The organism is Stenotrophomonas sp. YJH_SMC_58, from assembly GCF_059369635.1.
Genome location: NZ_JCAFSW010000006.1, coordinates 115,203 through 172,284, shown reverse-complemented (window position 1 = coordinate 172,284; position 57,082 = coordinate 115,203). Strand labels below are relative to the sequence as shown.

Sequence of the window (57,082 nt, the reverse complement as noted above, 5' to 3'; positions counted from 1 at the left end):
TCACCAATGTGCTGCGCTATGCGCTGGGCGACTTCACCGGCATCCTGATCCTGGCACCCCTGGCATTGCTGTGGATCCGACGCGCCGAGGAAAAATGGACAACCGGGTCTGTCGCGGCCACGGTCGCAGCACTCGGCGCCATGCTGGTCATTGGCCTGCAGGCGACGCCGGTACCGGCCTCGATCACGGCCCCCGGCTCGCTGCAGCTGCTGTTGATCCTGCCTATTCCCGCGATCGCACTGACCTGCCTCCTGGGATGGCGCGGTGCGGCCATCGGTGTCGCCGCCGTTAACATGATTCTTGGCCTCAGCACCCCCGCCGACCATCCGACCGCATTCGACCCGGCTACCTTCGCTACCCAGCAGGCCATGGCCATCGCCAGCATCGCCCTGCTGTTGCTGGGTGCGCGCATCACCCACTTCCAGACCCAGCACCGGCTGCACGAGGAAGATGGTAGAGCGGCCCTGCAGCTTGCTCGGAATTCACACCTGGCCAGCGAGATGGACCTGCGTGAGCGCGCGGCCCATCTGCGCCAGCTGGGCGATGGCATGGACCTGTCGCTGAACGAAATGGTGAACTGGCTGCATGCGCAGGGTCATCACGCCGTGGCCGACAGCCTGCGGCATACCTCGGAGGTGCATTCGCGCCTGTTCCGGGCCCAGGCCAGCATGATCTATCCCGCCGCCCTGGAACAGCTGGGCCTGTACGTGGCGTTGCAGGCTGGCGGGGTGCGCGAGGCATGGAATGCTACGCATCGCATCGGCCAGCCGAGGTTGAAGGGTGACCCCTGCGCACTCGGGGTCGGCCTGCAGCTTGCTGCCTATCGACTCGTGGTCGATGCGGTCTCGCTTCTATTGAAGTGCGAGTGTGGACAGATCTCGGTCAGTATCCGCTGCGGAAGCTCCTTCCGGAAGCGTGGTGCCTTCATCTGCGTGGCTCTTCTGGACCGCCACGCATCACTGGGAAGCCGTGCAAAGGCGCTGGCAAACGAGCAGCTGCTGGGCCGAGTGCTCGCACACGCTGGCCACATGGACCTGAGTGGCAACAGGCTCAGGATGGTGTTGACCGAAGCACGGGACGCTCCCCGCCAGGCAGGCACTACTGAAGCCTTGAGGGAAAGCACACGCTCCATGGACACTGGCGTCCCCCGGGCCGCGATCTGACTATCCCGGTGAAAGGAGCTGCAGATCATTGCGCGAAAGTGATCTTTGGTCGGCGCCGAACCCACCCCGTCAGGATCTGGCGCCGGCGTGCAATTGCGCCCCCCTGCTTCCATCGATACTGTCATCCAATGGCGCGTCATGGCGCGTTCAAGCAACCCGCACGGCCGCTGCCAATGTCACGAGCAAGGGAGGCTCGGGTTTGGACCGATTCAAGAAGGCAGTTGAACTGAGCTTCCGTATCCGGCCAGCCGGCATCGCACTCGCGGCCGTCTATGCGCTGAGCTGCCTCGGCTCGCGTCAGTTTTCGCTGGATCAGTTCTTCCTGCCGGCGGGCATCCGCGCAGCGGCACTGCTGATCGTCCCGACCCGCCTGTGGCCCTACCTGCTGCTGGGCGAGTACGCGTACTTTGCAACGCTGCGCATCCCCATGATCGACACCTACGGCCTGGATTGGGTCATCCTGGCTTCGACGCTGCTGATGCCGATGGCGATGCTGGTGGTCTACCTGCATCGGATGAGAATGCCGTCCGAAGCAGCCACCGGTCTGTGGCTGCTGTCGCTGTCGTTCTGCACAGCGTTGTTCGTGCCGGGTCTCAACCTGGGCATTTCATATGTCCTATGGTCGAACCCACCACCCAGCAACCTGCTGGACGCGGTCGACCGGACGATCTTTGGCCACTTCGCCGCCATCATCACCCTGGTGCCGTTGGCATTCCTCTGGTCGCGGCGGCAGGCCGACCCCGGTTGGACAGACCGTTTCGTCGCCCCTACCGCCTCGGCGATCCTGGTGATGCTGGTGCTGGGCCTGTGCATGCAATTGACACGCGCCGACGCCCACACGACGCGGACACACATGGTGCTGCTGGCCGCCCTGCCCGCCATCGCCCTGACCTTCATGCACGGGTGGCGCGGCGCAGCCATCGCGATTCCGTTGTTGAACCTCCCCCTGCACGGCGCAACGCCCAGCACTGGCCTGCCTTCCTCGTTCGACCTGGGCACGTTCACCACCCAACAGAACATGGCGGTGATGAGTGTCGCACTGCTGGCACTCGGTTCCAGCATCAGCTATCACCATCAGCGCGCCCGGTCCCGCGGCCTGGCCGAGGCAACCACGCTGCGCCTGGCACGCGGCTCACTTCAGACCAGCGAGCGTGAGCTGCGTGAACGGGCCGTCCACCTGAAGCACCTGGGCGAGGGCATGGACAATTCGCTCAGCGAGATGGTCAGCTGGCTGAAGTCCCAAGGCCACCATGCGGTCGCAAACAGCCTGCAGCACGCGTCGTCGGTACATTCACGGCTGTTTCGCGAACAGGCCAGCCTGGTCTATCCCACCGGACTGGAGCACGTCGGGCTCTACATCGCGCTTCAAGCCGGCGGTGCATGCGAAATCTGGAACAACACGCATCGCGTCATTCCACCCAGGCTGGCGGGCAATCCCTGCCTGCTGACCGTGGATCTGCAACTGGCCATCTATCGCTCGCTGATCGAGGCGGTTTCACTTCTGCTGGAACTGGAAACCGGGCAGGTCTGCGTGCGCGCCCGAAGCGGTCGGGCAGGCAAGCATCGCGGCATTGTTGCCGTGGTGAGCCTGCTCGATCGTGGTTGTCCGCTTTCCACGCGTACCACCCAACAGGCCGTCGAGCGCCTGGCCGGACGGATGCTTGCCTACGGCGGAACGGTCCACTGCCGCGGCAATCGTCTGCGGCTGGTCCTGCATGAACCGATCACCCACGCGTCGCCAGCGGCGGCCTGACGCGGAATCTGGCCCGGCGCGCAACGTTCGCCGCTAAAGTTACACCCTAAACCGCCGTTATCCGTGCCGAGCCCCTCCCTCGTGAGCCACCGCATCATGCCCGTCCTGCCGCAGGCCGCCGTCGATGGCGACCTGGCCGATCCGCTGCCGCAGCGGATCCTGCTGGTCGAAAACTCCCGCGCCTTCACCGGCATGCTGCGCGAGGCCATCGAGCAGCGCCTGGAACTGCCGGTGGTGATCGCCTCCACCCTGGCCGAGGCCGACCGCCTGCTGAGCGAAGGTGGCGGCTGGTTCCTGGTACTGACCGGGCTGGTCCTGGCCGATGGCGACCGCGACGCGGTGGTCGAGTTCTTCCTCAAGCGCGACCTGCCCACCGTGGTGGTCAGCGGCGTCTACGACGAGGACCTGCGCAAGCGCGTGCTGCAGCAGCAGATCATCGACTACGTGCTGAAGAACACTCCCGGCAGCATCGATTACCTGGTGTGGCTGGTGCAGCGGCTGGAGCGCAACCGGCGCATCGCCGCGCTGGTAGTGGACGACTCACCGTCCGCGCGCGGTTACGCCGCAGCCTTGCTGCGCATGTACGGCCATGAGGTGCACGAAGCGGCCGATGGCAACGAAGGCCTGGCCGCGATCGAGGCGCATCCGGCGATCCGCCTGGCCGTGGTCGACCAGGAAATGCCGGGCATGCAGGGCGTGGAGTTCACCCGCCGCCTGCGCACCCTGCGTTCGCGCGACAAGGTGGCGGTGATCGGCATCTCCGGCAATACCGATGCATCGTTGATTCCGCGCTTCCTGAAGAACGGCGCCAACGATTTCCTGCGCAAGCCGTTCTCGCGCGAGGAATTCTTCTGCCGGGTCTCGCAGAATGTGGACCAGCTGGAGCTGATCGGCACCCTGCAGGACCTGGCCACCCGCGATTTCCTCACCGGCCTGCCCAACCGCCGCTGCTTCCTGGAGCAGAGCCAGCGCCAGCTGCCGCAGCTGCAGCTGCACGGCCAGTGCGTGGCGGAGGCGATGATCGACATCGACCACTTCAAGCACATCAATGACACCCATGGCCACGAAGCCGGCGACGATGCGCTGCGCGCGGTGGCCGGCGCGGTGGCCACGCATGCACGCAGCCACGACCTGATCGCGCGCTTCGGCGGCGAGGAATTCTGCCTGCTGGTGCCGGACATGGAACAGGACGAGGCGCTGCTGTACTTCGAGGAGCTGCGCCAGCGCATCGCCGCGCTGGAGGTGGACATCGGCACCGCCACGCTGCGCATGACGGTCAGCATCGGGCTGTGCTGCCTGCGCCCGCAGCGCGATGCACTGCACCGGCTGATCTCCGAAGCCGACCGCCAGCTGTACCTGGCCAAGGCCGGTGGCCGCAACCGGGTCAGCTGCACCACGGTCGCCAGCCCGCTACGCCCACGCGAGCCGGCGCTGCCCTGACCGGTACGCTTTGATCCAGATCAACGCCGCCCGCGCCGGGCGGCTCTACAGTCCGCCCCGACATACGCATGAAGGGGAGCCGGGGATGGCACTACTGGTCTGGCAGGACGATCTGAACATCGGCATCGATGTGATCGACCAACAACACCGCCGCATCATCGAAATGCTCAACCACCTGCACGTGGCCCAGGCCAGCATGCAGCGTGCCGCAGTGGGTGAAGTGATCGACGAGGTGGTGGACTACACCATGTCGCACTTCGCGTTCGAGGAAGAGCTGATGGAGGAAGCGGGCTACCCGTTCTGTGCCGCGCACAAACGCGTGCATGAGGTCTTCATCAAGCGTGTCTCGGAGTACCGCATGCGCTTCCAGGCCGGCGAGGACATCAGTGACGAGCTGCGCACCATGCTCTCGCGCTGGCTGTTCAACCACATCCGCGGCGACGACCAGGCCTATGCCGAACAGGTCAAGGCGCACCTGAACCAGTTCGCCCGCGAACACCAGGGCGGCGGCTGGCTGGGTCGCACGCTCAAGCGCTTCTTTGGTTGAGCCGCAGCGCGCGCCGGTGCAGTACCACCAGCGCGCACAGGGTGGCCACCGCGGTCAGGCACAGGTAGTAACCCACCGCAACCAGGCCGAAGCGCTCGGCCAGCCAGGTGGCCAGGTACGGCGCCGGTGCCGCACCGAGGATGCCGGCCAGATTGAAGGACAGCGAGGCACCGGTGTAGCGCACCTCCACCGGGTAGATCTCGGCCAGGAAGGTACCGCAGGGGCCGTAGGTCAGCCCCATCAGGAACAGGCCCAGGCACAGGAAGGCGGTGACCAGCCACGGGCTGTGCGGCTGGAACAACGGTGCGAACAGTACGCCGAAGCCGACGATCAGTACGCTGGCAACAATCATCGTGCGCCGCGTGCCCCAACGGTCGCCATAGCGCGCCGACAGCGGGATGCCCAGCGCGAAGAACAGCATGCCGGCCATCTGCATCAGCAGGAACTGCTCGCGGCTGTAGCCCAGCACCGCGGTGCCATGACCGAGACTGAACACCGTCATCAGGTAGAACAGCACGAAGGTGGCGAAGGCGCCCAGCGTGCCGAGCAGCATCGGTACCGGGTGGTCACGCAGTACCGTCCACATCGGCAACCGCACCGGCGCCTTGCGCTCCAGCGCCTTCTTGAAGTCCGGCGTCTCGTGGATGTTCAGGCGCACCCACAGGCCAAGGCCGACCAGCAGTGCGCTGGCCACGAACGGAATGCGCCAGCCCCACTGCAGGAAGTCGTTCTGGCTCAGGCAGCGGCCGAGCACGAGGAAGATGCCGGCCGACAGCAGGAAGCCGAGCGGTGCGCCCAGCTGCGGGAACATGCCGTACCAGGCGCGCTTGCCCGGCGGCGCATTCTCGGTGGCCAGCAGCACCGCCCCACCCCACTCGCCGCCCAGCCCCAGGCCCTGGCCGAAACGGCACAGCGCCAGCAGCGCCGGCGCCCACAGCCCGATCTGCGCGTGGGTCGGCAGCAGGCCGATCAGCACCGTGGACAGGCCCATGGTCAGCAGCGCGGCGACCAGGGTGGCCTTGCGGCCGATGCGGTCGCCGAAATGGCCGAACACCGCCGAGCCGACCGGACGCGCGATGAACGCCACCGCGAAGGTCGCCAGTGACTGCAGCAGGGCCGCCTGCTCACTGCTGTCCGGAAAGAACAGGTGCGGGAACACCAGCACGGCGGCCGTGGCGTAGATATAGAAATCGAAGAATTCGATGGTGGTGCCGATCAGGCTGGCCAGCAGGACACGACGGGGGGAATTCACGGGCGGCGCGGCAGCAGTGATCGTCGACATCGGCAACACGGGTAACGGCGGATCGCCCGATTCTGCCACGGGCCGATGGCCGCACGGGACGATGGTTTCAGCCGACACCGATGCCAACGGAATTTTTCCGGCCGCCGGCTAGGCTGCGCCACCGGTCCCTGCATGGATGCCTTGCCCATGGCTGCAGTTGCGTTGTCATGCTCCGATTCGCCGAAGCTGCCGCGGATGGCGGCGTGGCTGGTGGTACTGCTGGTGCATGGCGGGCTCGCTCTGTGGCTGCTGGACAGCGGCCGGATCGAACTGCGCAGCGGTGAGGGCCCGCGGATCTCGCTGCATTGGCTGCCACTGGAACCGCCGGCGCCGGTACCTCAACAGCCCGCCTCGCCCTCCGCAAAGATGACGCGTCCGGCCGCATCGATGATGCCCCGCCCTGCTCCGGTTGCACAGGCAGAGAGCGCCCTGCCTGCCCCGGGGAACGTGGCTGCAGTGGCGCCACTGATCCTGAGCCTGCCTGCGGGCAGCATCGACGGTGGTGACGGCATCAGCGCAGCTGGCGTGGCGCCGCGCCTGATCGGTCGGCGCGAGGTCCATCCTGCGTTCGGGCCTCGCCGCAATTACTTCCGGATCCGTCGGCAGATGAGCCCCGAGCAGATCGTGCATGGCGTGGCGCAACTGCTGGGGCTTTGGCCGCCGGGATACATCGTCGACCCGTGCGAACTGGGTAAACAGGACATGGACTATTTCCAGAACGCGGTCGAAGACGCCGACCGCGACATGCTGCGCGCGGCAGTGCTGCAGGTGAGTGCCCGCTGCCGGTAGCTCGACGGCTGTCTGCCTTCTGCAGAGTCAAGCAACGCTCGACTGCTCTTCGCGAGAAGCAGTCGAGCAGGGCTCGACGCTACAAAGAACGAACAGCGGTCAAGCAGCCACGTCGTTACAGCTGGATCCAGGTGGCCTTGATCTCGCTGTACTTGTCGAACGCATGCAGTGACTTGTCGCGCCCATTGCCGGACTGCTTGTAGCCACCGAACGGTGCGGTCATGTCGCCGCCATCCCAGCCGTTCACCCACACGCTGCCGGCGCGCAGCTGGCGTGCGACGCGATGGGCGCGGCCGAGGTCGCGTGTCCACAGGCCCGCCGCCAACCCATAGCGGCTGTCATTGGCCACGCGCACTGCCTCTGCTTCGTCCTCGAAACCAAGTACCGCCAGCACCGGGCCGAACACCTCCTCGCGTGCCAACGCGTGGTCCGGACGCACCTGGTCGAACACCGTGGGCTGCACATAGCAGCCGCCGGCCTCCACCTCGGCCCGATGGCCGCCGAGCAGCAGGCGGGCGCCCTCGCCTTCGGCCCGTGCGATATCGGCCAGCACCTTGTGCACGTGCGCGGCATCGACCAGCGCGCCCATCGGTGCATCGGCCTCCAGTGGATGCTGCGGCTGCATATGCTGGCCGTAGGCAATCACCTGGTGCACGAAGTCCTCACGGATCGAGCGCTGCACCAGCAGCCGCGAGCCGGCGGTGCAGACTTCGCCCTGGTTGAAGAAGATGCCCTGCGCCACGGCCTTGGCCGCTGCGTCCAGGTCCGGTGCATCGGCGAACACCAGGTGCGGGCTTTTGCCACCGCATTCCAGCCAGACCCGCTTGAGGTTGGACCGTCCCGCATGCTCCAGCAGCTTCGCGCCGGTGGCGGTGGAACCGGTGAAGGCCAGCACGTCCACATCCATGTGCAGCGCCAACGGTTCACCGACGCGCGTACCGTGGCCTGGCAATACGTTCAGCACGCCGTCCGGCAGGCCCGCCTCAGCGGCCAGCGCGGCCAATCGCAACGCACTCAAGGGCGACCGCTCGGAAGGCTTGAGCACCACCGAATTGCCCATGGCCAGCGCAGGCGCGATCTTCCAGCAGGCCATCAGCAACGGAAAGTTCCATGGCACGATCGCTGCGACCACGCCGGCTGGCTCGCGCGTGACCAGGCCCAGCTCGTGTGGGCCAGTCGGTGCGACTTCGCCGTACAGCTTGTCCACCGCTTCGGCGGTCCAGCGCAGGCAGCGCACCACGCCGGGCAGGTCGATACGGCGTGCGTCGCGCACCGGCTTGCCCATGTCCAGGGTTTCCAGCAGGGCCAACTCATCAGCGTGCTTTTCCACCAATGCCGCCAAGGCCAGCAACACCCGCTTGCGGTGGGCCGGGCTGGCCTCTGACCAGTGGCCCGCATCGAAGGCACGCCGCGCCGACCGCACTGCGCGCTCTACGTCCTCTGCATCGCAGTCGGCGACCACCGCCAGCACGCGCCCATCAATCGGGCTGATGCAGGCGAAGCGCGCGCCGCTGGCAGCGTCGGTGTAACGACCATCAATGAAGGCCTGTGCGGGTATCGAAAGCTGCTGGGCCAGCACCTGCCAGTGGCTGCGGTCGGGAAAGTCGGCCATGTCGGGCTCCTCGGAACAGTTTCCCCGGTTATACCGGCGCGGCCGCGACTCCGCCGTGACGTGGCTGCGCTACATTTCTCCCATCGGACCCGATGGAGCTGGCATGAAGCGTTCCGCGAGCGACCTGCACGATCTGGCTACCCAACGCCCGGAGTCATTGGAGGCGTACTGGATGCCGTTCACCGCCAACCGCCAGTTCAAGGCCGCGCCGCGTGTGCTGGTGCGTGCCGAGGGCATGCACTACGAGGATGTCGACGGCCGCCAGATCCTCGATGGCACCGCCGGCCTCTGGTGCTGCAACGCGGGCCATGCCCGCCCACGCATCGTCGAGGCCATCGTCGAGCAGGCACGCACGCTCGACTACTCGCCGGCCTTCCAGATGGGCTCACCACCGGCCTTCGCGCTGGCGCAGCGACTGGCCGCATTGGCGCCGACGCCACTGAACCATGTGTTCTTCACCAGCTCCGGCTCGGAGGCGGTGGATACCGCGATGAAGATCGTGCTGGCCTACCACCGCCAGCGTGGCGAGGGCCAGCGCACGCGTTTCATCAGCCGCGAGAAGGCCTACCACGGCGTGGGCTTCGGCGGCATGGCGCTGGGCGGCTTGCCCAACAACCGCAGGGCGTTCGGTCTGCAGCTGGGCGGCGTGGACTACCTGCGCCACACCCTGGACCTGCAGCGCAATGCGTTCAGCAAAGGCCTGCCGCGCCAGGGCGCCGAGCTGGCCGATGACCTGGAACGACTGATCGCACTGCATGATGCCTCAACCATCGCGGCGGTCTTCGTCGAACCCATTGCCGGTTCCGCCGGGGTGATTCTGCCGGCGCCGGGCTACCTGCAGCGCCTGCGCGAGCTGTGCGACCACCACGGCATCCTGCTGGTGTTCGATGAGGTCATCACCGGTTTCGGCAGGGTCGGCATGCCATTCGCCGCACAGCGCTTCGGGGTCACCCCCGACCTGCTGACCTTCGCCAAGGCCGTCAGCAACGGCGCAGTGCCGCTGGGCGGCGTGCTGGCCAGCGACGCCGTGCATGCAACCCTGATGCAGGCACCGCCACAGGCCATCGAGCTGTTCCATGGCTATACCTATTCGGGGCATCCGCTCGCCTGCGCGGCCGCACTGGCCACGCTGGAGGTCTACGCCGAGGAGCGCCTTTTCGAGCGCGCCATCGAGCTGGGCGAGTACTGGCAGGAACGGCTGCATGCGCTGCAGGGCCTCCCCAACGTGATCGACATCCGCAACTTCGGCCTGGTCGGCGCGGTCGAGCTGGCGCCTCGCCGCGATGCGCCGGGCAGCCGGGGCTACGAGGTCTATCGGCGCTGCTTCCACGACGGCGGGCTGCTGGTGCGCTGTACCGGTGACATCATCGCGCTGTCGCCCCCGCTGATCGTGGACAAGGCGCAGATCGACCAGATCACCGGCACGCTGGGCGAGATGATCCGGGCCACTGCCTGAGCCCTGGCCGGCGGCGGCGAGCGGGTACAATGGGCGGTTCCGCTCCTGCTCGCTGCCGTGCCCATGGATATCGTCGTCAAAGAAGAACTCAAGGCCTATATCGACCCGCTGACTGCGGACGAACATGACGCGCTGGAGCGCAGCATCCTGGCCGAGGGCTGTCGTGACGCGCTGGTCCTGTGGGGCAACGTACTGGTCGACGGCCACAACCGCTTCGGCATCTGCCAGAACCATGGCCTGCCCTTCAACACCGTACAGAACACCCGCTTCCAGAGCATGGAAGACGTGCACCTGTGGATGATCGAGCAGCACCTGGGCCGTCGCAGCGTGTCCGACTTCCAGCGCGGCGTGCTGGCGCTGCGCAAGCGCGACATCCTGGCCGCCCGCAAGCAGATCGAGCAGGCGCAGCTGCAGCGCGAGAGCGATGGCACTGCCGACGTCATCGATGAGGCCGGCGAAGACAGCCCGCCGTGGGAGCCGGCACCGAAGATCAGCCGCGCCGAGCTGGCCCGCGAGGCCAAGCTGAGCACCAGCCAAGTCGGCATGATCGAGCGCATCCACGCCCAGGCCGCGCCCGAAGTCGTCGAAGCGGTGAAGGCCGGCGTGATCTCGATCAGCGCCGCCGCCGCCGTGGCCGACCTGCCGGAGGACGAGCAGCGCGCGGCCGCGGCCGGTGGCAAGGACGAGCTGAAGCAGGCCGCCAAGCGCGTGCGTGAATCCAAGCGCAAGCCGCGCGCACCGAAGCCGGACGCGGCCGAGATGGATTTCGAGGAGGCAAATGAGGACGAGATCGCCAGCCGCGATGCCGAGGTGCTGTCGGCGCTGGAGCAGCTGGGCGAGGACGCACCGGCGCTGCGCCGTCGGGTGGTCGCGCTGACCCGTGAGAACGACACCCTGCGCGCGCAACTGGCCGCGCTGCGCAAGCAACTGGAAGCGCTCTGAACCAAGGGGTAGTGCCGGCCGCTGGCCGGCAACGCCATGAACGTATCGGGTGCGTTGAGGATGCCGGCCAGCGGCCGGCACTACCAGATGCTCATGCCGTGCCGGTTAGACTTCCGGCATGACGTCTGCCAACGATCCGCGCCGCGCTCAGCTGCGGCGCCTGAAAGCCCTCGCGCTGGGCCTGCTGCTGTTGATGCTGGCCGGTTTCGCGGTCAGCCACTGGCAGGGCGAGCGCGGCATCTGGGCCTGGGTTTCGGCGTTCTGCGAGGCCGCAGCCGTGGGCGCACTGGCCGATTGGTTCGCCGTGGTCGCGCTGTTCCGGCGGCCGATGGGCCTGCCGATCCCGCACACCGCGATCATCCCGCGCAGCAAGGAACGCATCGGCGACAGCCTTGCGCTGTTCGTGCGCGACCAGTTCCTGGAGCCGGGCGTGCTGCTGGCCAAGCTGCAGGTGTTCGATCCGGCCAGCCGCCTCGGCAGCTGGCTGGCCGACCCGGCACGCTCGCGCATGCTGGCCGACATGGTCCGCGGCTGGGCGCTGCAGGCACTGGATTTCTTCGACGAAACCGCCGTGCGCCGGCAGCTGCACGGCTTCGTTGTGCAGCAGTTGCGGCAGTGGAATGCCGCTGCCACTGCCGGTGAACTGCTGGCCCTGCTGACCGCCGATGGTCGCCACCAGCGCGTGCTGGACGAAGGCCTGCAGCGGCTGGGCCGCTGGCTCGAGCAGCCCGAGGTGAAAGAACGCGCCTCGCAGCTGATCGTGCGTTACATCCAGCGCGAATGGCCGACGCTGTCGAGCACGGTGAACTGGGTCAAGCCGATTGACGAGATCGGCGACAGCCTGGCCGAGCGCCTGGCCCGCGCGGTACTGGAAGAGCTGCAACAGGTGCTGGCCGAGCCGCAGCATCCGCTGCGCCAGGACTACGAGAGCTGGCTGCAGAATTACGTGCAGCGCCTGCGCGAGGACCCGGCCCTGACCGAGCGCATCGAACAGCTCAAGCAGGAAATGATCGACCATCCGGCCCTGCAGGACTACGTGCAGGGGTTGTGGGCGCGCATCCACGCCAGCCTGCGCGCGGACCTGCAGCGCGAGGACTCGGCGCTGGTCGGCCACCTGCAGCGCAGCCTGGGTTCGCTCGGTGCGAGCCTGCAGGCCGACCCGGCGCTGCGCGAGGCCCTCAACCAGCACCTGCTGGAAGGCGCGCAACGCCTGACCGGCCGCCTGCGCGAAGGCGTGACCACGCATATCGCGCAGACCGTGAAGGGCTGGGACGAGCGCCATCTGGTGGAACAGCTGGAACTGAGCGTGGGCCGCGACCTGCAGTTCATCCGCTTCAATGGCACCCTGGTGGGTGGCCTGATCGGCCTGCTGCTGCATGCGGCGACAGTGGTGTTCAGGTTCTAGGCCTCAACGCGCCCTTCGGGTCATCACGCTTGATTCATAAAATGCGAATGCCTATCATTTACTGATCGGTTGTACGCTTAGCCAATCGGGTGCGGAAGACGCACCCATCGCCCGTGTACATCCCCCACCTCTGGACTGCCCGTCTGCGCGGGCCGTGCTTCGTCGATGGGACACGCTGGGCGACATGCGCAGGGCGCAAGGGGGCCGCGGACGCGTTCCATCCCCTCTCCTACCTGCAGGAATGCCGTGGACCGCTCGCCCGCAACCGCCAGCCCCCGCACCTTCTTTTCCAACCCGCGCTGGGGCGTGCTGTCACGCTCGTTGGCCGCGATCTTCGGCGGTTACGCGCTTGCCTCGGTGACCAGTGTGTTCTGCGCCGTGGCCCTGCCCGGCGCCCGTGGCCAGACCGTGCTGACCGGCATGCTGCTGGCCATCCTGGTCGCCGCCTGTGCGGCACTGTGGGCATTCGCCACCCGCAGCGCGCTGCGCGCCTGGGTCGGCATCCTCGCGCCCGCGCTGCTGATGGCCGCCATTGCGCGCCTGATGGGGGCCTGGGCATGAAGAACGGATTCCGCCAGTCGATGGCCTGGCTGCACACCTGGACCGGGCTGCTGGTTGGCTGGTTGCTGCTGCTGATCTTCATGGCTGGCACGGCCAGCTACTACCGCGAGGAAATCAGCCGCTGGATGCGTCCGGAACTGCCGTCCAGCAACGTCAGCATCGACGTCGCCGCACAGCGCGCGGTGGACTACCTGCAGGCCAACGCCGCGCAGGCCGAAAACTGGTTCGTCACACTGCCGCAGCCGCGCAACCCGGCCATGCAGATGTTCTGGCGGTTGCCGCCGGAACTGGCCGATCCCAGCCGTGGCCGCCGCGGTGGCTTCGGCGACGCCACGCTGGACCCCAACACCGGCCAGGCATTGAAGGCGCGCGAGACGCGCGGCGGCGACTTCTTCTACCGCCTGCACTTCGACCTGCACTACATCCCGGTGCTGTGGGCACGCTATCTGGTCGGCTTGTGCGCGATGTTCATGCTGGTGGCGATCATCACCGGCGTCATCACCCACAAGAAAATCTTCAAGGACTTCTTCACCTTCCGCAAGGACAAGGGCCTGCGTTCCTGGCTTGATTTCCACAACGTCAGCGCGGTGATGGCCCTGCCCTACCACGCGATGATCACCTACACCGGCATTGTGACGTTGATGATCATGTACCTGCCGTGGGGCGTGAAGGTGGCCTACCCGCAGGCCGAGGACACGTTCTTCTTCGAGGCCTTCGGCGGCCTCCCGGAAGTGACCGCGCCCGCCGAGGGCCACGCCACGCCGTTGCCGATCGCACAACTGCTCGACAACGCGCGCGCGCATTGGCACGGCGTGGAGGTGGCCGGTTTCACCGTGTCCAATCCGGGCGCGGCCAATGCGGTGATCGACATCCGCCAGCGCGACGGCAAGCGCCTGTCCATCGACACCCCGGCCGTGCGTTACGCCATGGTCAGCGGTGCTCTGCTTGAGGAAACGCCGCCTTCCGGCGGTGCCACCGCCACCCGCGGCGTGCTGTACGGCCTGCACCTGGCGCGTTTTGCCGACTGGGGCCTGCGTGCACTGTTCTTCCTGTCCGGTCTGGTCGGCTGCCTGATGGTGGCCAGCGGCGTGGTGCTGTGGGCGGTGAAGGAACGGCCCAGGCACGCCAAGAGTGGCCGCACCGGCTTCGGCCTGCGCCTGGTCGATGCGCTGAACATCGGCACCGTGGCCGGCCTGCCGATCGCCTTCGCCGCCTACTTCTGGGGCAACCGCCTGCTGCCGCTGGACATCGCCGAGCGCTCAAGTGCGGAGGCCAACGTGTTCTTCTACGCCTGGGCCGGCGCGCTGCTGGCCGCCTTCATCTGGCCGAAGCGGATGATGTGGGCGTGGCAGCTCTACCTGGGCGCGGCCGCGTTCGCACTGGTACCGGTGGTCAATGCGCTGACCACGCATGCGCACCTGGGCAACACCCTGCGCAACGGCGACTGGGTATTGGCTGGCTTCGATCTGTCGATGATCGCGTTCGGCGCGATGCTGGCGCTGTGCGGTTGGCGCATGCAGCGCTGGACGCCACCGCTGAGTGCGGCCGAGAAGAAGAAGCGTGCAGCCACTGCGGCTGCGCCGAAGGCATCGGTGAACACTGCAGACGCGGCCGAAGCGGAGGCCAGCGCATGATGCTGCTGGCGCTGACCCTGTCGTTCTCTGCGTTTACTGCGCTGTCGCTGGCGATGGAAAAGCACCAGCACGACCTGCATGGCAAAGCCGCGGCCACACCCGCACGGCGGGTGCTGTGGCGGGTGCTGGGCTGGGCGCTGCTGGCGGCGGCGTTCGCACTGTGCGTGGCCGACCACGGCTGGGCGATGGGCCCGGTGCTGTGGCTGGGGGCAATGACCCTGGCCGGCGTGACGCTGTCGTTCGGGTTGTATCCGTATCGTCCAACATGGATTGCGCCGCTGGCGATCGCGCTGCCGGTGCTGGGGTTGATGCTGGAATTGCTGTAGCGGCAGGAGGGGGACAGCGGCATCCACGCTTGGCGTGGATCTACAATGCCCGTATGGATAGCATGCTGCAGCGGATGTCTGGAATCGGCTTTTTTTCCCGGTTGGGTGAAACACTGCCCATAACGGCCGGCGTCGTCGCCGTTCGGTCGCTGGCCGAAGCAATGCGGACCATCGATACCGATGGTTTCGAATGGATGCCCACAACACTGGGCGATTCGGATCCGTTTCACGGCGCCCTGCCCCATCCCGCCGAACTGGCCGACGCCCGACGCGAACTCAACCGCACGTTGATGCGCGCGCTTTCGGCACTGGATCTGCCGGCACTGCGCTGCGGTGCACATGACCTGCAGCTGGTGGCGCGCGATGGAGCGATGTTCGCCTTCCGGCAACGCCTGCTGGAGATGCATCTCGGCCTGCCGGCACACTGGGAGCCTGTGCTTGCGCTGTACGAACAGGGCCATTGGCCCCTGGCCCATGCGCCGGGGCGATTGTTGGTGCTTTAGGTCGATCCACGCATGGCGTGGACCTACGGACCAGATGCGGTAATGCCGACCGCTGGCCGGCATCCCGCGGACCTTCCACGGTTCTGACGCAGTTGCCGGCCAGCGGCCGGCACTACCGGGATTACCCCAACCGCTTCAATTCCCACGCGCGATGGATGCGCGCGTTGCGCTCGAAGTCCGGGCCGATGGTGCGCGCGGTGATCTCGCGGCACTGGGCAAATTCGGCAATGGCGTTTTCTTCCAGCTTGAAACGGCGGAAGTTGTTCGAGAAGTACAGCACGCCCCCCGGTGCCAGCCGCGCCACCGCCGCGCGCAGCAGCTTCAGCTGTTCGCGCTGCACGTCGAAGTCATCGGCGCGTGCGGAGTTGGAGAAGGTCGGCGGGTCACAGAAGATCACGTCGTACTGGCCACGGTCGCCTTCCAGCCAGGCCATCGCATCGGCCTGCACCAGAAGGTGCTGGTTGCCGCCCTGCCCGTTCAACGCCAGGTTGTCGTAGCACCACTGCAGGTAAGTGGCCGACAGGTCGACGCTGGTGGTGCTGGCGGCACCAGCCACGGCGGCCTGCACGCTGGCCACGCCGGTGTAGCAGAACAGGTTGAGGAAACGCTTGCCACGCACCTGCTCGGCCATCATCTGGCGCAGCGGGCGATGGTCGAGGAACAGGCCGGTATCGAGATAGTCGAACAGGTTCACCTGCAGCAGTGCGTTGTTCTCGCGCACTACGATGAATTCATCTCGCTGCTCGAAGCGGCCGTACTTGCTGCCGCCCTTGCCGCGCTCGCGCGACTTCATCGAGACCTGCTCCGGCGGCACGCCGAATACTTCGCGCGCGGCAGCCAGCAGTTCGTTGCGGCGGCGGCGCACGTCGTTCTCCGGAATCGCGGCCGGTGCGGCGTATTCCTGCACGTGCAGGAAGGTACGGCGCTTGCCACCGTCTTCCTCGTAGACGTCGATGGCGGCCGCGTATTCCGGCAGGTCGGCGTCATAGGCACGGAAGCAGGTGATGTGCTCGCGGGCGCGCCAGCTCTTGAACTTCTTCAGGTTCTTGCGCAGGCGGTTGGCCACCATCTGCGCACCTTCGCTCAGCTCGCGCGGTTGTGCCGGATCACGGCCCGGCACGGCAATCGGATCGCAGACGATCAGCGCGCATTCCAGCGCACCGTTGAACATCTGGTACTTCTTGCTGGCGCGCAGGCCGGTGGCGAAGGCCAGCTCGTCGTTGCCGCACAGTAGGCTGGCACGCCACTGCGGCACCGCCTTCTGCAGGGCGTTGCCCAGTGCGCGGTACAGCGCCGGATCGGCGGCCAGGCGCTCGTCGTACGGCGGGTTGCAGACCACCGCACCGATCTCCTGCTCCGGCGCGGGCAGGTCGGCCACATCGGCACGGGTGAAGCGGATCGCATGAGCGACGCCCGCGACCTCGGCATTCTCGCGTGCCGCCTGGATCGCGGTCGGATCGATGTCGCTGCCGTGGATGACCGGCTTCAGCGCGGCCAGGCCGGCGGCCTCGCGATCGCGTGCTTCGCTCTGGAGGATCTTCCAGGCCGCCTTGTCGAAGCCCAGCCAACGGCTCGGCGGCAGGCTGCCGTGGCGCATCAGGCCCGGGGCGACGTCGGCGGCCATCAGCGCGCCTTCGATCAGCAGCGTGCCGCTGCCGCACATCGGGTCCAGCAGGCCGCCACCGGCGGCGTGCAGGCGCGGCCACTGCGCGCGCAGCAGCAGCGCGGCGGCCAGGTTTTCCTTCAGCGGTGCCTCGTGGGCGGCGCCACGCCAGCCACGGCGATGCAGCGGGCCACCGCCGAGGTCGATCGACAACGAAGCGCGGCCCTTGCGCAGCGACAGGTTGACGCGCACATCGGGCAGATCGGTGTTGACCGAAGGGCGCTCCAGGCCTTCATCGCGCATGCGGTCGACGATGGCGTCCTTGATCCGCTGCGCGGCGAAGCGGGCATGGGTGATCTTGTCGCCGGACACGTGTGCGTCCACCGCCAGGGTCATCTCCGGCTTGATGTGCTCATGCCACGGCAGCGCACGCACGCCGTCGTACAGAGCCTGCTCGTCCGGGCAGTCGAACTCGTCGATCGGCCACAGCACGCGGCTGGCCAGGCGCGACCACATCACGATCCGCAGCGCCTGCTCCAGTTCGCCCTCGGCGTTGACGCCGGCAATGGTGGCAGTGGCCTTGCCAAGGCCCAGGGCCGACAGTTCATCGGCAAGCAGGTATTCCAGGCCCTTGGCGCAGGAGACGAAGAATTTCACGGGGTCGGTTCGCAGGTGGTCGGGCGCGGCACAGGGGCCGGGCCGGTCGGAAAGGAGGGCCGTAGGCACGGCCGGCAGGCCCGCGCCGGGGGCGGCGGGGCTGCCATTGTAGTCAATGCGGGCGGGCGCGCCGTGCGCCCGGGCTTCACAGTTGCCGCAACAGGCGCTCGAAGGCCTGCGCGGAGGCCTCCACGTGGCGTTCCAGGCGGTGGCCGTCGTCGACCAGCAGCAGCTGCGCCGAACGCGCCTGCGCCCAGGCGATCACCCCGGCGGCCGGGACCACATCGTCATGCCAGGCCTGCACCACGGTGGTCGGCACGGCGGCAGCATCCAGCGCCGGCATCGGGCCCATGGTGGTGGGCGGCACCATCAGGAACAGGCCGGCCACCGGCACCTGCAGCGAGGCGATGGCGGAGATGTAGGCGCCCAGGCTGGAGCCGGCCAGCACCACCGGCCCGTGCCGGGCAGCGATGGCGGCGCGCTCGACCAGGCGGCGCAGGCGGGTCGGCACGTCGCCCACCCGGCTGACCTCGCTCATCGCGTCCAGGTCGGTGTAGTCGGGGCGCTCGTGGGTCCAGCCCAGGCGCTGTGCCACCTCGGCCAGCGCGGTGACCTTGGTCGCTTCCGGGCCGCTCTCGAAGCCGTGGGACAGGATGCAGTGGCCGCGGCTCATGCGTGCGCTCCGCACGAACGGGCCGACAAGGAAAGGGAAGGCAGGTTCATGCCGCAATGCTAGCATCGCCGGATGCCCAACCCGCTCCTGCCCGGCCTGCAGCTGCAGCCCCTGCCCTACGAAGACCGCCTGCCACTGCGCGACCCGGCCACGCTGGAGATGGTGGTGATCCACTGCACCGAGTTGCCCGACCTGGCGATGGCCCGCGAGTACGGCGAGCGTGTGCTGTACGACAGTGGTGCCGGCAACAGCGGGCATTTCTACATCGACCGCGATGGCAGCGTGGTGCAGTACGTGGCACCGGAACGGGTGGCCCACCACGTGCGCGGCATGAACGCGCATACGCTGGGTATCGAACTGGTCAATACCGGGCGCTACCCGCACTGGTTCGACAGCCGTCACCAGGCGATGGACGAGGCCTACACCGAGGCGCAGCTGGAAGCGCTGGAGCGGCTGCTGCTGGCGCTGGTGGCACGCTATCCGTCGCTGCAGCGGATTGCCGGGCATGACCAGCTGGATCGGGAGCAGGTGCCGGCCAGCGATGATCCGACGCTGATGGTGGCGCGCAAGCGTGATCCGGGGCCGTTGTTCCCGTGGGCGCGGGTGCTGGCGAAGATGCCACTGCAGCCGGTTGGGTAAGCGGCAGGGCTGCGCCCTGCACCCGCAGAAGCAACGGCAACGTCAACGTCAAGAGCTGGCATTCCGGGGGATGGCGGGGTGGGTCCGGTTGCGGGGGACGCCGTAAACCCGTCCATGGGGGCTTGGCCGCGGCATCCATGCCGCGGACACCCCCGCAACCGGCCCCACCCCGCCTTCGACAGATTTCTGCCGCTGTTGGTGGGTGCCGACCTTGGTCGGCACGGAGTCGGATCCCGTGGCCACGCAACGGGCTCTGACCCCCGATTTACGCTCGATGGGGTCAGAGCCGTTTTCCGTTGGAAAACGGATCCGAACCCGCGCTTCTCAGGCGCCGGTCGCCACCGGGCGGCTGCTGTCGCTCACCCAACCGCTCCAGGAGTCGGCGTAGATGCGTGCGCCGCTCAGGCCTGCGCTTTCCATCGCCAGCAGCAGGTGGCAGGCGGTCACCCCGGAGCCGCACATCAGCACCACCTGCTGCGGATCACGGTTTCCGATCACACCCTGCAGCTCGACGCGCAGTTCCTGTGCATCGCGCAGCCGGCCGTCGGCGACGTTCAACGCAAACGGACGGTTGACCGCGCCGGGTACGTGGCCGGCGACCGGGTCCAGCGGCTCGACTTCGCCGCGGAAGCGTTCGCCCGCGCGTGCGTCGACCAGCCAGCCCGGCGCGTGCTTCAGGCGTGCGCTGATCTCCTCGGCATTGGCGATCCGGGTGGTGTCGAAACGGCCCGGGTAAGCCGGCAGCGCGGTCACCTCATCCGGCCCCGTCGCCAAAGGTTGCCCTGCGGCCTGCCACGCGGCGATACCACCATCGAGCACGGCCACCTTGCTGTGCCCGATCAGGCGCAGCAGCCACCACAGGCGCGAGGCGGCCATGCTGCCGTCGCTGCCGTCGTAGACCACCACCTGCGTGTCAGGACCGATACCCCACTGGCCGAGCTTCGCGGCGAAGGCATCGCTGTCCGGCAGCGGATGGCGACCATGGCCGACGCGCGACAGATCGGACAGGTCACGATTCAGATCGGCATACACCGCTCCCGGGATATGACCTGCCAGGTACTGGCCGCTACCCGCCTGCGGATCGGCCAGCGAGGAACGCGCATCAACCACGCGCACCGCGGTGCTGGCGGTGGCGCGTGCGTCGACCACGCGGATGCCCTCGCCCAACGCGGCAGCCAGGGTGGCGACATCGACCAGGGTGGTCCACGGCGGATCGATCGGGTTCATTGCACTTGCTCCAGGCGGCGACGCAGGTTGTAGAGAATGGCCGCGGTGGCGCCCCAGATGCGCTGGCCGGGCCAGCTGTACTCAAGGACGTGACGGATGCGGCCGCGATGGTTGATTTCGACCTGGCGCAGGTTGTCCGCCGCCATCAGGTAGTCCAGCGGCACCTCGAACACCTCGGCCACTTCGCTGGGCTGCGGCACCGGCACGAAGTCCGGATCGACCACCGCCACCACCGGGGTGACCCGATAGCCGGTGATCGTCACGAAGGGATCGAGATAGCCCAGCGCCTGCACCTGGCCCGGAGCCAAGGCGATTTCTTCCTGGCTCTCGCGCAATGCTGCCGCCAGTGCGTCGCGGTCGTCGGGCTCGGTGCGGCCGCCGGGGAATCCGACCTGGCCACCGTGCGTGCGCAGGGTTTCGGTGCGACGGGTGAGGATCACCTGCGCGCCACTGGCGCGCGGCACGATTCCCGCGAGCACGGCCGCTTCCACCGGAGGCCCGGGCGGCAGCAGATCGATCAGCTCGCTGCGGTTCCAGCCATCGCCGGCCGGCGGATCGGCCAACGGATGCAGCGCGCGCATCAAACGTTCGTGGTCGGCCAGCGAGCCGCGCAGTGATTGCTGGAGCTGCGCCCGCAAAGGCTGCACGCGATGCAGGATGCGACTGCGTTCGTCGTTGCTCATCGACGGCCACCGTGCGATTTCATCGATATGACGTCCGCAGCCGGTGCACTGCCGGTGCGGATCCAGCGTGCACACTCCGATGCAGGGACTTGCGACAACACGCGCCGTTTCTTCCATTGTTTGCACCCGGCAACAGTAGCGCGAACGGGCTGAATTTGCGCGGGTGGGCCGGTCGGACGGTAGAGTCGACTGTCAGTCGACTCGCGCGCGCAGCGCGGGCGTTTCCCCGATGTGACCCAAGAGCAGTCGACTGACAGTCGACTCTACCGTCAGGCACTGCGCAAACAAAAACGCGCCGGTGGAATCACCGGCGCGTTTGGTTTACTGCTTCGATTTACTTGACGCTGACCAGCTTGATCTCGAACTGCACAGCCACGTTCGGCGGGAACGGGGTGCGCGGGTCCGCACCGTAGGCCTGGTCCGGCGGCAGGGTGACTTCCCACTTCGAGCCGGCCGGCATCTGCAGCAGGGTCTCGCGCATGGCCTTCATTTCGACTTCGCTGACCTTGATCGACGGGATCTGCTGGGCCGGGCGGGCTTCGGTCGGGCGCTGGCCGTACGGGAACGGACCGGCCACTTCCAGCTGCACGGTGCTGGCCTGGGTCGGCTTGGCACCCTTGCCGGCTTCGATCACGCGGTACTGGACGCCGCTCGGCAGCGACTGCACGCCGGCCTTGGCCTTGTTCGCCGCGATGAACTGATCGCTCTTGGTCTTGTTTTCGGCAGCAGCCTTCTCGTACTCGGCCTTGGCAGCCTGGGCACGGCCCTGCTCGCGCTTCTGGAACGCTTCAACGGCCGGCTTCAGCTGCTCGGCGGTGATCGCCGGCTGCTTCTTGGCGTAGGCATCCTGCAGGCCCTTCACCACCGAGTTGATGTCCAGCTGTTCACCACGACCGGTCAGCTCCGCCAGGTTGTTGCCGTAGTCGTAACCGAAGTAGTAGCTCAGCTTGCCCTTTTCGGACGAGACGTCCTGGGCGAAGGCATTGCCCGTCAGGGCCAGGGCCGCGACGGCGACCGCGATAGAACGCAACTTCATCAAACAGTTCTCCAGGGGTGGTAACTCAGGGACGTTCTGCGCCGCCCTGAGGCGACGGGTTAGGATAACGGGCGCAACGTGTAACCGCTACTCACGATGCAGGCTATGACCCGTCTGCGTTCGCGGAGTTCAATATCACTTTTTTTTAACGTTCCAGGAGTTTCCCCGTGGCCGATGCCCTGATCGCTGTCACCGACGACGGCGCCATCCGCACCGTGACCGTCCAGCGCCCGGACAAGCTCAACGCCCTGAACGCCGCGACCCTGCAGGCCCTGGCCGAGGCCTTCAGCGCCGCCGCCGCAGACCCGGAAATCCGCGTGGTGGTGCTGACCGGTGCCGGCCCGAAGGCGTTCGTGGCTGGCGCTGACATCGCCGAGATGAACACACTCAGCGCGGTTCAGGGACGTGATTTCTCGCTGCTGGGCCAGGCCCTGATGCGCCAGATCGAGCGCATGCCCAAACCGGTTATCGCGCGCGTGAACGGTTTTGCCCTGGGCGGCGGCCTGGAACTGGCCATGGCCTGCCACCTGCGCATTGCCGCCGATACCGCCAAAGTCGGCCAACCGGAAATCAATCTTGGGCTGATTCCCGGCTTCGGCGGCAGCCAGCGCCTGCTGCGCCTGTGCGGCCGCGCCGCCACCCTGGAGCTATGCCTGCTGGGTGCACCGATCAATGCCGCACGTGCGCTGGAACTGGGGATCGTCAACGAGGTGGTACCGGCCGACGCGCTGGACAACCGCGTGCAGGACATCGCCCGGCAGCTGGCACGCTCGGCGCCGCTGGCCCTGCGCGGCCTGCTCGATGCGGTGCACGTGGGCGGCGAATGCAGCCTGGAAGCCGGGCTGGAATACGAAAGCGCACAGTTCGGCCTGCTGTTCGCCACCGAGGACATGCGCGAGGGAACCAGCGCCTTCCTGCAGCGCCGCCCGCCGGCCTTCCAGAACCGCTGACGCCATGGCATCCCGACCCAACCCCGCGCAGCTGTTTGCCCGGGTCCAGGCAGACGATCTCGACGGCGCCCTGCAGGCCGGGCTGATGGACTATGTCGCCCGCGCCGACGACGCGCAGTTGCTGCCCGGCCACCCGGAACTCCCGCAGCGGTTGCAGCAGGCCCAGCAGCAGCTTCAGGCCGCCTGGGCGGCACGCGAACGCTACCGCGCCCGTGCGGTGCGACTGGCCCGCCGCGAAGCCGAACGCGACGCGCGGCGCACGCCCGCCCCGGCGCCGGACCTGAAGCCCGCCCTGCCCGCCGCAGCCGCCGCCATCCTCGCCCGAGCCAAGGCCCGCGCCAGCGGCAAGGAGCAGTAATGGCGACCACGAAGAAAACCGCACGCGCCCCGGCGTGGCGTGGCGGCACGATGCCGCGCGCCGACGTGGTGGAGATGTTCACCCGCCTGCGCGAACTCAACCCGCACCCGAAGACCGAACTGGAGTACAGCTCGCCGTTCGAGCTGCTGGTGGCGGTGGCGCTGTCGGCGCAGGCCACCGACGTCGGCGTCAACAAGGCCACGCGCCGCCTGTTCCCAGTGGCCAACACGCCGGCGAAGATCCTCGCGCTTGGCGAAGAAGGACTGAAGCAGTACATCGCCACCATCGGCCTGTTCAACGCCAAGGCGAAGAACGTGATCGCCACCTGCGCGATCCTGCTGGAAAAGCATGGCGGTGAAGTGCCGCGCGATCGCGATGCGCTGGAAGCACTGCCGGGCGTGGGCCGCAAGACCGCCAACGTGGTGCTCAACACCGCCTTCGGCGAGCCGGTGATGGCGGTGGACACGCATATCTTCCGCGTCTCCAACCGTACCGGCCTGGCCCCGGGAAAGAATGTGCGCGAAGTGGAAGACAAGCTGGTGAAGGTGATCCCCGCCGAATTCCTGCTCGACGCGCATCACTGGCTGATCCTGCACGGACGTTATGTGTGCAAGGCGCGCAAGCCGGATTGCCCGGGATGCGTGATCGCCGATCTGTGCCGGTTCAAGGACAAGACCCCGGCCGAGTGACGGCCGCATCCATGCAGGGCGTGGATCGACTGCAACCAAGGCGCAATCCGGGCGTCATACGCAAGCGGGTTCAATGGCAGGCCCTGCCGTGACGGGGCCTGCGGTGGATGTCTGCCGCGCGTGAACTGTCACATTTACGCAATCTTTACCTTCTAGCCTGCGCGCATCTTCCCACCTGCCTGCAAGGCTCCTCTCCATGAAACTGCATCACCAACTCCTGACGGTGGCCGTGGCTGCTGCGCTGTATGTGCCGGCTGCACACGCCGAAGTCGCCATCGACGTGATCGGCGGTTCGGAAATCACCTTCGAAGGCCTGGTCCAGGCCGATGGCAACTGGTTCCACAACGATGTGGTCGACCTCAACGGTGGCGACGCCGGCAACGGCAAGAACAGCGAATTCGAACTGCGTCGCGCCGAGCTGGTGCTGAAGGGCAAGGGCCCGGGCAACGTGGAGTGGGTGGTCGGCTATGACGCCAAGGCCGACAAGTTCCTCGACACCAACGTGAAGTACAAGCTGCTGGGCAACGCCAACCACTTCCTGCAGCTGGGCCAGTTCAAGCAGCCCAACAGCCTGGAAGAACTGTCCAGCACCAAGAACAACGATTTCATTTCCAAGGCAGCGGTCACCAACACCTATGCCATCGCCCGCCGCCTGGGCGGCGCATACAGCTACGGCCAGGACAACTGGTCGGTGACTGCCAGCGCCTTCGGCCGCGAGCTGACCCGCAACCTGGCCCACGGCAGCGGCTACGGCGCGCGTGGCACCTGGGCCCCGATCAATGAAAAGGGCCAGGTCCTGCACTTCGGCCTGAGCTACGTCAACTACGACACCGACGCCGACACCCTGCGCGTGCGTGCACGTCCGAATGCCGACCTCGCCACTGCCCGCCTGGTCGACAGCGGCAACCTGACCGACACCGACCGCGTCAGCACCATCGGTGCCGAAGCGATGTACTTCCAGGGCCCGTTCAAGGCCCAGGCCGAGTACTACACCAGCAAGGCCAAGCGCTACGACCACGACAACTACACCAGCGACGGCTATTACATCAGCGGCGTGTGGAACGTCACCGGCGAGACCTGGAGCTACAAGGGCGGCACCCCGGGCACCGGCCTGCCGAACAACCCGGCCGGCGGCCAGTGGCAGCTGGGCGTGCGCTACGACCACATGGACCTCAATGACGGCAACCTCGCCGCCAACCCGGTTGCCGGTCGCCCGCCGATCGTCGATGGCGTGCTGGGTGGCAAGATGGACATCTGGACCGTGGGCGCCAACTGGTACCTGCGTTCCAACTTCAAGCTGATGCTCAACTACGTGATGGTCGACAGCAAGAAGTACAGCTCCACGGCGCGCGGTTTCGTCAACGATGATCCCAACATCCTGGAAGCCCGCGCGCAGTTCTTCTGGTAAGTCCAGCCCCCTGCGTTGACCCGCGAAGGCACGGCCCCGGCCGTGCCTTCGTCGTTGCATCGGTAGCCGCGCTGCCCTGCCGGCGCAGCGGACGTGACATCGCTCATGACGCGTGTCACGCCCGCGTCATATGACAGACGCGGGGGTGTCACGCAACCGTTATGGAATGTGCACCGAAACGTCGGGCAACCGCCCTTCGACCACCACCCCAGGAGTCTCCCCGTGATCCACGCCTTCAAGTCGCGCGCCGCTGTCGCCATCCTGGCCGCATCGTCCGTGTTCGCCGCCAACGCCGCCGATATCACCGGCGCGGGCGCATCGTTCATCTACCCGGTCATGTCCAAGTGGTCGGCCGACTACAGCACCGCAACCGGCAACAAGGTCAACTACCAGTCCATCGGTTCCGGCGGCGGCATTGCCCAGATCAAGGCCAAGACCGTTGATTTCGGCTCCTCCGACGCGCCGCTGAAGCCGGAAGACCTGGCTGCCGCGGGCCTGGCGCAGTTCCCGTCGGTGATCGGCGGCGTGGTGCCGGTGGTCAACGTGGCCGGCATCGCGCCGGGCGCGCTGAAGCTGGACGGCGCGGTGCTGGCCAACATCTTCCTGGGCAAGATCAAGACCTGGAACGACCCGGCCATCGCCGCGCTGAACCCGGGCGTGACCCTGCCCAACGCCAAGGTCACCGTCGTGCATCGTTCGGACGGCTCGGGCACCACCTTCAACTTCGTCAATTACCTGTCCAAGGTCAGCCCGGAGTGGAAGAGCTCGGTCGGTGAAGGCACCTCGGTGCAGTGGCCCGCCGGCATCGGCGGCAAGGGCAACGAAGGTGTTGCCGCCTATGTGAAGCAGATCAAGGGCGGCATCGGCTATGTCGAACTGTCCTACGCGCTGCAGAACAAGCTCTCCTACACCGCGATGAAGAATGCCGCCGGCAAGTTCGTGCAGCCGAGCGACACCTCGTTCGCAGCCGCTGCCGCCAGCGCCGACTGGGCCAACGCCCGCGACTTCTACCTGGTGATGACCAACGCGCCGGGCGCCGAGTCCTGGCCGATCACCGCCACCAACTTCATCCTGGTGCAGAAGACGCCGAAGAATGCTGCCAATGGCAAGGCGACCCAGGAATTCTTCCGCTGGGTCTACAAGAATGGCGACGCCCAGGCCCGCCAGCTGGACTACGTGCCGCTGCCGGACAGCCTGGTCCGCCAGATCGAGACCTACTGGTCGCAGAACCTGAAGTAAGCGCGTTCCCCCGCAGGAACGGGGGCGGCGGGTCCTCTCTCCCCCGCCGCTCCCACCCGGGCGCGAGATCCTCGAGATCTCGCGCTCTTCTTGTTTTTGGGGGATGGGTCGTGAAGAGCGCTGCGCTTCCAATCTACTGCCCGGAGTCGGCGCAGGGCCCAGCCCGGGACACGCCATAAACCCCGCTCCGCGGTCCGGCCCAGCCGCTGACGGCTGTGCGTTCGGGCGCTTGCGAGGCAGTGCCTCGCAGGCAAACCGCCCTCACCTTTGGGGGCTCGTCCACGGCATCCATGCCGTGGACGGTCCTGCACGCCCTGGCCCACCGCCTCTCGACTGTTCATCGGGGGCGCGGTGGGGTCATGGAAGGCAGGAGCAAAGGCAGGAGCGTTTGTAGAGACGAGCCCACGCTCGGCTGGGTGCTGGAGCGTGCGGACCAACGGTCCGCACCTACCGAGAACAGGGAGCAGTCGAGCATGGCTCAACTCTACAAGGGCCAACCGACCGTCATATCGGTGCGCAGATCGGGGGTTTCCGGGCACCTGCCGGATCGGCGCCAATCCTGTGAAACCCTTGTCAGAACGTGATCCAGGACACCCCTGTCATGGTCGTAATACGGCTGTAACAAAAACATCATTTCATAGCCGCATCCGCCGACCACGTCGGCTCTTCCCCGCTATGGAGTGACCATGAAACTGCACTCGGCCGGCCTCGCCGCCCTTTCCCTGGCCATCGCCCTGGGCCTGTCGGCCTGCGGTGGCGACAAGCAGGCCGCGCAGCAGCCGGCTGCCGACGGCGCCGCCGCCCCGGCCGCTGCCGGTGCCAAGGTGACCGCCGAAGTGTCCGGCGCGGGCGCGTCCTTCATCTTCCCGCTGGTCTCCAAGTGGTCGGCTGACTACAACACCAGCACCGGCGCCAAGATCAACTACCAGTCGATCGGCTCCGGCGGCGGTATTGCCCAGATCAAGGCCGGCACCGTCGACTTCGGTTCCTCCGACAAGCCGCTGAGCAGCGAAGAGCTGGCCCAGGCCGGCCTGGCGCAGTTCCCGTCCGCCATCGGCGGCGTAGTGCCGGTGGTCAACATCGAAGGCCTGGAAGCGGGCAAGCTGCGCCTGAGCGGCGCCCTGCTGGCCGACATCTTCCTGGGCAAGGTCAAGACCTGGAACGACCCGGCCATCGTCGCCGCCAACCCGGACGTTAAGTTGCCGGAAGGCAAGATCACCCTGGTCCACCGTTCGGACGGTTCGGGCACCACTTTCAACTTCTCCAACTACCTGTCCAAGGTCAGCCCGGAGTGGAAGAGCAAGGTCGGCGAAGGCACCTCGGTGCAGTGGCCGGACGGCGTCGGTGGCAAGGGCAATGAAGGCGTCGCTTCCTATGTGAAGCAGATCAAGGGCTCGATCGGCTACGTCGAACTGGCTTACGCGCTGCAGAACGGCATGCCGTACACCGCCATGCAGAACGCGGCCGGCAACTGGGTCGAGCCGAGCGCGGAAACCTTCGCCGCCGCGGCCGCCAGCGCCGACTGGGCCAGCGCCAAGGACTTCAACCTGGTCATCACCAACGCTCCGGGCGAGCAGGCGTGGCCGATCACCGCCACCAACTTCATGCTGATGCAGAAGAAGCCGAAGGATGCCAAGCGCAACCAGGACACCCTGGCCTTCTTCAAGTGGGCCTTCGAAAACGGCCAGGCGCAGGCCAACGAGCTGCACTACGTGCCGCTGCCGGCCGAACTGGTCAAGCAGATCGAGGCCTACTGGGCGACCGACCTGAAGTGATGGACACGACGGTGCCCGCCCCACGCGGGCACCGTTTCTTCCACGCCGTGCCGCCCCGCCCCTTCCTGGCCCTGCCGTCCCCATGAATGCCATCGCCCAGCCTGTAGCCGCCCCGTCCACGCGTGATGCGCGTGATGCCCGCAACGACAAACTGTTCCGATGGGTGCTGGTCGGCACCGTCATCTTCGTCCTGATCGCCCTGGCCTGCGCCGCGCTGTCGATGCTGTGGGGCGGCCGCCATGCCCTGCAGATGCAGGGCCTGAGCTTCTTCTTCTCCGCCGACTGGAATCCGGTCGAAAACAAGTTCGGTGCGCTCGCCCCGATCTACGGCACCCTGGTCACCGCCGTCATCGCGATGGTCATCGCCGTGCCGGTCAGCTTCGGCATCGCCTTCTTCCTCACCGAAGTCGCGCCGCGCTGGCTGCGTGGCCCGGTCGGTACCGCCATCGAACTGCTGGCCGGCATTCCCTCGATCATCTACGGCATGTGGGGCCTGTTCGTGCTGGTGCCGGTGATGACCGAGTACGTCACCCCGTTCCTCAACGAGACCCTGGGCGAATGGCCGATCATCGGCCCGATGTTCCAGGGCCCGCCGCTGGGCATCGGCATGCTCACCGCCGGTTTCGTGCTGGCCATCATGGTCATTCCGTTCATCTCCTCGGTGATGCGCGAAGTGTTCCTGACCGTGCCCACCCGCCTGAAGGAGTCGGCGTACGCGCTGGGCTCCACCAAGTGGGAAGTGAGCTGGGACATCGTCCTGCCCTACACCCGCTCGGCAGTGATCGGCGGCATCTTCCTCGGCCTCGGCCGCGCCCTGGGCGAGACGATGGCGGTGGCCTTCGTGATCGGCAACAGCGTGCGCCTGTCGCCGTCGCTGCTGGAGCCGGGCACCACCATCGCCGCGCTGATCGCCAACGATTTCGGCGAAGCCACTGAAACCTACCGCTCGGCCCTGCTGCTGCTCGGCTTCGTCCTCTTCATCGTCACCTTCGTGGTGCTGGCCATCGCCCGCCTGATGCTGATGCGCCTGTCCCGCAAGGAGGGCAACTGATGTCCACCACCGCTGATTCGTTGTACCTGCGCCGCCGCATCGGCAACGTCGTTGCGATCACAGCCTCCTGCGCCACCGCGCTGTTCGGCCTGTTCTTCCTGGGCTGGATCCTGTTCACCCTGGCCTCGAAAGGCCTGGCCGGCATCAACTGGGACCTGTTCACCAAGATGACGCCGCCGCCGATGCAGGACGGTGGCCTCGCCAACGCCTTCTTCGGCAGTGCCGTGATGTGTGCGCTGGCGATCGGCATCGGCACGCCGCTGGGCGTGCTAGCCGGTACCTGGCTGGCCGAGTACGGCAACGCCCGCAAGGCCGGCACCGTGGTCCGCTTCGTCAATGACATCCTGCTGTCGGCACCGTCGATCGTGCTGGGCCTGTTCGTCTACACCCTGTACGTGATGCAGACCGGCGGCAACTTCTCGGCGTTCGCCGGTGCCCTGTCGCTGGCCTTCATCGTGCTGCCGGTGGTGGTGCGCACCACCGACGAGATGCTGCGGCTGGTGCCCTCGCAGATGCGCGAAGCGGCCCTGTCGCTGGGCATCCCGCAGTGGAAGGTGATCGTGCAGGTGCTGTACCGCAGCGCGTCGGCCGGCATCATCACCGGCATCCTGCTGGCGCTGGCCCGCATCTCCGGCGAGACCGCGCCGCTGCTGTTCACCGCTTTCGGCAACCAGTACTGGAACAACAACATCTTCCAGCCGATGGCCTCGGTGCCGGTGGTGATGAACCAGTTCGCCGGCAGCCCGTATGAATCCTGGCAGGTGCTGGCCTGGGCCGGTGCCCTGGTGCTGACTGTCTTCGTGTTGCTGGTCAGCCTTGCCGCCCGCGGCATCCTGCTGCGCAACCGTATCTCCCATGACTGACCTTTCCGTGGACAACGCCATGAACGACCTTTCCAACGCCGTGCCGATGCAGCGCATCGCCGTGCCGTCCTCGCACGAGAGCCTGCACACGCCGTCGCCGGTGAAGCTGGCTGCACGTGGACTGGACTTCTACTACGACAAGTTCCACGCCCTGAAGGGCATCAACCTGGAGATTCCGGAAAAGCGCGTGACCGCGCTGATCGGTCCCTCCGGTTGCGGCAAGTCGACCCTGCTGCGCATCTTCAACCGCATCTACGCGCTGTACCCGAAGCTGGAAGCGCGCGGTGAAGTGCTGCTGGACGGCGAAAACATCCTGTCGCCGAAGTACCCGATGAACCGCCTGCGCAGCAAGGTCGGCATGGTGTTCCAGAAGCCGGTGCCGTTCCCGATGACCATCTTCGAGAACGTGGCCTACGGCATCCGCCACCACGAGAAACTGAGCAAGGCCGACATGGCCGACCGCGTCGAGCAGGCACTGCGCCAGGGCGCACTGTGGGACGAAGTGAAGGACAAGCTGGGGCAGAGCGCGCTGGGCCTGTCCGGTGGCCAGCAGCAGCGCCTGTGCATCGCCCGTGCCGTGGCGCTGCGCCCGTCGGTGCTGCTGCTGGACGAGCCGACCTCGGCGCTGGATCCGATCTCGACCAGCCGCATCGAGCAGCTGGTGGAAGAGCTCAAGCACGAGTACACCATCGTCATCGTCACCCACAACATGCAGCAGGCCGCGCGCGTTTCCGACTACACCGCCTTCATGTACCTGGGCGACCTGATCGAGCACGACCGCACCGAAGTGATCTTCTCGCAGCCGTCGCAGCGGCAGACCGAGGACTACATCACCGGTCGCTTCGGCTGATCGACGCTGATCCTTCGCCACATGTCCAGCCAGGCACGGCCTGGCTCTACCCGGATTGCAGACCATGAACCTTCCCAACGACCACATCGTCAAGAGCTACGACGAAGAGCAGCAGCGCCTGGTGGCCGAAATCGTGCGCATGGGCGAGATGGCCGTCGCCCAGCTCGAAGCGTCGATGGACGTGATCGAGAAGCGCGACGAGAACGCCGCCCATCGCATCATCGCCAACGACGAAGCCATTGATGCGCTGGAGCAGCAGATCAGCCATGACGTGATGCGCCTGGCCCTGCGCGGCCCGATGGCGCGCGACCTGCGCGAGATCCTCGCTGGCCTGCGCATCCCGGCCGACATCGAACGCATCGGCGACTATGCAGCGAACGTCGCCAAGCGTTCGATCGCGCTGGGCAAGGTGCCGCCGCTGCCGCAGATCCAGGGCCTGCGTGCGCTGGGCCGCCTGGCCGCGCAGCAGGTCCGTCGTGCCATTGCCGCCTACCGCGACAACGACGCCGACGCCGCACTGGAACTGCGCGAGGACGACGCCCGCCTGGACGCGCAGTACACCGCGCTGTTCCGCGAGCTGCTGACCTACATGATGGAAGACCCGCGCAACATCACCCCGTGCACGCACCTGCTGTTCATGGCCAAGAACCTGGAGCGCGTGGGCGACCACGCCACCAACATCGCCGAGAACGTGTGGTTCCTGGTGCACGGGGAGCAGCCGCTGCCGCCGCGCGAGAAGCGCGACGAGACCTCCAGCACCGGCCAGCCCTGACGCTGCACTGCAACACCGGAGTCGACTCCAAGGTGGCCGCTGTCCTGGTGACAGCGGCCTTCTTTTTTGGGGTGTTCCACCCGCGTTGTGGGCGCCGGGCTTGCCCGGTGCGAACCTTCCGGATGCTTCTGTAACAAACCTCACGAAAATTTGAGTTCTTGGCGAGGATTCGTTGAGTAGGATCGCTGCACCATCGTTTCCACCGGCATCCCTGCCGGCCATCCGGGCACCCGCCCACACCACCCAGGAGCACGACCGATGAGCAGTTCCAACAAGACCCTGTCCCTGCTGACTGCTACCGCCCTGGCCGCCGGCCTGGGCATGACCGCCAGTGCCTCGGCCCTGAGCATGAGCGACCTCGCCCAGGGCTACCTGGTTGCCGGACAGGCAGCCAAGGCCAGTACCGACGCCAAGGCCGCCGACACCAAGATGGCCGCTGACGCGACCAAGCATGCCGAAGGCAAGTGTGGCACCGACGGCAAGACCGCCGAAGGCAAGTGCGGCGCCGACAAGGGCAAGGCTGCCGGCGCTGCGGCAGGCGCCAAGGCCACGTCCGGCGACAAGAAGGCGGCCGAAGGCAAGTGTGGCGAAGGCAAGTGCGGTGGCAAGCACTGACGTCCGCGCCAGCGTCGTCAGCCCGCGGTCGCCGCTTCGTGCGGCGGCCGCCGGGTTGGGGCTGCGCCGGGCGCTGTTGCAGGAGCTGCGTGATGCACCGGCGGGCGACTTCGATTTCCTCGAATGCGCGCCGGAGAACTGGATCCATGTCGGTGGTCCTGCCGGGGATGCACTGGCCGAGCTGGCACAGCGCCATCCGTTGAGCTGCCACGGCCTGTCGTTGTCGCTGGGCGGCAGCGCGCCACTGGATACGCAGCTGCTGGAACAGGTCGGCCAGTTCCTGGAAAAGCACCGCGTGCCGCTGTACAGCGAGCACCTGAGCTACTGCAGCGACGACGGCCACCTGTACGACCTGCTGCCGATTCCATTTACCGACGAAGCGGTGCGCCATACCGCCGCACGCATCGCCCGTGTGCAGGATCTGCTGGGTCGCCGCATCGCAGTGGAGAACGTGTCCTACTATCTGGCGCCGGAGCCGGCGATGGACGAGCTGGCCTTCACCAACGCCGTGCTCGCCGAGGCCGACTGCGACCTGCTGCTGGACGTCAACAACGTCTACGTCAACGCCTGCAACCACGGCTACGACGCCGACACCTTCATTGCCGGGCTGCCAGCAGAACGCATCGTCTGCCTGCACGTGGCCGGGCACCTGGACGAGGCACCGGACCTGAAGATCGATACCCATGGCAGTGCGGTGATCGACCCGGTCTGGGCCCTGCTGGCACGCACCTATGCGCGCATCGGCCCGCGCCCCACCCTGCTTGAGCGCGATTTCAACTTCCCGCCCTACGCCGAACTGCAGGGCGAGCTGCAGACCATCCGCCGCCTGCAGGCGACGCACGCCGGGAGCGCACATGGCTGATGCTCCCGACACGCTGCGCGCGCAGCAGCACGCATTCACTGCCCATCTGCGTGATCCACAGGGCGTGCCGCCACCGGCCGGGCTGGAATCACACCGGGTCGCGGTATACCAACGACTGCTGTTCAACAACCTGCTTGGCCTGTTGAGCAACGGCTTCCCGGTCTGCGTGCGCCTGCTCGGCGAACCGGCCTGGAGCGGACTGGTGCGCCAGTACTTCGCGACCCATCGCTGCCAGACACCGCTGTTCACCGAACTGGCCGCCGAATTCGTGCAGTGGCTGCAGGCGCAGCCACAGCTGCCGCATCCAGCGTTGGCCGAACTGGCCCACTACGAGTGGGTGGAAACCGCGCTGTACCAGCTGGATGCCGAACCGCTGCCGGCGCAGGACGACACCGACCCGGTTCGGGTGCCTCTGCAGCGCTCGCCGCTGGCATGGCCGCTGCTGTATCAGTGGCCGGTGCACCGGCTCGGCGCTGAGGACGCACCGACCGAGCCGCCGGCCGAGCCGACTGGCCTTCTGGTGCGCCGCGATGCCGACGGCGAGGTGCGATTCGCCACGCTCAGCCCTCTGGCGGTGTTCCTGCTGTCCAGCATCGGCGAACAGCCCGGCCTTGATGGTCAGGCCTACCTGCAGCGTCTGGCCGCCGCGCACGGCCTGGCCGAGGACGCGCTGGCCGGACCCGGCGCCGCGCTGCTGCGGCAGTTCCTGCAGGCCGGCGTGATCGGCCCGCTCACACCCCCTCCCTGACACACCTCATTCGCGGAGACCCCCTGATGAACCTTCCGATCCTGGCCACCGCGCGTGGCCAGCTGGACCGTCTCGCCCCCTGGTTGGCCCCGCTCGGCCTGCGCCTGCTGCTGGCCTGGGAGTACTTCGAATCCGGCCGCGAGAAACTGCACGGCCAGAACTGGTTCGCCGACCTGCAGGATGCCTTTCCGTTCCCGTTCGATCAGCTGCCGAGCACGCTGAACTGGCAGCTGGCGACCTGGTTCGAACTGGTCGGCGCGGCCTGCCTGCTGTTGGGTTTCGGTACGCGTTTCGCCGCCGCCAGCCTGCTGGTATTGACCGTGGTGGCCACCTACGCCGTGCACTGGCCGATGCAATGGGACTCGCTGGGTGACCTCGCGATGGGCTATGCGATCACTGACCAGGGCTTCGGCAACTTCAAGCTGCCGGTGCTGTTCATGGCGATGCTGCTGCCGTTGATTTTCAGCGGCGCCGGCAGGCTGAGCGTGGATGCGTGGTTGGCACGGTGGCAGCCATCGGGCACGACGGCACGGCCCGCAGTCCGGTAAATGGCGACCCTGGTCGGCGCGTTGTGTGCCAACCAAGGTTGGCACCTACCGGAATCGTGGGCGCGCGGTGCACCGGTGGGTGTCGACCTTGGTCGACACGCTCCTGCGCAGGGAATCCGTGCGCCACAGGCTGGCCGGGCGCTTGAGGCCGCTCTGATAGAATTCACGCATGAATGACCCCACTCCCGCACCTGCCGCCGCCTCCGATTCCGCAATCCCCCAGGCGCAGCGCGCGATGTCACAACGCTTCCGCGGCTTCCTGCCGGTGGTGGTGGACGTGGAAACCGGCGGCTTCGACAGCCAGCGCAACGCCCTGCTGGAAATCGCCGCGGTGCCGATCGAGATGGACGAGAACGGCCTGCTCTACCCCGGCCAGACCGCCAGTGCCCATGTGGTGCCGGCCGAGGGCCTGGAGATCGACCCGAAGTCGCTGGAAGTGACCGGCATCATCCTCGACCACCCGTTCCGGCTGGCCAAGGAAGAGAAGGCCGCACTGGACCACATCTTCACCCCGGTACGCGCGGCGATGAAGAAGTACGGCTGCCAGCGCGCGATCCTGGTCGGCCACAACGCCCATTTCGACCTGGGCTTCGTCAACGCCGCTGTGGCCCGGACCGGCCACAAGCGCAATCCGTTCCATCCGTTCAGCGTGTTCGACACCGTCACCCTGGCCGGCATCGCCTACGGGCAGACGGTGCTGGCGCGTGCAGCCACGGCCGCCGGGTTGGGCTGGGATGCGAACGAAGCACACAGCGCGGTGTATGACACCGAACAGACCGCACGATTGTTCTGCACCATCGCCAACGCCTGGCCGCGGTGAAGCGCCCAACGGCGGAGCCCCTCGTGGCGTGAAGCAAATCAGCGGTCGGGCCGGACAAGGTGGGTTCGCGGGGGACGCCGTGAACCCGTCCCTGGGGGCTTAGCCGCACTTCTCTGGTGGGTGCCGACCGTTGGTCGGCACCGCCGGTTGGTACGACAACACCAGTAGATCCACGCCATGCGTGGATGCGATCAACCAATACTCGTACGATCGCGGCCGTCGCTCTTGGCGCGGTACAGCGCGCGGTCGGCGCGCTGGTACAGCAGCGCCGGGGTGCGGTCATCGGCATCCAGTTCCACCAGGCCTGCGCTGAAGGTCACGCGCAGGCCCGCTACTCCGGCCCAGTCGGGGTGGTCATGGAACAGGCCACGCAGGCGCGCGCACAGCTGCGCGGCTTCTTCCAGGCGGGTGTCGTTGAGCAGCAGCGCGAACTCCTCGCCACCGGTGCGCGCGGGCAGGTCCGAGTCGCGGCAGGCCGCGGCGATCAGTCGGGCCACCTGCACCAGCACAGCATCGCCGATGCTGTGGCTGTGCCGGTCGTTGACGTCCTTGAAGTGGTCGATGTCCAGCACCACCAGGCACAGCGGGTGGCCGCTGCGCTGTGAGCGGGCGAAGTCGCGCGCCAGCGTTTCGTCGAAGGCACGGCGATTGGCCAGCCCGGTCAGCGCATCCTCGCGCGCCTGCCGCTCGAAGGCCTCGGCCTGCCGTGCAAGGCGCTCGGCCAGTTCGGTCTTTTCCTGGTTCAGCGCCTGCAGGTGCACGGTCTTGGCCTGCAGGTCGAAGGTTGCCTCGTCCACGCGCCGTGCCAGGCGCAGGTTGCTGGCCTTCAGCTGCTGCAGCAGCAGGCGGTACAGCACAACCAGCCCGGCCAGCAGCAGCAGCCCGCCCAGCATCTGCACGCTGCGGCGCTGCCACCAGAACGGCTCCACCGTGAAGCTCCACACGGCTTCCTGCTGGCCCCAGGCCCCGCCTGGATGCGCCGCCGACACGTGCAGGGTGTAGTCACCCGGAGGCAGGCCGACGAACTCGACGCTGCGCTGCGGGCCGCGCTCGACCCAGCCGGTGTCCAGGCCATCCAGCCGCGTGCGATAGCGGATCCGGTCCGACATCAGGTAACTCAGGCCCACATAGCTCACCGCCAGACGTCGGCCGCCGGGAATGTAGTTGCGATCCGGGCCCTCCCAATGCACGGGTGCGCCATCCACCTGCACGCTCTCGATCGCTGCCGGCGGTGATGGGCGCTCGCGGAAGCGCTGCAGGCGTTGCGGGTCGACGGTGCTCAGGCCTCCGGCGGTGACCACCCAGAAGGTGCCGTCCTGGCGCAGGATGGCCGATGGCCCGGAGCTGCCGTTGGCCTGCGCGTTGGCCATGCCGTCGATCTCGTTGTAGCGCTCCACCACTACGCGCGGTGCACGACCATCGGCCACGGCATTGAGGGTCGCCATGTCGGTGCGCAGCACGCCGCGGTTGCTGCTGATCCACACGTTGCCAAGACGATCCGGCACCAGCTGGAACACCGCATCCACCGGCATGCCCTGCTCCAGGCCGACGCGCGCCAGCTTTCCGTCGAGCCAACGGTACAGGCCGCGGTCGCTGCTGATCCACATCGCGTCGCCCAGCTGGTGGAAACCGAACACACTGCGGCCCCCGCCCATCGGTGCCAGGTCGATCGACTGCACGTGGTCGCCACGCAGCACGCGGATGCCCTCGATGGTGCCGATCCACAGGTTGCCCTGGTGGTCATGCTCAAGTGCGGTGATGAGGCCACCGGGCATGCCCGGGGCAGTCGACACCTGCACCCGGTCGCCGTCGATGCGTACCACGCCCTTCTGCGTACCCGCCCAGACCCTGCCCTGCGGATCGACACTGATCGCGCGGATGTTGCCACCCGGCATGCCGTCGGCTGCCGCATAGTTGTGGCGGAGACTGCCATCGCGGTCCAGCCGGTAAACGCCGTCGCCGAACGTACCCACCCACAGGTCGCCGTCCGGGCCCTGCGCCAGACTCAATACCGATGGCGCCTTGCCGCCGCGGTTGTGCAGGGGAACCGCGCGGAAGCGGCCATCGGGTGTCTGCAGGTCGAGACCACTGGCACTACCGACCCACAACTGGCGGTCGCGGTCCTCCAGCACCGTGCGCACATAGTCGCCACTGAGGCCATCGCGCTCGGTGTAGCTGCTGAACAGTGTTTCGCGCAGGCGGTACAGGCCACCGTTGGCCCCCACCCAGATGCTGCCTTCGGCATCCTCGCGCAGGCTGACCACGCGCCCGCCCGGCAGGTTCAGGCCGGCCGGCAATCGTTCCAGGCCATGCGCCGAGATCCGCAGCAGACCCTGGTTCTCGGTTCCCAGCCACAGGTCGCCGTGCCGGTCCTGCAGCATCGAGGTCATGTGCAGCTGTCCCGGCAGCCGGTGCACCAGCACCAGCTGATCGTCCTCCACGCGGTACAGGCGCTCGCCAGCGACGATCCACAGCGCGCCATCAGGAGCCCGGTACGGCCAGGACAGGCCGGTGCCGGCACCCAGGCCCCACGCCGCGGGCGCGCGCTTGAGCACGCCGTCGTTGTCGCGCAGCACCAGCCCGTCAAGCGTGCCAACCCAGACCCGGTCCTGCGCATCGACCACCAGCTTGGTGAAGCTCATCGCCATCGGCAGGTCGGCCGCCGGGGCCTGGTAGACGATGCCCTTGTCCGGGGTGAGATAGCCGATGCCCTTGCCTTCGTACAGCAGCCACAGGCGCCCCTGGCTGTCCATCTGCATGGACTGGATCAGCACCTGCGGGGTGCCGGCCTGATGCTCCCAGACCCGCCACTGGCCGTCGTTGCCACGATGGCTGACGTTACCGCGCGAATCACTGATCCACAGCCCTCCCTGCCGATCGACCAGCAGTGCGCCGATGCCGTTGTCGCGCAGCCCCGGGCGGGTGCTGCGGTCGAACACGGTGAAATCCAGGCCGTTGTAGCGGACCAGGCCTTCCCAGGTGGCAAACCACAGGTGCCCCTCGGGGGTCTGCGCGATATCGCGCAGGGAGTTGTGCGGCAGGCCATTGCGCGAGGTCCACACGTCGATGGCGTAGTCGCGCAGCGGCGGCGCGCCCTCCTGCGCGGCCAGCGGCAGCGGCAGCGCCAGCACCAGCAACAGCCACAGCAGACCGCGCTGCAGTGCCTGCCTGGCCTTCGAAACGCGGCGCTCCACCCAGCACCCGTTGTCCCCTGACCTGCCCATCAGCTCGGCGGCAGTGGCCGGTAGCAGCTGCAGGGCATGGCAGCAAGCGGGAACGACCGGGCAACGCGGAACGGCGTGCCGTCAGGAACGGGCTGACTCATCGGGGAGAAACTGGGGAGATGCGCAGATGATAGGCCAAACCCTGGCCCCGGCGTCATCGCGTGCGTCCGGCGGGACTCAGCCGGGCCGGCCAGGCGGCACCACCTGCGCACTGGCCGGCCACTGCACGACCGCCTCCAGACCGCCCTCGGCACGGTTGCGCAGCCACAGCCGCGCGCCATCCTTCTCGGCCAGGGCGCGCGCGATGGTCAGGCCCAGCCCGGCGCCGCCGGTTTCCCGCGAACGCGAGGTTTCCACCCGCACGAACGGGTCGAACACGGCCTCCAGCTGGTCTTCCGCCAGGCCCGGGCCGTCGTCGGACACCATCGCCGTGATCGTGCCGCCGCTGCGCTCCACCCGCACGCGCACGCGGTGGGCATACATCACGGCGTTATCCACCAGGTTGGAGAACAGCCGGTGCATGGCCAGCGGGCGCAACATCAGCACCGCACCGGTGCCGCCCTCGAAGACCACGTCGGCACCGCCCTCGGCGGCGTCTTCCACGATGCTTTCCAGCAGCGAATCCAGATCCAGCGCGGCGCGCTGCTCGGCGCTCTCGGCACTGCGGGCCAGCTCCAGGCCTTCGCGCACCAGTGCCTGCATCGCCGCCAGATCGCCGATCAGGCGCTCGCGCAGCACCTCGTCGCTGACGTTCTCCAGGCGCAGGCGCAGGCGGGTCAACGGGGTCTGCAGGTCATGGGTGATCGCCGCCAGCATCTGCGTGCGTTCGGCCAGGTGCCGCTGCAGGCGGTGCTGCATGGCATTGAAGGCCTCGGCGGCGCGCTGCACCTCGCGCGGCCCGCGCAACGGCAGTGGATCGCGCTGCAGATCGTCGCCGAGATCCTCCGCGGCTGCCGCCAGCTCCTGCAGCGGCGCACTGGCCATGCGCGCGACGATGTAGGCCAGCACCGCGATGGCCAGCACCAGCAGGGTCAGGAACCACGGGTCCACGGCCAGAATGCCGTTGTGGGCCACCGCCGGCGAATCCAGCGCCAGCTTCAACAGCGTACCGTCGTTGAGCGTCACATCGACCGCGCGGCACTTGGGCGGAATGAAGGCCGGATCGCGCTCACGCGGATGCCGCCGGTGCCCCGGCGGCGGTGGCGGCAGCAGATCCTGCAGCTTGGGAATGCAGGAACGGAACGAGGTGAAGTGCACATGCGCGCGCGACACCGGGCCGGGCCGGTCATCCAGGACTTCCATCAGTGCGGTATCCGCCCGCCCCAGGCGCGCGCCGGGCTGCAGCGCACGCACGCTGGGCCCACCGATCTCAAGCAGTCGCTCGCGCAGTTCTGGATTGCCATCGAGCAGGTTGACGTAGCCCTGCAGGCGGTCGGCGATGCGGTTCAGGTTCTGCCGCTCGAACTCCTGCTGGCGTTTGGAGGTGGCCAGCATGGTCGCGCCGATCGCAGCCACGCTCATGCCCAACAGCAGGATCACGAACAACCGCCCGACCATCGAGGACAGGAAATGGCGCAGGCGCTTCATGACGGCTTATTCCAGGTTCACCGAGGAGGCCAGCACGTAGCCTTCGTTGCGCACGGTCTTGATCAGGCCATCCGGCCCACCGTCATCGCCCAGCTTGTTGCGCAGGCGGCTGACCTGCAGGTCGATCGCGCGATCCTGCGCCTCGTAGTTGCGGCCGCTGCTGAGCGCGACCAGCTGTTCGCGCGACAGCACCTTGTTGGCATGGGCGATGAACACGCGCAGCAGGCGGAACTCGGCACCGGACAGCACCACCACGCGATCATCCGGATCGACCAGGTGGCGATGCTCCAGATCGAACACCCAGCGCGAGAAACGCGCACGGCGCACCGCCAGCGGCTCCAGGTTGGCCGGCAGCGCCTCGGTCCGGCGCAGCACGTTGCGGATGCGCGCCAGCAGCTCGCGCGGTTCGAACGGCTTGGCCAGGTAGTCGTCGGCGCCCATTTCCAGGCCGAGCACGCGGTCGATCGGCTCGGCGCGCGCGGTCAGCATGATCACCGGGGTGTTCGAGCGCGCACGCAGGTCGCGGCACAGGGTCAGGCCATCCTCGCGCGGCAGGTTGAGGTCGAGCACGATCAGGTCCACGTGCTCGCGGTCCAGCAGCTGGCGCATGGCGGTGCCATCGGCGGCGGTGCTCACCTGGTAACCGGCACGGCCGAGCTGCTCGGCCAGCAGGGTGCGGATGTCGTTGTCGTCGTCGACGATCAGCAGTCGATGCATCGTGTTTTCAGTCTCCATGTCGCGATCATCCCGTGTCGGCAGCTGAACCGCATCCGGGGCAATGCGTACCAGTGTATCCAGCCATGAGCGGGATACCTGTGGTTACGCGTATTCACCGACAGTGTTACATAGAGACATACCCCGAGGATTGAGCCGCCTGTCGCCCGGTCTTCACAATGCCCACCAACGCCGCCGCCGCGGCCCCGAGAGTGAAGCCACGACGTGACGTTCCGCCTGTTGCCCGCGACCCGCCGTGGTCGCCTGATACTGATCGCCCTGCTCGCCCTCATCGTGGCCGTCGCCGCCTGGTGGCTGCTGCGCAAACCCGCCGCCCCGGCGGTGGCGACCACGCCGGTCAGCCGCGGCGACATCGAGCAGACCGTGGAAGCCACCGGTGTGATCGACGCCTACAAGCTGGTCAGCGTGGGTGCCCAGGCCTCGGGCCAGATCAAGTCGCTGAAGGTGCAGCTGGGCGACACCGTGAAGGAAGGCGACCTGATCGCCGAGATCGACGCCACCACCCAGCAGAACCAGGTCCTCAACGCGCAGGCTTCGCTGGACCAGGTCACCGCCCAGCGTGCCGTGCAGCAGGCCACCCTGCGCCAGGCCGAACTGGAGTTCGCGCGCCAGCAGCAGATGCTGGCCGCCGAAGCCACCTCGCGCCAGGAATACGATGCCGCCGAGGCACAGCTGAAGACCGCCCGCGCCCAGCTGCAGTCCTACGAGGCGCAGATCAAGGGCCGCGAAACCGAACTGGGCACCGCCCGTGCCAACCTGGCCTACACCCGCATCACCGCGCCGATGGACGGCACCGTGGTGGCGGTGGTGGCCGAGGAAGGCCGCACCGTGAACGCCAACCAGACCGCGCCCACCATCGTGATGCTGGCGCGGCTGGACGTGGTCACCGTCAACGCAGAGATCTCCGAGGCCGACGTGGTCAAGATCAAGGCCGGCATGCCGGTGTACTTCACCACGCTGGGCGACCCGGACCGCAAGTACCACGCCACCCTGCGCCAGATCAATCCGGCACCGGCCTCGATCGCCAACGAGAATTCGTCCAGCTCCAGCAGTTCGTCCAGCTCCAGTTCCAGCAGCGCGGTCTACTACAACGCCCTGTTCGACGTGGAGAACCCGGACGGCACCCTGCGCATCGACATGACCGCGCAGGTCTCGGTACTGCTCAAGCAGGCCAAGGACGTGCTGATGGTGCCGGCGGTGGCGCTGGGACCGAAGCGCCGCGGCAACGAGCGCATGGTGCGGGTGCTGGACGACAAGGGCCAGCCGCAACCGCGCAAGGTCACCGTGGGCATCAACAACGGCGCCTCGGCCGAAATCCTGTCCGGGCTGAAGGAAGGCGAACGCGTGGTGGTGGGCGAAGCCGGTGCGGCCGGTGCCAGCGCCGGCGGCGGCAACCGCGGCGGCATGCAGATGCGGGTCGGCGGCCCGGGCATGGGTCCGCGCCGATGAGCACGAAGGCGCCGCTGCTGCGCCTGCGCGACCTGCGACGCGAATTCCCGGCTGGCGATGATGTGATCGCCGTCCTGCGCGACGTCAATCTCGACATCCACGCCGGCGAGATGGTGGCGATCGTCGGCCAGTCCGGCTCGGGCAAGTCGACGCTGATGAACATCCTCGGCTGTCTCGATCGCCCCACCCGTGGCAGCTACCAGGTGGCCGGCCGCGAAACCGGCAGGATGGCGCCGGATGAACTGGCCGAACTGCGCCGCGAGCATTTCGGCTTCATCTTCCAGCGCTACCACCTGCTGGGCGACCTGGATGCGCGCGGCAACGTGGAGGTACCGGCGGTGTATGCCGGCAGCCCCGGCCCGGTGCGCAACGCGCGTGCCGAGCAGCTGCTGCAGCGGCTGGGCCTGGGCGACCGCATGCACCACAAGCCGGGCCAGCTGTCCGGTGGCCAGCAGCAGCGCGTGTCGATCGCACGTGCGCTGATGAACGGCGGCGAGGTGATCCTGGCCGACGAACCGACCGGCGCGCTCGACACGAAATCCGGCGAGGAAGTGATGGCGATCCTCGGCGAGCTGCACGCCGAAGGCCACACCATCATCATCGTCACCCACGACATGAGCGTGGCCGAACACGCGCAGCGCATCATCGAAATCCGCGATGGCGAGATCATCGCCGACCGCACCAATCCGAACGCACCGACCTACCGCGCGCAGCGCGAGGCCAGCACCGGCGTGGCCCGCGGCAACAGCTGGCGGGCGGCCCGTGACCGCTTCACCGAAGCGTTCCGCATGGCCCTGCTGGCGATGAACGCACATCGGCTGCGCACCTTCCTGACCATGCTCGGCATCATCATCGGCATCGCCTCGGTGGTCTCGGTGGTGGCGCTGGGCAATGGCTCGCAGCAGCAGATCCTGCAGAACATCAGCGCGCTCGGCACCAACACCATCGACGTCTATCCCGGCCGTGGTTTCGGTGACATGCGCTCGGCGCGGGTACAGACGCTCAAGGCCAGCGATGCCGATGCACTGGCAAAGCAGAGCTACGTGGACAGCGCCACCCCCAGCGTGTCGACCTCGGTCACCGCGCGTTACCGCAACCAGTCCTCCACGGCCCAGGTCAGTGGCGTCGGCGAGCAGTTCTTCCGGGTCAAGGGCGTGACCCTGCTCAGCGGCAGCTTCTTCGATACCGACGCGGTGAAGGGCCTCGGCCAGGTGGCGGTGATCGACGAGAACACCCAGACCCAGTTCTTCCCCGATGTCGATCCGGTCGGCCAGGTGATCCTGCTCGGCAACGTACCGGCACGCGTGGTCGGCGTGGCCAAGCGCCAGAGCTTCGGCTTTGGTGGCAGCACCAGCCTCAGCGTGTGGGTGCCCTACACCACGGTGATGTCGCGCATGCTCGGCCAGAGCCACGTTTCCAGCATCACCGTGCGCGTGGACGACGACACGCCGATGGATGCGGCGCAGGAAGCGATCACCCGCCTGCTGACCCTGCGCCACGGCACCGAGGACTTCTTCCTCAGCAACAGCGCAGAGATCCGCCAGACCATCGAGCAGACCACGCGCACGATGACCCTGCTGATCGGCGCCATCGCCGCCATCGCGCTGCTGGTCGGCGGCATCGGCGTGATGAACATCATGCTGGTCTCGGTGACCGAGCGCACCCGCGAAATCGGCGTACGCATGGCGGTGGGGGCACGGCAGAGTGACATCCGCCAGCAGTTCCTGATCGAAGCGGTGCTGGTGTGCCTGCTCGGTGGTCTGCTCGGCATCGGCCTGGCCCTGCTGCTGGGCTCGATGATCGGCCGCTTCGCCAGTGACTTCCAGGTGCTGTTCTCCACCGCCTCGATCGTTGCCGCGTTCGCCTGCTCGACCCTGATCGGCGTGGCATTCGGCTTCCTGCCCGCGCGCAACGCCGCGCAGCTGGACCCGGTGGAGGCCCTGGCCCGCGAATGAAGATGATGACCCGACTGCCCTTCCCTGCTCCCTCGCGCCTGCTGCTGGTGGGCGCTGTTCTGCTCGCCCTCTCTGGCTGTGCATCAGTGGGCCGCTACCCGGTGCAGGCCCCCGACGTGGCGGCCAGCTACGGCCGTGGCGATGCCACCCTCAACGCACCGGCCGACGACCCGCGCAGCAGCCTGGATACACCGGGCCGCGATATCCGCCAGGACAGCTGGTGGACGGGCTTCGGCGATGAACGACTGAATCGCCTGGTGGCGCAGGCGCTGGCCGCCAACAGCGATCTGGCCGCCGCTGGCCTGGCCGTGCAGCGATCGCGCCTGCAGGCCGGCCTGGCCAGCAATGCGCTGTGGCCGCAGCCTTCGTCGTCCGGCGTCAGCGGCAATGCCAGCCGCGCCACCGATCAGGCCGACGACTGGCGCCGCAGCTATTCCACCGGCGTCTCGCTGGGCTGGGAGGTCGATCTTTGGGGCCGTCTGCGCACCCAGCGCGACATCGCCCGCTGGGAAGCCGAGGCCAGCGAGGAAGACCGGCAGAACACCGCGCTGCTGGTGATCGGCGACACCATCACCCAGTACTGGAACCTGGCCTATCTCAACCAGTCCATCGCCACCGGCCAGGCCAACCTGGAGCGGCTGGAGCGCACCCGCGACCTGGTGCAGGCCCGCTTCGACGCTGGTGCGGTATCGCGCCTGGAAGTGCGCCAGGCGCTGCAGAACCTGCAGTCGCAGCGTTCCTCGCAGAGCGCGCTGGAACAGCAGCGGGTGGAGGTGCGCAATGCATTGACCGTGCTGCTGGACGGCACGCCCTGGCCGCAGCAGGACGAACCGCAGGACCTGCTGGGCGCACGCAGCCCCGGGATCAACGAAGGCCTGCCGGCCGAGCTGCTCGGCCGCCGTCCCGACCTGCGCGCGGCCGAACTTCGCCTGCGCAACAGCCTGAAGACCATCAAGGTGACCGCTACCCAGTACTACCCGGCGCTGAGCCTGACCGGCAGCCTCGGCTCCAGTGCAACGTCGCTGGGTGACGTGCTGCGCAACCCGGTGGCCACGCTGGGCGCCGGCCTGTCGCTGCCGTTCCTCAACCTGCAGCGCGCGCAGCTGGATACCGACATCGCCGGCACCAGCTATCAGATCGCCGCGACCAATTTCCGCAAGACGCTGTACACCGCGCTGTCGGAAGTGGACAACGCGCTGTCGGCACGCGAGCAGCTGGCGCGCCAGGTGGCGGCCTCGCAGGCTTCGTATGACGAAGCGGTGGAAGTGGAGCGCGCGCAGGAAGTGCGCTACCGCGTAGGTGCCACCGACCTGCGCACCTGGCTGGAGGCCCAGCAGACCAGGCGTGATGCCGAGCTGTCGCTGGCGCGCGTGCGCCAGGGCCAGCTGAACAACGACGTCACCCTGTTCAAGGCACTGGGCGGCAGCGCGGGGTGAGGCGGCAAGAGCGCCAACCCAGGTTGGCGACTACCCGCTGGGTGTCGACCTTGGTCGACACGGCAACGATCCGGTAGGTGTCGACCTTGGTCGACACGGCAACGATCCGGTAGGTGTCGACCTTGGTCGACACGGCAACGATCCGGTAGGTGTCGACCTTGGTCGACACGGCAACGACCCGGTAGATGTCGACCTTGGTCGACACGGCACATGGAAAAGGGAACCGACCCCGAAATCAACCGCGCTGGCGCACGGCCTCGAACAGGCTGACGCCGGCGGCAACGGAGACGTTCAGGCTCTCGATCTCGCCCGGCATCGGGATCTTGACCAGGCCATCGCAGTTCTCGCGGGTCAGGCGGCGCAGGCCATCGGCCTCGCCACCCAGCACCAGGGCAATGTTGCCCTTCAGGTCCAGCTGGTACAGCGACGCAGTGGCTTCGCCGGCCAGGCCGTAGATCCACACGCCCTGCTTCTGCAGGTCCTTCAGGCAACGCGACAGGTTGGTCACCGCCACCACCGGGATCAGATCGGCGGCACCGGCCGAAGTCTTGCGCACGGTCGCGTTCACCGTGGCCGACTTGTCCTTGGGGATGATCACGGCAGTGGCACCTGCGGCAGCCGCCGAGCGCAGGCAAGCGCCAAGGTTGTGCGGGTCCTGCACTTCGTCCAGCACCAGCAGCAGGGCCTTGCCCTCGGCTGCGGTGACCAGGCCTTCCAGCTCGTTCTCGCTGTAAGTGCGGGCGGCGGCATAGCGCGCGGCCACGCCCTGGTGGCGTACCGAACCGCCGACACCGTCCAGCGCCTGGCTGTTCACCTTGCGCACGTCGATGCCCTTGCGGCGAGCGTTTTCCTCGATCTCGGTCAGGCGCGGGTTCTTCGCACCGGCCTCGACCAGCACTTCGCGGACGTTCTCGGCGTCGTTCTCGATGGAGGAGGCGACGGCGTTGACGCCGACGATCCACTGGCTGTTCTTGCTCATGCGGGCGGGGACCGGAAAGGGGGTGGCTATGGTAGAGCATCGGCGGGCCGGGCGCTGCGGCGGGGCTCCTGTTGAGCCGAGCCTGCGCTCGCTGCCCGGGCTGAGGCCGCGGCGACCTGCCAACCGAGCCTGGGCCCGGCGCTACAGGGGCGTTACCGGCTGCGCGGCGGCCAGTGCGGCGTGTCGTGGTCCGGGTGCTGATGGGACACGATGGTGGCCAGGAACTCCAGCGCCGCGATGTCTTCCTCGGTACGACGGGCCGGCAGACCGGCCAACGTATCGACGAACGGCAGCTTGCGCTCGACCCCGTACTGGATGGTCGGCGGCAGGCGTTCCGGTTCGTCGAAGGCGCCGGCCGCCACCGCTACGCCGTCCGGCGCCTCGTAGCTCAGCGGCGTGCCGCAGTCGGCACAGAAGCCCCGGCGCACCACGTTGGAGGACTGGAAATAGCGCGGCTGGCCGCGGGTCCAGCTGAACTGCACGCCGCGCACCGACACCAGCGGTGCGTAGTAGGCACCGAAGGCCTTCTGGCACATCCGGCAATGACAGATCGAACTGTCGGTCAGCGCGCCACGCACCTGGAAGCGGATCGCGCCGCACTGGCAGCCGCCACTGTATTCGGGTTGGCCTTGCATGCGATGTCTCCTGGTGGTGCCGGCCGCTGGCCGGCAACCCGTCGGTGCCGAGGGTGCCATGGATGCCGGCCAGCGGCCGGCACTACCACGGTCATCAGTATTTCTCTTTCTTCCGCTTGGCCGGCTTGCCACGCTCCGGCAGCGGCGGCAGGCCGTCGCCCTCGTCCTCGCCCTTGTGTTCGACCAGGCGGAAGTCGATCTTGCGCTCTTCCATGCTGGCCTTCAGGACCAGGATCCGCACGCGGTCACCCAGCCGGTAGCTGCTGCCGCGGCGCTCGCCGGTCAGCGTCTTGCGGGTCGCGTCGAACTTGTAATAGTCCTGCGGCAGCTGGGTCACGTGCACCAGGCCCTGCACCTTCGACTCATCCAGCTCCACGAACAGGCCGAAGCTGGTCACGCCGCTGATCACGCCATCGAACTGGCCACCCACGTGCTTTTCCATCCACGCCGCGCGGTAACGCTCGTCGACCTCGCGTTCGGCTTCATCGGCACGGCGCTCGCGCTCTGAGCACTGCAGCGCCAGCGCAGCCATTTCGCGCGCGTTGTAGGTGAACTTGTCCAGCGGCTTGCCGGACAGCGCGTGCTTGATCGCGCGGTGTACCAGCAGGTCGGGGTAACGGCGGATCGGCGAGGTGAAGTGCGCGTACGCCTCCAGTGCCAGGCCGAAATGACCGTGGTTTTCCGGGCTGTAGATCGCCAGGCTCTGGCTGCGCAGCAGCACCGATTCCAGCAGCGTGGCATCGGGGCGGTCGCGGATCTTCTTCAGCAGCTTGGTGTAATCGCCCGGGCGCACCTTCGACCACGGCGGCAGGCTCAGCTTGAACTCCTTGAGGAATTCCAGCAGGTCGGCGTACTTGGTTTCCGGCGGCTTCTCGTGGATGCGGTACGGGGCCGGCACATGGCGCGACAGCAGGTACTTCGCCGCCTCCACATTGGCCGCGATCATGCATTCCTCGATCAGCTTGTGCGCGTCATTGCGAACCAGCATGCCGGCCTGGGTCACTTCACCGCGGTTGTCCAGCACGAAGCGCACTTCGCTGCTTTCGAACTCGATGGCGCCACGCTTGGCACGCGCCTTGGACAGGACCTTGTACAGCTGGTGCAGGCGCTGCACCTGCGGCAGCAAGTCGCCCATCCAGGCCTTGGTATCGGCGTCGTCCTCACCCACCGCCTTCCACACCTGGGTGTAGGTCAGGCGCGCATGCGAGTTCATCACCGCTTCGTAGAAGCGCGAATGCGTGACCAGACCGTCGCGGTCGATCTGCATGTCGCAGACGAAGCACATGCGGTCGACCTTCGGCATCAGCGAACAGATCCCGTTGGAGAGCGTCTCCGGCAGCATCGGCACCACGAAGCCCGGGAAGTACACCGAGGTGGCACGCTTCTGCGCCTCTTCGTCCAGTGGCGTGCCGGGCCGGACGTAGTTGGAGACATCGGCAATCGCCACCACCAGCCGGAAGCCATCGGCGTTCGGCTCGCAGTACACCGCGTCGTCGAAGTCCTTGGCATCCTCGCCATCGATGGTGACCAGCGGCATGCTACGCAGGTCGACGCGGTCGCCGATCATCGCCGGCTCGACCACCAGCGGCACCGAGGCGGCTTCGTCCAGCACTTCCTGCGGGAACTCGAACGGCAGTTCATGGCCGTGGATGGCGGTCTCCACCACCAGCGAGGCGGTCAGCTTGTCGCCGAGCACGGCGATGATGCGGCCGATCGGCGGGCGACGGCTGTCCGGCGCCTGGGTCAGTTCGCAGACCACCAGCTGGCCGTCGCGCGCACCACCGGTCTGGTCCGGCGGCACCTGCACGTTGCGCTGCACGCGCTTGTCGTCGGGCACCACGTAGTTGATGCCCATCTCGATGCTGAAGCGACCGATCAGGCGGGTCATGCCGCGCTCCAGCACGCGGGCGATGCTGCCTTCGCGGCGACCACGGTGGTCGATGCCGGTCACGCGGGCCAGCACCTTGTCGCCGTGCATGACCTTGCGCATTTCATACGGCGGCAGGAACAGGTCGTCGCCGCCCTCGACCGGGCGCAGGAAGCCGAACCCCTCCGGGTTGGCGATCACCACGCCGGTGACCAGGTTCAGGGTCTGGATCGGGGCGAAGCCCCCGCGGCGGTTCTGCACCAGCTGGCCGTCGCGGACCATGGCGCCGAGCCGGCGCGACAGTGCTTCGGCGCGGTCCGGGGCGGTCAGGCCCAGGCGTGCGCCCAGTTCCTCTGCCGTCTGCGGCCCTTCGCAACGCTCCAGCAGGGCCAGGATGGCTTCGCGGCTGGCGATGGGCTGTTCGTACTTCTCTGCTTCGCGGGCGGCATAGGGATCGTCGATCACCTTGCCGGTCGGCGGCAACTTGCGGCCCGGGGCCGGGCCCGGTGCGTCGCTGCTGCGGCCCTTGCGGCCACGCGGCGGTGCACCGCCTTCATTCAATTCAGGGAACCAGCCCGGCAACGGCTTGCCCGGCTTGGTGGCGCGGGCCGTGCCCGCCTTGGCGCCCTTCTTCGGGGCCTGGCTGCGGGAGATGCTCCCGCCCTTGCTTGGTTTTTTGGTAGTCATCGCCCTACATGGTAGCCGTTGACGGCGTGCAGAACGGGTCAGTGGCCGTCTTGAAGGCCTTGCGTGAAAAATATTCAGGAAGTCGTTGACAGCCTGCGAATTCATCTTCACAATTGCGCCTCTGGAACGCCCAGGTGGCGGAATTGGTAGACGCACTAGTTTCAGGTACTAGCGGGTAAAACCGTGGAGGTTCGAGTCCTCTCCTGGGCACCAACGAAAAAACTCCTCGCTTCGGCGGGGATTTTTTTTGCCTGCAATCCAGCAACGGGGCCGAATTCCTTTCCGAAGGAAAGCGCTCCGACCCCAAGCGAGTGAGATGGGGTCGGAGCCCGCTCCGCACGCGAAACGGGGTCCGACACCGGATCCAGAAAAAGTGTTGACACCCCCGTAACAACACCCCATAATCTCGCTCCTCGACGCCCAGGTGGCGGAATTGGTAGACGCACTAGTTTCAGGTACTAGCGGGTAAAACCGTGGAGGTTCGAGTCCTCTCCTGGGCACCACGTCGAGAATGAGAAAAACCCGCGAGAGCGGGTTTTTTCATGCCCGGAATCCGGCATCAGAGCAGCGGCCGCAGCACCAGTTCCAGCCCGAGCAGCAGCAGGAAACCCAGGAAGCAGCCCCGGAACACCCGCGCACTGATGCGCTGCCGGATCACCTGCCCCAGCCACATGCCCAGCAATGCCGGCAGCACCGCCAGCGCACTCAGCCCCAGCTGCTGGATGCCGAATGCGCCGTGCAGCACCAGGCCGGCGGTCAGCGAAACCGTTGACACCGTGAACGCCAGCCCCAGCGCCTGCACCAGCTCCTCGCGCTGCAACCCCAGCGACTGCAGGTACGGCACCGCCGGCATCACGAACACGCCGGTGGCGCCGGTCACCACGCCCGACAACGCACCCACCAGCGGCCCCAGCCAACGCTCGCGCCGCTGCTGCACGCGGAACACCGGCGCAAGCAACGCATAGGCGGCATAGACCACCAATGCCACGCCCAGCGCAACGCGCGACCAAGTGCGATCGACCCGCACCAGCAGCGCCGCCGAGCCCAGCGTCACCACCACCACGGCCAGCATCATCGGCCACAGGCGCCGCACGATGCGGTCCAGTGACGGCCCGGACAACAGCTGCCACGCATTGGTGACGAAAGTGGGAATGAACAGCATCGACGCGGCCGACACCGGCGACAGCGTGCTGCCCAGCAGCCCCATCGCCACCGTCGGCAACCCCATCCCAGTCACACCCTTGACCACACCGGCCAGCACGAACACCACCACCAGCAGCACGTAGAAGTACATCGATTCATTCATGCCTTCATTGGATCGGCCGGCCGCTCGGCGCACAATGCGGTGTTTCCGGCCTTGCCTTCGGCTGATCCGAAGGCGCAGCCGTTGCGATGAGGGCATCACATGCGGATGGATATCGCCGACCTGCGCCTGTTCCTGGCGATTGCCGAGGCGGGCAGCATCACGGCCGGCGCAGCGCAGGCAAACCTGGCACTGGCGTCGGCCAGCGAACGCCTGCGCACGATCGAAGCCGATGCCGGCACCGCGTTGTTGAACCGGCACCCCCGCGGCGTCAGCCTGACCGAAGCCGGCGCCGCCCTCGCCCACCATGCACGATTGATCCTGCAGCAGCAGGCGCAGCTGCGCGGTGAACTGCAGGCGTTCGCGCACGGCGCGCGCGGCACACTGCATCTGTATGCCAACACCGCAGCACTGACCAACTACCTGCCTTCGCGGCTGGCACCGTGGCTGGCCGAACGCCCGCGCCTGCACGTGGAACTGCTGGAGCGCACCAGCCCCGAAGTCGTGCGTGCGATCAACGCTGGCCAGGCCGAAGCCGGCATCATCAGTGATGCGGTCGACGCTGCCGGCCTGCAGCAGCACGTGGTCGCCGAAGATCCACTGGTGATGCTGCTGCCCGCGGAACACCGGTTCGCATCGCGGCGCAGCGTGGCCTTCGCCGATGTTGCCGGCGAGACCTTCGTCGCGCTGGCCGACGGCAATGCACTGCAGGCCTACATCGAAGACCAGGCACGCGGCATCGGGCGACGCCTGGACGTGCGCATCCGCATGAAGACCTTCGAAGGCGTGTGCATCATGGTCGGCCACGGCATTGGTGTCGGCATCGTGCCGCGCACCATCGCCCGCCATCATCGACGCAATACCCGTACTGTTGCGGTTCCGCTTGCAGATGCGTGGGCACAGCGCCGCCTGTGCGCCTGTTTCGCCGGATGGGCGCAGCTGTCACCGGCGATGCGCAGCCTGCTGCTTCACCTGGGCGTGCAGCCGCAGAAAAATGTGTGAAATGTTGTTGACACACTCTCTGCCGTCCCGCACAATTCATCTCCTGAGTCGCCCAGGTGGCGGAATTGGTAGACGCACTAGTTTCAGGTACTAGCGGGTAAAACCGTGGAGGTTCGAGTCCTCTCCTGGGCACCACGACTCAAGATGATCAAACCCGCGAAAGCGGGTTTTTTCGTTTCCGGGGTTTGGCGATCCTGGCATCGCAACCGCCACTCGGACTGTCGTATCTCGCACCGTCCGGGCGTCGTCTGCGGGTGCATACCTCCTCCTGGCGCGTCGTCACCAGACCTTGAACGGCCCCCTTTTGGGGCGCATTTCACGTTCCCCGTTCAATTCGTACTTTTCCTAGTCGAGATCCACCCGATTCCTTTTCGGTGGGAGGCAGATTTGCGGGAGCCGGTTGCAGGTGTATCGCCACGACCTGACCAGCGCCCCTCCTCTCCCCCAAAGGACGCACCAATGCAGCGCAGCATCATCTGCCCACACTGCCATACCGGCTCGAACCACGGCGTAAGCGTATGCGTGGGATGCCAGGCCGAGGTCCACTACGGCGCATCAAAGGAGGCCGTAATGCTTGTCTTTGTCGCCGCCATCATCTGCGGCGCACTTGTCGGCAGCCGATTTCAGGCCACTGCCGGCTGGCTCGCATGCGGCGCCATACTTGTGGCGGGGATCTGGGCCATTTCCCGATGGTCTTCCGACCGGGTGGTGTTCAAACGCGTCTATCGCACGCGCTGAACCTGCGCCGTTGCACCACCCCGAGGGCAATGCCCGCGCGACCAGCGTCGCCCCAACAAAAACCCCGCCTCGCGGCGGGGTCAAAATACAGCACGGTGTTTCCAGGGAGTTTCAGTGTCCACCACCGGCGGCTGCACCCGCACCTGCGCCGAATGGCGGCTTGGCCAGCCACAGGAACGTAATGATCGCCAGGAAGATCCAGCCCAGCAGGAAGAAGATGTCGTTGAAGCCCATCTGCGATGCCTGGTGGTTGATCATGTTGTTCAGTACCGCTGCGCCGTGCTGCAGGTCGCCCTGCCCCATCGCCGTGACCTGGTCCTGCATGCCCGGCTGATAGGCCGAGATATGCTCGGTCAGGTCGGCATGGTGCACCTGGGTGCGCCGCGCCCACAGCCACGTCGTCAGCGACGCCGCGAAACTGCCACCCAGCGTACGCAGGAACGTGGCCAGGCCGGAGCCCGCCGCGATCTCGCGTCCATCCAGGTCCGACAGCAGGATCTGCAGCACCGGCATGAAGAACAGCGCGACGCCGATGCCCATGATCAGCTGTACGCCGGCCACGTGCATGTAGTCCACCTGCAGGTTGAAGTTCGATCGCAGGAAGCTGGTCATCGACAACACGATGAACGCGACCGTGGCCAGCATGCGCATATCGAAGCGCGACGCATACTTGCCCACGAACGGGGTCATGATCACCGGCAGGATGCCGATCGGCGCCGTCGCCAGGCCCGCCCAGATCGCGGTGTAGCCCATGTCACGCTGCAGCCACTGCGGGATCAGCAGCGCCACGCTGAAGAACGCCGCGTAGGCCACCACCATCGCCAGCGTACCGGCGCGGAAGTTGCGGTGCCGGAACAGCTTCAGGTCAACGATCGGATCCTTGTCGGTCAGCTCCCAGATCAGGAACACCGTCAGCGTCACCACCGCCACGCAGGCCAGCACCACGATCTTCATCGACGAGAACCAGTCCTCGTCGTTGCCCAGGTCGAGGACCAGCTGAAGCGCACCGACGCCGATCACCAGGGTGACCAGGCCGACGTAGTCCATCTTCGGCTTCTCGATCTGCTCCGGGCGCCCCTTCAGCTGGTTGCCCACCACCAGCGCAGCGAAGATGCCCAGCGGCACGTTGATCAGGAAGATCCACTCCCAGCTGTAGTTGTCGGTGATCCAGCCACCGAGGATCGGGCCACAGATCGGCGCAACCACCGTGATCATCGCCAGCAGTGCCAATGCCTGCCCGCGTTTCTCGCGCGGATAGATCGAGACCAGCAGCGACTGCGTGATCGGGTACATCGGGCCGGCAACGAACCCCTGCAGCGCACGCGACAGCACCAGCATGCCCATGCTCTGCGCCAGGCCGCACAGCAGCGAGGTGATGACGAAGGCCAGCGTGGCCCAGACGAACAGCTTGCGTTCGCCGAAACGGCGGCTGAGCCAGCCGGTCAGCGGCAGCGCGATGGCCGTGCTGACCGCGAACGAGGTGATGACCCAGGTCGCCTGCTGCGAACTGGCGCCGAGATTGCCGGCGATGGTCGGCAGCGAGACGTTGGCGATGGTGGTGTCGAGCACCTGCATGAACGAGGCCATCGCCAGGCCCACGGTGCACAGTGCGACGCTGGGCGGCAGGAACCCGGAGGCCGCACCCGGCGCCGCCGGTGCGCCCGGAGCGCCGGGCGCGGCTGGAGCTTGTGCGGACATGGCGACCTCAGCCCACCTTCGCCTGCTGCTGCGGCAGGTTGCCCTGGATGATCGTGTGGATCACCTCGTCGGCATCATGCAGCTGCTTGGCATACACGTCGGTGTCGAACACCGTGCCCTTGGCCGGAGTGCTCGGCAGCACTTCGCCCTTCTGGTCGCGCAGGCTCACTTCAGCCTTCATCGACAGGCCGATGCGCAGCGGGTGTTCGGCCAGCTGCTTGGCATCGATGGCGATGCGCACCGGCACGCGCTGCACGATCTTGATCCAGTTGCCGCTGGCGTTCTGCGCCGGCAGCAGCGAGAACGCGGAGCCGGTGCCCAGGCCAAGGCTCTGGATGCGGCCCTTGTACTTCACGTCACCGGCGTACAGGTCCGACTTCAGTTCCACTTCCTGGCCCAGGCGCATGTGGCGCAGCTGGGTTTCCTTGAAGTTGGCCTCGACCCACATCTGCTCGGTCGGCACCACGGCCATCAGGGCATTGCCCGGCTGCACGCGCTGGCCGACCTGCACCGAACGCCGGGCGACGTAGCCGGTGACCGGCGCGACGATGCCGGCGCGGGCGTTGTTGAGGAAGGCCTGGCGCAGCTGCGCGGCAGCCGCCTGCACGTCCGGCTGGGTGGCGATCACGGTGTCGTCGACCAGCGCGCGGTTGCGCTCGACGGTCTCGCGCGAGCCGGCCACGGCCGCTTCGGCGGCAGCCAGCTCGTCACGGGCGTGGGCCAGTTCTTCGTTGGAGATGGCGCCGGTGGCGGCCAGGTCCTTGCGGCGGGCGAAGTCTTCGCGCACGCGCTTCAGGGTCACCTGGCGGGCGTTCAAGTCCGCCTGGGCGCCTTCCACGCTGCGGTACAGACCACGGGTCTGGCGCACCGTCTTGGCCAGGTTGGCTTCGGCCTGCTGCAGTGCCACCGCGGTGTCGGACGGGTCCAGCTGCACCAGCAGCTGGCCGCGCTCCACGCGCATGCCGTCATCGGCGTTGATGGCGACCACGGTACCGGCCACCAGCGGGGTGATCTGCACCTGGTTGCCCTGCACGTAGGCATCGTCGGTCTCTTCGAACCAACGGCCGAACATGAAGTACCACAGCGCCAGTGCGGCAAGCAGCAGCACGACGATCACGAACAGGCCGCGCAGCAGGTTGCCGCGGCGGTTGGGGGCGGCCGGGGCCGCGGTGTCTTGGGTCTGGCTCATGGCGGGCGTCTTCAGGAATGCGAGGAATCGGAATGGGAGGCGATCGGTGCGCGGTCGGCGTCAGCGGGCTGGAAACCACCGCCCAGCGCCTTGCTCAGGCGCACCGAGGACTGCACCTGCTGCGACTGCAGGCCGGCCAGCTGCTGCTGCGACTGCAGCAGGGTGGACTGCGCGGTCAGCACGTCCAGGTAGCTGCCGATGCCGGCGCGGTAACGCTGCTGGGCCAGGTCGAAGGCCGAGCGTGCGGTATCGACCGCCTGCTGCTGCGAGTGCGCCTGCTGCGCCAGCGAGCGCACCGCGTTGACCTGGTCGGCGACGTCGCGCAGTGCGTCGAGCACGGCCTGGTTGTAGTTGGCCACCGCCAGGTCGTACTGCGCATCAGTGTTGGCCAGGTTGGCGCGCAGCTTGCCGCCTTCGAAGATCGGCAGGCTCAGCGCCGGGCCGATGTAGGCGAAGGTGGAGCTGCTCTTCAGCAGGTCGCCCACGTTCGGAGCGACCACGCCGGCCAGCGCGGTCAGGTTGAAGCTCGGGTAGAACCTGGTCTTGGCAACCTTGATCTGCTTGTCGGCCGCTTCAACGCGCCAGCGTGCGGCAACGATGTCGGGGCGACGGCCCAGCAGTTCGCTGGGCAGCACGCCCGGCAGCTGCAGCGCCACCGGGTTCAGCGGCTGCGGGCGCTGGATCGACAGGCCACGGTCCGGGCCCTTGCCGACCAGCGCGGCCAGTGCGGTGCGGGCCGCGTCGATCCGCTGCTGCGCAGCCTGCACCTGCTGCTGGGCGGCCGGCACGCGGGCCTCGGCCTGGCGCACCTGCAGGTCACTGTCGATGCCGGCGCGGCGGCGCTGGCGGGTCAGTTCCAGCGACTTCTGCGAACGGGCCAGCTCTTCCTCGGCCACATCGTTGAGCTGCCACGCATAGGCCAGGTCGGCATAGGCCTGGGTGATGCCGGTGGACAGGTTCAGGCGGGCCGCCTGCGCCTCGACAGTGGCGGCATGCGCGCCATCCACGGCGGCTTCCCAGGCGGCGCGCTTGCCGCCCCACAGGTCCACGCCATAGCTGAAGTCGAAGGCGACCTGGCTGCTGCCGGCGTAATGGCCACCGATCTCGCCGCCTGCCATC

At 67.3% G+C, this 57,082-nt stretch carries 50 protein-coding genes, 3 tRNA genes and 1 pseudogene (2 of these 54 only partly in view); 36 read left to right on the top strand and 18 right to left on the bottom strand.

Annotation, left to right across the window (positions count from 1 at the left end; all coding sequences use genetic code 11):
• The 4 genes from AC5P68_RS10360 to AC5P68_RS10345 form a co-directional block, all read left to right on the top strand.
• Positions 1-1,163: the 3' portion of an MASE1 domain-containing protein gene (locus AC5P68_RS10360; RefSeq protein WP_049431862.1), read on the top strand. 442 nt of this gene lie to the left of the window's left edge; the window shows 1,163 of its 1,605 coding nt (coding positions 443-1,605); the start codon falls outside the window, past its left edge; its stop codon occupies positions 1,161-1,163.
• Between the two features lie 199 nt (positions 1,164-1,362).
• Positions 1,363-2,916: an MASE1 domain-containing protein gene (locus AC5P68_RS10355; RefSeq protein ID WP_033834723.1), complete on the top strand. Its 1,554-nt coding sequence runs from the start codon at positions 1,363-1,365 to the stop codon at positions 2,914-2,916.
• Positions 2,917-3,012: 96 nt separating this feature from the next.
• Positions 3,013-4,356, top strand: coding sequence for a diguanylate cyclase (locus AC5P68_RS10350; RefSeq protein ID WP_495222507.1), 1,344 nt, complete (start codon positions 3,013-3,015; stop codon positions 4,354-4,356).
• Positions 4,357-4,441: 85 nt separating this feature from the next.
• The gene (locus tag AC5P68_RS10345; RefSeq protein WP_004151683.1) at positions 4,442-4,903 is read left to right on the top strand and encodes a bacteriohemerythrin; all 462 of its coding nucleotides are present in this window, start codon (positions 4,442-4,444) and stop codon (positions 4,901-4,903) included.
• Here the strand turns inward: AC5P68_RS10345 and AC5P68_RS10340 are convergent.
• Positions 4,884-6,176, bottom strand: a complete 1,293-nt coding sequence (locus AC5P68_RS10340) for an MFS transporter (RefSeq protein WP_181453306.1) — start codon at positions 6,174-6,176, stop codon at positions 4,884-4,886. The two genes, AC5P68_RS10345 and AC5P68_RS10340, sit on opposite strands and share 20 nt — an antisense overlap.
• Positions 6,177-6,332: 156 nt before the next feature.
• On the opposite strand from AC5P68_RS10340, the gene AC5P68_RS10335 reads away from it, so the two are divergent.
• Positions 6,333-6,974, top strand: a complete 642-nt coding sequence (locus tag AC5P68_RS10335) for a hypothetical protein (protein WP_049402718.1) — start codon at positions 6,333-6,335, stop codon at positions 6,972-6,974.
• A gap of 115 nt (positions 6,975-7,089) precedes the next feature.
• Here the strand turns inward: AC5P68_RS10335 and AC5P68_RS10330 are convergent, their stop codons facing one another.
• Entirely contained in the window at positions 7,090-8,586 is a 1,497-nt protein-coding gene (locus AC5P68_RS10330; protein WP_414497974.1) for an aldehyde dehydrogenase, read from the bottom strand.
• A gap of 103 nt (positions 8,587-8,689) precedes the next feature.
• On the opposite strand from AC5P68_RS10330, the gene aptA reads away from it, so the two are divergent.
• The 7 genes from aptA to AC5P68_RS10295 all read left to right on the top strand — a co-directional run bounded on the left by aptA (position 8,690) and on the right by AC5P68_RS10295 (position 15,413).
• On the top strand, positions 8,690-10,042 hold the full coding sequence (gene aptA / locus AC5P68_RS10325; protein ID WP_005412783.1) for an omega-aminotransferase AptA: 1,353 nt from the start codon (positions 8,690-8,692) through the stop codon (positions 10,040-10,042).
• A gap of 63 nt (positions 10,043-10,105) precedes the next feature.
• Positions 10,106-10,984 (top strand): plasmid replication/partition related protein, encoded by an 879-nt coding sequence (locus AC5P68_RS10320; protein WP_414497973.1) that lies wholly within the window; start codon positions 10,106-10,108, stop codon positions 10,982-10,984.
• A 118-nt stretch (positions 10,985-11,102) separates the two neighbouring features.
• Complete coding sequence (locus AC5P68_RS10315; protein WP_111108355.1) at positions 11,103-12,389, top strand: DUF445 domain-containing protein; 1,287 nt, start codon at positions 11,103-11,105, stop codon at positions 12,387-12,389.
• 246 nt (positions 12,390-12,635) lie between these two features.
• Positions 12,636-12,950: a DUF3649 domain-containing protein gene (locus AC5P68_RS10310; RefSeq protein WP_033834719.1), complete on the top strand. Its 315-nt coding sequence runs from the start codon at positions 12,636-12,638 to the stop codon at positions 12,948-12,950.
• A complete protein-coding gene (locus AC5P68_RS10305) occupies positions 12,947-14,584 on the top strand; it encodes a PepSY-associated TM helix domain-containing protein (RefSeq protein WP_033834718.1) in 1,638 nt (545 codons plus the stop codon). Before AC5P68_RS10310 ends, AC5P68_RS10305 begins: the two co-directional genes overlap by 4 nt.
• Complete coding sequence (locus tag AC5P68_RS10300) at positions 14,581-14,910, top strand: DUF3325 domain-containing protein (protein ID WP_049402712.1); 330 nt, start codon at positions 14,581-14,583, stop codon at positions 14,908-14,910. The genes AC5P68_RS10305 and AC5P68_RS10300 overlap by 4 nt, the downstream gene beginning before the upstream one ends.
• Positions 14,911-14,939: 29 nt before the next feature.
• Positions 14,940-15,413 carry a hypothetical protein gene (locus AC5P68_RS10295; RefSeq protein ID WP_033836021.1) on the top strand — a complete coding sequence of 158 codons (474 nt, stop codon included), beginning with the start codon at positions 14,940-14,942 and terminating at the stop codon, positions 15,411-15,413.
• 121 nt (positions 15,414-15,534) lie between these two features.
• Here AC5P68_RS10295 and rlmKL read toward each other — a convergent pair whose 3' ends face one another.
• Together rlmKL and AC5P68_RS10285 are read right to left on the bottom strand one after the other, a co-directional pair.
• Entirely contained in the window at positions 15,535-17,673 is a 2,139-nt protein-coding gene (gene rlmKL, locus AC5P68_RS10290) for a bifunctional 23S rRNA (guanine(2069)-N(7))-methyltransferase RlmK/23S rRNA (guanine(2445)-N(2))-methyltransferase RlmL (RefSeq protein WP_414497972.1), read from the bottom strand.
• A 145-nt stretch (positions 17,674-17,818) separates the two neighbouring features.
• A complete protein-coding gene (locus tag AC5P68_RS10285; RefSeq protein WP_111173048.1) occupies positions 17,819-18,346 on the bottom strand; it encodes an alpha/beta hydrolase in 528 nt (175 codons plus the stop codon).
• A 72-nt stretch (positions 18,347-18,418) separates the two neighbouring features.
• Here AC5P68_RS10285 and AC5P68_RS10280 point away from each other — a divergent pair, with 72 nt between their 5' ends.
• Positions 18,419-18,985, top strand: a complete 567-nt coding sequence (locus tag AC5P68_RS10280) for an N-acetylmuramoyl-L-alanine amidase (protein ID WP_414497971.1) — start codon at positions 18,419-18,421, stop codon at positions 18,983-18,985.
• Between the two features lie 324 nt (positions 18,986-19,309).
• On the opposite strand, the gene AC5P68_RS10275 is transcribed toward AC5P68_RS10280, so the two are convergent.
• The 3 genes from AC5P68_RS10275 to AC5P68_RS10265 form a co-directional block, all read right to left on the bottom strand.
• Positions 19,310-20,212, bottom strand: coding sequence for a sulfurtransferase (locus tag AC5P68_RS10275; protein WP_005412775.1), 903 nt, complete (start codon positions 20,210-20,212; stop codon positions 19,310-19,312).
• On the bottom strand, positions 20,209-21,012 hold the full coding sequence (locus tag AC5P68_RS10270) for a CoA pyrophosphatase (RefSeq protein WP_032965692.1): 804 nt from the start codon (positions 21,010-21,012) through the stop codon (positions 20,209-20,211). Before AC5P68_RS10270 ends, AC5P68_RS10275 begins: the two co-directional genes overlap by 4 nt.
• A gap of 217 nt (positions 21,013-21,229) precedes the next feature.
• Complete coding sequence (locus AC5P68_RS10265; protein WP_005408797.1) at positions 21,230-21,931, bottom strand: FKBP-type peptidyl-prolyl cis-trans isomerase; 702 nt, start codon at positions 21,929-21,931, stop codon at positions 21,230-21,232.
• A 167-nt stretch (positions 21,932-22,098) separates the two neighbouring features.
• On the opposite strand from AC5P68_RS10265, the gene AC5P68_RS10260 reads away from it, so the two are divergent.
• From AC5P68_RS10260 to rnt, 15 genes are all read left to right on the top strand, one after another.
• Entirely contained in the window at positions 22,099-22,881 is a 783-nt protein-coding gene (locus tag AC5P68_RS10260; RefSeq protein ID WP_012479639.1) for an enoyl-CoA hydratase/isomerase family protein, read from the top strand.
• A 4-nt stretch (positions 22,882-22,885) separates the two neighbouring features.
• Positions 22,886-23,239 (top strand): hypothetical protein, encoded by a 354-nt coding sequence (locus tag AC5P68_RS10255; protein ID WP_288417480.1) that lies wholly within the window; start codon positions 22,886-22,888, stop codon positions 23,237-23,239.
• Complete coding sequence (gene nth / locus AC5P68_RS10250) at positions 23,239-23,928, top strand: endonuclease III (protein ID WP_288417482.1); 690 nt, start codon at positions 23,239-23,241, stop codon at positions 23,926-23,928. The genes AC5P68_RS10255 and nth overlap by 1 nt, the downstream gene beginning before the upstream one ends.
• 196 nt (positions 23,929-24,124) lie before the next feature.
• A complete protein-coding gene (locus tag AC5P68_RS10245; protein ID WP_005408793.1) occupies positions 24,125-25,336 on the top strand; it encodes an OprO/OprP family phosphate-selective porin in 1,212 nt (403 codons plus the stop codon).
• A 222-nt stretch (positions 25,337-25,558) separates the two neighbouring features.
• A complete protein-coding gene (gene pstS / locus AC5P68_RS10240; protein WP_005408792.1) occupies positions 25,559-26,575 on the top strand; it encodes a phosphate ABC transporter substrate-binding protein PstS in 1,017 nt (338 codons plus the stop codon).
• 686 nt (positions 26,576-27,261) lie between these two features.
• Positions 27,262-28,350, top strand: coding sequence for a phosphate ABC transporter substrate-binding protein PstS (gene pstS, locus AC5P68_RS10235; RefSeq protein ID WP_049431316.1), 1,089 nt, complete (start codon positions 27,262-27,264; stop codon positions 28,348-28,350).
• 82 nt (positions 28,351-28,432) lie between these two features.
• Entirely contained in the window at positions 28,433-29,401 is a 969-nt protein-coding gene (pstC, locus tag AC5P68_RS10230; RefSeq protein WP_005412771.1) for a phosphate ABC transporter permease subunit PstC, read from the top strand.
• Positions 29,401-30,264 carry a phosphate ABC transporter permease PstA gene (pstA, locus tag AC5P68_RS10225; RefSeq protein WP_005408789.1) on the top strand — a complete coding sequence of 288 codons (864 nt, stop codon included), beginning with the start codon at positions 29,401-29,403 and terminating at the stop codon, positions 30,262-30,264. The genes pstC and pstA overlap by 1 nt, the downstream gene beginning before the upstream one ends.
• Before the next feature lie 19 nt (positions 30,265-30,283).
• A complete protein-coding gene (pstB, locus tag AC5P68_RS10220) occupies positions 30,284-31,114 on the top strand; it encodes a phosphate ABC transporter ATP-binding protein PstB (RefSeq protein WP_005408788.1) in 831 nt (276 codons plus the stop codon).
• 64 nt (positions 31,115-31,178) lie between these two features.
• On the top strand, positions 31,179-31,886 hold the full coding sequence (gene phoU, locus AC5P68_RS10215; protein ID WP_005408787.1) for a phosphate signaling complex protein PhoU: 708 nt from the start codon (positions 31,179-31,181) through the stop codon (positions 31,884-31,886).
• A 258-nt stretch (positions 31,887-32,144) separates the two neighbouring features.
• The gene (locus tag AC5P68_RS10210) at positions 32,145-32,501 is read left to right on the top strand and encodes a hypothetical protein (RefSeq protein WP_033834113.1); all 357 of its coding nucleotides are present in this window, start codon (positions 32,145-32,147) and stop codon (positions 32,499-32,501) included.
• Positions 32,488-33,363, top strand: a complete 876-nt coding sequence (locus AC5P68_RS10205) for an HvfB family MNIO-type RiPP peptide maturase (RefSeq protein WP_288419939.1) — start codon at positions 32,488-32,490, stop codon at positions 33,361-33,363. Before AC5P68_RS10210 ends, AC5P68_RS10205 begins: the two co-directional genes overlap by 14 nt.
• Positions 33,356-34,111 (top strand): HvfC family RiPP maturation protein, encoded by a 756-nt coding sequence (locus tag AC5P68_RS10200; protein WP_288419941.1) that lies wholly within the window; start codon positions 33,356-33,358, stop codon positions 34,109-34,111. Before AC5P68_RS10205 ends, AC5P68_RS10200 begins: the two co-directional genes overlap by 8 nt.
• Positions 34,112-34,137: 26 nt before the next feature.
• Positions 34,138-34,659 (top strand): HvfX family Cu-binding RiPP maturation protein, encoded by a 522-nt coding sequence (locus AC5P68_RS10195; protein ID WP_231522178.1) that lies wholly within the window; start codon positions 34,138-34,140, stop codon positions 34,657-34,659.
• Positions 34,660-34,828: 169 nt separating this feature from the next.
• A complete protein-coding gene (gene rnt / locus AC5P68_RS10190; protein WP_032965690.1) occupies positions 34,829-35,479 on the top strand; it encodes a ribonuclease T in 651 nt (216 codons plus the stop codon).
• Between the two features lie 191 nt (positions 35,480-35,670).
• Here the strand turns inward: rnt and AC5P68_RS10185 are convergent, their stop codons facing one another.
• The 3 genes from AC5P68_RS10185 to AC5P68_RS10175 form a co-directional block, all read right to left on the bottom strand.
• The gene (locus tag AC5P68_RS10185) at positions 35,671-38,703 is read right to left on the bottom strand and encodes a ligand-binding sensor domain-containing diguanylate cyclase (protein WP_049433551.1); all 3,033 of its coding nucleotides are present in this window, start codon (positions 38,701-38,703) and stop codon (positions 35,671-35,673) included.
• 177 nt (positions 38,704-38,880) lie between these two features.
• On the bottom strand, positions 38,881-40,290 hold the full coding sequence (locus AC5P68_RS10180) for an ATP-binding protein (RefSeq protein WP_005408780.1): 1,410 nt from the start codon (positions 40,288-40,290) through the stop codon (positions 38,881-38,883).
• A gap of 6 nt (positions 40,291-40,296) precedes the next feature.
• The gene (locus AC5P68_RS10175; RefSeq protein ID WP_005408779.1) at positions 40,297-41,025 is read right to left on the bottom strand and encodes a response regulator; all 729 of its coding nucleotides are present in this window, start codon (positions 41,023-41,025) and stop codon (positions 40,297-40,299) included.
• Between the two features lie 204 nt (positions 41,026-41,229).
• Here AC5P68_RS10175 and AC5P68_RS10170 point away from each other — a divergent pair, with 204 nt between their 5' ends.
• From AC5P68_RS10170 to AC5P68_RS10160, 3 genes are read left to right on the top strand one after another with little or no spacing between them, the layout of a single operon-like run.
• Complete coding sequence (locus tag AC5P68_RS10170; protein ID WP_049402699.1) at positions 41,230-42,474, top strand: efflux RND transporter periplasmic adaptor subunit; 1,245 nt, start codon at positions 41,230-41,232, stop codon at positions 42,472-42,474.
• The gene (locus AC5P68_RS10165) at positions 42,471-44,429 is read left to right on the top strand and encodes a MacB family efflux pump subunit (protein ID WP_005412764.1); all 1,959 of its coding nucleotides are present in this window, start codon (positions 42,471-42,473) and stop codon (positions 44,427-44,429) included. The genes AC5P68_RS10170 and AC5P68_RS10165 overlap by 4 nt, the downstream gene beginning before the upstream one ends.
• Positions 44,426-45,865: an efflux transporter outer membrane subunit gene (locus tag AC5P68_RS10160; RefSeq protein ID WP_033834108.1), complete on the top strand. Its 1,440-nt coding sequence runs from the start codon at positions 44,426-44,428 to the stop codon at positions 45,863-45,865. The genes AC5P68_RS10165 and AC5P68_RS10160 overlap by 4 nt, the downstream gene beginning before the upstream one ends.
• Here AC5P68_RS10160 and AC5P68_RS10155 read toward each other — a convergent pair.
• From AC5P68_RS10155 to rnr, 4 genes and pseudogenes are all read right to left on the bottom strand, one after another.
• Positions 45,837-46,070, bottom strand: a complete 234-nt coding sequence (locus tag AC5P68_RS10155) for a hypothetical protein (protein WP_423373280.1) — start codon at positions 46,068-46,070, stop codon at positions 45,837-45,839. The two genes, AC5P68_RS10160 and AC5P68_RS10155, sit on opposite strands and share 29 nt — an antisense overlap.
• Before the next feature lie 30 nt (positions 46,071-46,100).
• Positions 46,101-46,844, bottom strand: coding sequence for a 23S rRNA (guanosine(2251)-2'-O)-methyltransferase RlmB (rlmB, locus tag AC5P68_RS10150; RefSeq protein ID WP_005408775.1), 744 nt, complete (start codon positions 46,842-46,844; stop codon positions 46,101-46,103).
• Between the two features lie 152 nt (positions 46,845-46,996).
• Positions 46,997-47,479, bottom strand: a complete 483-nt coding sequence (locus tag AC5P68_RS10145; RefSeq protein WP_033834106.1) for a GFA family protein — start codon at positions 47,477-47,479, stop codon at positions 46,997-46,999.
• 94 nt (positions 47,480-47,573) lie between these two features.
• Positions 47,574-49,802, bottom strand: a pseudogene (gene rnr / locus AC5P68_RS10140) (ribonuclease R); the annotation flags it as partial.
• Positions 49,803-50,161: 359 nt separating this feature from the next.
• On the opposite strand from rnr, the gene AC5P68_RS10135 reads away from it, so the two are divergent.
• Together AC5P68_RS10135 and AC5P68_RS10130 are read left to right on the top strand one after the other, a co-directional pair.
• Positions 50,162-50,246: transfer RNA gene (locus AC5P68_RS10135), tRNA-Leu, on the top strand.
• A 205-nt stretch (positions 50,247-50,451) separates the two neighbouring features.
• Positions 50,452-50,536: transfer RNA gene (locus AC5P68_RS10130), tRNA-Leu, on the top strand.
• 56 nt (positions 50,537-50,592) lie between these two features.
• On the opposite strand, the gene AC5P68_RS10125 is transcribed toward AC5P68_RS10130, so the two are convergent.
• Positions 50,593-51,339, bottom strand: a complete 747-nt coding sequence (locus AC5P68_RS10125; RefSeq protein ID WP_032966543.1) for a sulfite exporter TauE/SafE family protein — start codon at positions 51,337-51,339, stop codon at positions 50,593-50,595.
• Between the two features lie 99 nt (positions 51,340-51,438).
• Here AC5P68_RS10125 and AC5P68_RS10120 point away from each other — a divergent pair, with 99 nt between their 5' ends.
• The 3 genes from AC5P68_RS10120 (at position 51,439) to AC5P68_RS10110 (ending at position 53,076) form a co-directional block, all read left to right on the top strand.
• A complete protein-coding gene (locus AC5P68_RS10120) occupies positions 51,439-52,338 on the top strand; it encodes a LysR family transcriptional regulator (RefSeq protein ID WP_049452650.1) in 900 nt (299 codons plus the stop codon).
• A 50-nt stretch (positions 52,339-52,388) separates the two neighbouring features.
• A tRNA-Leu gene (locus tag AC5P68_RS10115) sits at positions 52,389-52,473 on the top strand.
• Between the two features lie 324 nt (positions 52,474-52,797).
• Positions 52,798-53,076 (top strand): hypothetical protein, encoded by a 279-nt coding sequence (locus AC5P68_RS10110; RefSeq protein ID WP_049453161.1) that lies wholly within the window; start codon positions 52,798-52,800, stop codon positions 53,074-53,076.
• A 111-nt stretch (positions 53,077-53,187) separates the two neighbouring features.
• Here AC5P68_RS10110 and emrB read toward each other — a convergent pair whose 3' ends face one another.
• The 3 genes in view from emrB to emrC are tightly spaced (at most 11 nt apart) and all read right to left on the bottom strand, a layout consistent with a single transcriptional unit that may run on beyond the window.
• Positions 53,188-54,774, bottom strand: coding sequence for a multidrug efflux MFS transporter permease subunit EmrB (gene emrB / locus AC5P68_RS10105; RefSeq protein ID WP_005408769.1), 1,587 nt, complete (start codon positions 54,772-54,774; stop codon positions 53,188-53,190).
• A 7-nt stretch (positions 54,775-54,781) separates the two neighbouring features.
• Positions 54,782-55,963: a multidrug efflux MFS transporter periplasmic adaptor subunit EmrA gene (gene emrA / locus AC5P68_RS10100; RefSeq protein ID WP_005408768.1), complete on the bottom strand. Its 1,182-nt coding sequence runs from the start codon at positions 55,961-55,963 to the stop codon at positions 54,782-54,784.
• A gap of 11 nt (positions 55,964-55,974) precedes the next feature.
• On the bottom strand, positions 55,975-57,082 hold the 3' portion of the coding sequence (gene emrC / locus AC5P68_RS10095) for a multidrug efflux transporter outer membrane subunit EmrC (RefSeq protein ID WP_414497970.1). It continues 386 nt past the right edge of the window; the window shows 1,108 of its 1,494 coding nt (coding positions 387-1,494); the start codon falls outside the window, past its right edge — the gene reads right to left on this strand; the stop codon is at positions 55,975-55,977.

Coding starts and splice junctions, on each gene's coding strand:
- AC5P68_RS10180 (WP_005408780.1), bottom strand. CDS start 40,290: ATGAAGCGCCTGCGCCATTTCCTGTCCTCGATGGTCGGGCGGTTGTTC.
- AC5P68_RS10285 (WP_111173048.1), bottom strand. CDS start 18,346: ATGAGCCGCGGCCACTGCATCCTGTCCCACGGCTTCGAGAGCGGCCCG.
- rnt (WP_032965690.1), top strand. CDS start 34,829: ATGAATGACCCCACTCCCGCACCTGCCGCCGCCTCCGATTCCGCAATC.
- emrB (WP_005408769.1), bottom strand. CDS start 54,774: ATGTCCGCACAAGCTCCAGCCGCGCCCGGCGCTCCGGGCGCACCGGCG.
- AC5P68_RS10300 (WP_049402712.1), top strand. CDS start 14,581: ATGATGCTGCTGGCGCTGACCCTGTCGTTCTCTGCGTTTACTGCGCTG.
- AC5P68_RS10120 (WP_049452650.1), top strand. CDS start 51,439: ATGCGGATGGATATCGCCGACCTGCGCCTGTTCCTGGCGATTGCCGAG.
- AC5P68_RS10280 (WP_414497971.1), top strand. CDS start 18,419: ATGCCCAACCCGCTCCTGCCCGGCCTGCAGCTGCAGCCCCTGCCCTAC.
- aptA (WP_005412783.1), top strand. CDS start 8,690: ATGAAGCGTTCCGCGAGCGACCTGCACGATCTGGCTACCCAACGCCCG.
- AC5P68_RS10195 (WP_231522178.1), top strand. CDS start 34,138: ATGAACCTTCCGATCCTGGCCACCGCGCGTGGCCAGCTGGACCGTCTC.
- AC5P68_RS10110 (WP_049453161.1), top strand. CDS start 52,798: ATGCAGCGCAGCATCATCTGCCCACACTGCCATACCGGCTCGAACCAC.
- phoU (WP_005408787.1), top strand. CDS start 31,179: ATGAACCTTCCCAACGACCACATCGTCAAGAGCTACGACGAAGAGCAG.
- AC5P68_RS10210 (WP_033834113.1), top strand. CDS start 32,145: ATGAGCAGTTCCAACAAGACCCTGTCCCTGCTGACTGCTACCGCCCTG.
- AC5P68_RS10265 (WP_005408797.1), bottom strand. CDS start 21,931: ATGAAGTTGCGTTCTATCGCGGTCGCCGTCGCGGCCCTGGCCCTGACG.
- AC5P68_RS10350 (WP_495222507.1), top strand. CDS start 3,013: ATGCCCGTCCTGCCGCAGGCCGCCGTCGATGGCGACCTGGCCGATCCG.
- AC5P68_RS10335 (WP_049402718.1), top strand. CDS start 6,333: ATGGCTGCAGTTGCGTTGTCATGCTCCGATTCGCCGAAGCTGCCGCGG.
- AC5P68_RS10200 (WP_288419941.1), top strand. CDS start 33,356: ATGGCTGATGCTCCCGACACGCTGCGCGCGCAGCAGCACGCATTCACT.
- AC5P68_RS10255 (WP_288417480.1), top strand. CDS start 22,886: ATGGCATCCCGACCCAACCCCGCGCAGCTGTTTGCCCGGGTCCAGGCA.
- pstS (WP_049431316.1), top strand. CDS start 27,262: ATGAAACTGCACTCGGCCGGCCTCGCCGCCCTTTCCCTGGCCATCGCC.
- AC5P68_RS10270 (WP_032965692.1), bottom strand. CDS start 21,012: ATGGAAGAAACGGCGCGTGTTGTCGCAAGTCCCTGCATCGGAGTGTGC.
- rlmB (WP_005408775.1), bottom strand. CDS start 46,844: ATGAGCAAGAACAGCCAGTGGATCGTCGGCGTCAACGCCGTCGCCTCC.
- pstA (WP_005408789.1), top strand. CDS start 29,401: ATGTCCACCACCGCTGATTCGTTGTACCTGCGCCGCCGCATCGGCAAC.
- AC5P68_RS10345 (WP_004151683.1), top strand. CDS start 4,442: ATGGCACTACTGGTCTGGCAGGACGATCTGAACATCGGCATCGATGTG.
- AC5P68_RS10145 (WP_033834106.1), bottom strand. CDS start 47,479: ATGCAAGGCCAACCCGAATACAGTGGCGGCTGCCAGTGCGGCGCGATC.
- AC5P68_RS10175 (WP_005408779.1), bottom strand. CDS start 41,025: ATGGAGACTGAAAACACGATGCATCGACTGCTGATCGTCGACGACGAC.
- AC5P68_RS10160 (WP_033834108.1), top strand. CDS start 44,426: ATGAAGATGATGACCCGACTGCCCTTCCCTGCTCCCTCGCGCCTGCTG.
- pstB (WP_005408788.1), top strand. CDS start 30,284: ATGAACGACCTTTCCAACGCCGTGCCGATGCAGCGCATCGCCGTGCCG.
- AC5P68_RS10275 (WP_005412775.1), bottom strand. CDS start 20,212: ATGAACCCGATCGATCCGCCGTGGACCACCCTGGTCGATGTCGCCACC.
- pstC (WP_005412771.1), top strand. CDS start 28,433: ATGAATGCCATCGCCCAGCCTGTAGCCGCCCCGTCCACGCGTGATGCG.
- AC5P68_RS10165 (WP_005412764.1), top strand. CDS start 42,471: ATGAGCACGAAGGCGCCGCTGCTGCGCCTGCGCGACCTGCGACGCGAA.
- emrA (WP_005408768.1), bottom strand. CDS start 55,963: ATGAGCCAGACCCAAGACACCGCGGCCCCGGCCGCCCCCAACCGCCGC.
- AC5P68_RS10125 (WP_032966543.1), bottom strand. CDS start 51,339: ATGAATGAATCGATGTACTTCTACGTGCTGCTGGTGGTGGTGTTCGTG.
- AC5P68_RS10305 (WP_033834718.1), top strand. CDS start 12,947: ATGAAGAACGGATTCCGCCAGTCGATGGCCTGGCTGCACACCTGGACC.
- AC5P68_RS10330 (WP_414497974.1), bottom strand. CDS start 8,586: ATGGCCGACTTTCCCGACCGCAGCCACTGGCAGGTGCTGGCCCAGCAG.
- AC5P68_RS10245 (WP_005408793.1), top strand. CDS start 24,125: ATGAAACTGCATCACCAACTCCTGACGGTGGCCGTGGCTGCTGCGCTG.
- AC5P68_RS10320 (WP_414497973.1), top strand. CDS start 10,106: ATGGATATCGTCGTCAAAGAAGAACTCAAGGCCTATATCGACCCGCTG.
- AC5P68_RS10315 (WP_111108355.1), top strand. CDS start 11,103: ATGACGTCTGCCAACGATCCGCGCCGCGCTCAGCTGCGGCGCCTGAAA.
- nth (WP_288417482.1), top strand. CDS start 23,239: ATGGCGACCACGAAGAAAACCGCACGCGCCCCGGCGTGGCGTGGCGGC.
- AC5P68_RS10185 (WP_049433551.1), bottom strand. CDS start 38,703: ATGGGCAGGTCAGGGGACAACGGGTGCTGGGTGGAGCGCCGCGTTTCG.